Annotated in this window: 31 protein-coding genes and 1 tRNA gene (1 of these 32 only partly in view); 19 read left to right on the plus strand and 13 right to left on the minus strand. The window is 43.7% G+C overall.

All coding sequences use genetic code 11. The annotated features are described in order from the left end of the window. The 6 genes from ACQRBJ_RS02185 to ACQRBJ_RS02210 all read left to right on the plus strand — a co-directional run. Positions 1 to 1,536 carry the 3' portion of an alpha-glucuronidase gene (locus tag ACQRBJ_RS02185; protein WP_445302748.1) on the plus strand. Its footprint begins 471 nt before the window's first position, so 1,536 of the gene's 2,007 nt are visible here — the last part of the coding sequence; its start codon lies beyond the left edge, outside the window; its stop codon occupies positions 1,534 to 1,536. Continuing rightward, positions 1,529 to 3,175, plus strand: a complete 1,647-nt coding sequence (locus ACQRBJ_RS02190; protein ID WP_445302749.1) for a DUF5597 domain-containing protein — start codon at positions 1,529 to 1,531, stop codon at positions 3,173 to 3,175. Before ACQRBJ_RS02185 ends, ACQRBJ_RS02190 begins: the two co-directional genes overlap by 8 nt. A 230-nt stretch (positions 3,176 to 3,405) precedes the next feature. Then, a complete protein-coding gene (locus tag ACQRBJ_RS02195; RefSeq protein ID WP_445302750.1) occupies positions 3,406 to 3,867 on the plus strand; it encodes a carboxypeptidase-like regulatory domain-containing protein in 462 nt (153 codons plus the stop codon). A 346-nt stretch (positions 3,868 to 4,213) separates the two neighbouring features. Further along, positions 4,214 to 5,086, plus strand: a complete 873-nt coding sequence (locus ACQRBJ_RS02200) for a FimB/Mfa2 family fimbrial subunit (protein ID WP_445302751.1) — start codon at positions 4,214 to 4,216, stop codon at positions 5,084 to 5,086. A 177-nt stretch (positions 5,087 to 5,263) separates the two neighbouring features. Continuing rightward, positions 5,264 to 6,517: an ATP-binding protein gene (locus tag ACQRBJ_RS02205; protein WP_445302752.1), complete on the plus strand. Its 1,254-nt coding sequence runs from the start codon at positions 5,264 to 5,266 to the stop codon at positions 6,515 to 6,517. Between the two features lie 138 nt (positions 6,518 to 6,655). Further along, positions 6,656 to 7,021, plus strand: a complete 366-nt coding sequence (locus tag ACQRBJ_RS02210) for a hypothetical protein (RefSeq protein WP_445302753.1) — start codon at positions 6,656 to 6,658, stop codon at positions 7,019 to 7,021. Between the two features lie 12 nt (positions 7,022 to 7,033). Here the strand turns inward: ACQRBJ_RS02210 and ACQRBJ_RS02215 are convergent, their stop codons facing one another. The 4 genes from ACQRBJ_RS02215 to ACQRBJ_RS02230 all read right to left on the minus strand — a co-directional run bounded on the left by ACQRBJ_RS02215 (position 7,034) and on the right by ACQRBJ_RS02230 (position 15,608). Continuing rightward, positions 7,034 to 8,800 (minus strand): M6 family metalloprotease domain-containing protein, encoded by a 1,767-nt coding sequence (locus ACQRBJ_RS02215; RefSeq protein WP_445302754.1) that lies wholly within the window; start codon positions 8,798 to 8,800, stop codon positions 7,034 to 7,036. A gap of 105 nt (positions 8,801 to 8,905) precedes the next feature. Next, positions 8,906 to 10,615, minus strand: a complete 1,710-nt coding sequence (locus ACQRBJ_RS02220; RefSeq protein WP_288231944.1) for a hypothetical protein — start codon at positions 10,613 to 10,615, stop codon at positions 8,906 to 8,908. 36 nt (positions 10,616 to 10,651) lie between these two features. Beyond that, entirely contained in the window at positions 10,652 to 12,295 is a 1,644-nt protein-coding gene (locus ACQRBJ_RS02225) for a RagB/SusD family nutrient uptake outer membrane protein (RefSeq protein WP_288231945.1), read from the minus strand. Between the two features lie 19 nt (positions 12,296 to 12,314). Further along, a complete protein-coding gene (locus ACQRBJ_RS02230; protein ID WP_445302755.1) occupies positions 12,315 to 15,608 on the minus strand; it encodes a SusC/RagA family TonB-linked outer membrane protein in 3,294 nt (1,097 codons plus the stop codon). A 745-nt stretch (positions 15,609 to 16,353) separates the two neighbouring features. Between ACQRBJ_RS02230 and ACQRBJ_RS02235 the strand changes: the two genes are divergently transcribed. Next, the gene (locus tag ACQRBJ_RS02235; RefSeq protein ID WP_445302756.1) at positions 16,354 to 17,610 is read left to right on the plus strand and encodes an ATP-binding protein; all 1,257 of its coding nucleotides are present in this window, start codon (positions 16,354 to 16,356) and stop codon (positions 17,608 to 17,610) included. A 460-nt stretch (positions 17,611 to 18,070) separates the two neighbouring features. On the opposite strand, the gene ACQRBJ_RS02240 is transcribed toward ACQRBJ_RS02235, so the two are convergent. Continuing rightward, entirely contained in the window at positions 18,071 to 18,487 is a 417-nt protein-coding gene (locus ACQRBJ_RS02240) for a hypothetical protein (RefSeq protein WP_445302765.1), read from the minus strand. On the opposite strand from ACQRBJ_RS02240, the gene ACQRBJ_RS02245 reads away from it, so the two are divergent. From ACQRBJ_RS02245 to ACQRBJ_RS02255, 3 genes are read left to right on the plus strand one after another with little or no spacing between them, the layout of a single operon-like run. Then, a complete protein-coding gene (locus tag ACQRBJ_RS02245; RefSeq protein ID WP_287624802.1) occupies positions 18,455 to 18,655 on the plus strand; it encodes a DUF4160 domain-containing protein in 201 nt (66 codons plus the stop codon). The genes ACQRBJ_RS02240 and ACQRBJ_RS02245 overlap by 33 nt on opposite strands. 6 nt (positions 18,656 to 18,661) lie before the next feature. Continuing rightward, positions 18,662 to 18,928 (plus strand): DUF2442 domain-containing protein, encoded by a 267-nt coding sequence (locus ACQRBJ_RS02250; RefSeq protein WP_153097229.1) that lies wholly within the window; start codon positions 18,662 to 18,664, stop codon positions 18,926 to 18,928. A 56-nt stretch (positions 18,929 to 18,984) separates the two neighbouring features. Beyond that, positions 18,985 to 19,848 carry an Rpn family recombination-promoting nuclease/putative transposase gene (locus tag ACQRBJ_RS02255; RefSeq protein WP_445302757.1) on the plus strand — a complete coding sequence of 288 codons (864 nt, stop codon included), beginning with the start codon at positions 18,985 to 18,987 and terminating at the stop codon, positions 19,846 to 19,848. An 88-nt stretch (positions 19,849 to 19,936) separates the two neighbouring features. Here ACQRBJ_RS02255 and gluP read toward each other — a convergent pair whose 3' ends face one another. Continuing rightward, positions 19,937 to 21,145 carry a glucose/galactose MFS transporter gene (gene gluP / locus ACQRBJ_RS02260; protein ID WP_294968829.1) on the minus strand — a complete coding sequence of 403 codons (1,209 nt, stop codon included), beginning with the start codon at positions 21,143 to 21,145 and terminating at the stop codon, positions 19,937 to 19,939. Between the two features lie 126 nt (positions 21,146 to 21,271). Here gluP and ACQRBJ_RS02265 point away from each other — a divergent pair, with 126 nt between their 5' ends. Beyond that, positions 21,272 to 22,465: an SGNH/GDSL hydrolase family protein gene (locus ACQRBJ_RS02265; protein WP_445302764.1), complete on the plus strand. Its 1,194-nt coding sequence runs from the start codon at positions 21,272 to 21,274 to the stop codon at positions 22,463 to 22,465. 146 nt (positions 22,466 to 22,611) lie between these two features. Here ACQRBJ_RS02265 and ACQRBJ_RS02270 read toward each other — a convergent pair whose 3' ends face one another. The 3 genes from ACQRBJ_RS02270 to xpt all read right to left on the minus strand — a co-directional run bounded on the left by ACQRBJ_RS02270 (position 22,612) and on the right by xpt (position 33,544). Next, positions 22,612 to 30,507, minus strand: a complete 7,896-nt coding sequence (locus tag ACQRBJ_RS02270; protein ID WP_445302758.1) for a S8 family serine peptidase — start codon at positions 30,505 to 30,507, stop codon at positions 22,612 to 22,614. Positions 30,508 to 30,701: 194 nt separating this feature from the next. Further along, positions 30,702 to 32,924, minus strand: coding sequence for a M6 family metalloprotease domain-containing protein (locus ACQRBJ_RS02275; RefSeq protein ID WP_445302759.1), 2,223 nt, complete (start codon positions 32,922 to 32,924; stop codon positions 30,702 to 30,704). Positions 32,925 to 32,977: 53 nt separating this feature from the next. Beyond that, on the minus strand, positions 32,978 to 33,544 hold the full coding sequence (gene xpt, locus ACQRBJ_RS02280; RefSeq protein ID WP_295346330.1) for a xanthine phosphoribosyltransferase: 567 nt from the start codon (positions 33,542 to 33,544) through the stop codon (positions 32,978 to 32,980). Positions 33,545 to 33,714: 170 nt separating this feature from the next. Between xpt and ACQRBJ_RS02285 the strand changes: the two genes are divergently transcribed. Then, positions 33,715 to 34,704: a YqiA/YcfP family alpha/beta fold hydrolase gene (locus ACQRBJ_RS02285; RefSeq protein ID WP_295346385.1), complete on the plus strand. Its 990-nt coding sequence runs from the start codon at positions 33,715 to 33,717 to the stop codon at positions 34,702 to 34,704. A 108-nt stretch (positions 34,705 to 34,812) separates the two neighbouring features. Here ACQRBJ_RS02285 and ACQRBJ_RS02290 read toward each other — a convergent pair whose 3' ends face one another. Next, complete coding sequence (locus tag ACQRBJ_RS02290) at positions 34,813 to 36,120, minus strand: nucleobase:cation symporter-2 family protein (RefSeq protein ID WP_441199587.1); 1,308 nt, start codon at positions 36,118 to 36,120, stop codon at positions 34,813 to 34,815. Positions 36,121 to 36,324: 204 nt separating this feature from the next. Beyond that, positions 36,325 to 36,792 carry a nucleoside deaminase gene (locus ACQRBJ_RS02295; RefSeq protein ID WP_089544843.1) on the minus strand — a complete coding sequence of 156 codons (468 nt, stop codon included), beginning with the start codon at positions 36,790 to 36,792 and terminating at the stop codon, positions 36,325 to 36,327. Between the two features lie 218 nt (positions 36,793 to 37,010). Here ACQRBJ_RS02295 and ACQRBJ_RS02300 point away from each other — a divergent pair, with 218 nt between their 5' ends. From ACQRBJ_RS02300 to ACQRBJ_RS02315, 4 genes are all read left to right on the plus strand, one after another. Beyond that, positions 37,011 to 38,147: an ATP-binding protein gene (locus ACQRBJ_RS02300; RefSeq protein ID WP_294968809.1), complete on the plus strand. Its 1,137-nt coding sequence runs from the start codon at positions 37,011 to 37,013 to the stop codon at positions 38,145 to 38,147. A 78-nt stretch (positions 38,148 to 38,225) separates the two neighbouring features. Then, positions 38,226 to 41,711 (plus strand): DEAD/DEAH box helicase, encoded by a 3,486-nt coding sequence (locus tag ACQRBJ_RS02305; RefSeq protein ID WP_445302760.1) that lies wholly within the window; start codon positions 38,226 to 38,228, stop codon positions 41,709 to 41,711. Between the two features lie 185 nt (positions 41,712 to 41,896). Then, the gene (gene greA / locus ACQRBJ_RS02310) at positions 41,897 to 42,364 is read left to right on the plus strand and encodes a transcription elongation factor GreA (protein WP_294968804.1); all 468 of its coding nucleotides are present in this window, start codon (positions 41,897 to 41,899) and stop codon (positions 42,362 to 42,364) included. Positions 42,365 to 42,549: 185 nt separating this feature from the next. Continuing rightward, a complete protein-coding gene (locus ACQRBJ_RS02315) occupies positions 42,550 to 42,951 on the plus strand; it encodes an HIT family protein (protein WP_294968801.1) in 402 nt (133 codons plus the stop codon). A 102-nt stretch (positions 42,952 to 43,053) separates the two neighbouring features. Here the strand turns inward: ACQRBJ_RS02315 and ACQRBJ_RS02320 are convergent, their stop codons facing one another. Then, positions 43,054 to 44,145 carry a sugar phosphate nucleotidyltransferase gene (locus tag ACQRBJ_RS02320; protein WP_294968799.1) on the minus strand — a complete coding sequence of 364 codons (1,092 nt, stop codon included), beginning with the start codon at positions 44,143 to 44,145 and terminating at the stop codon, positions 43,054 to 43,056. Between the two features lie 234 nt (positions 44,146 to 44,379). Between ACQRBJ_RS02320 and ACQRBJ_RS02325 the strand changes: the two genes are divergently transcribed. Next, positions 44,380 to 44,461 (plus strand) — tRNA-Leu (locus ACQRBJ_RS02325). Positions 44,462 to 45,304: 843 nt separating this feature from the next. Here the strand turns inward: ACQRBJ_RS02325 and ACQRBJ_RS02330 are convergent. Further along, on the minus strand, positions 45,305 to 47,053 hold the full coding sequence (locus ACQRBJ_RS02330; RefSeq protein WP_445302761.1) for a tetratricopeptide repeat protein: 1,749 nt from the start codon (positions 47,051 to 47,053) through the stop codon (positions 45,305 to 45,307). A 225-nt stretch (positions 47,054 to 47,278) separates the two neighbouring features. On the opposite strand from ACQRBJ_RS02330, the gene ACQRBJ_RS02335 reads away from it, so the two are divergent. Both ACQRBJ_RS02335 and ACQRBJ_RS02340 read left to right on the plus strand, forming a co-directional pair. Then, on the plus strand, positions 47,279 to 48,265 hold the full coding sequence (locus ACQRBJ_RS02335) for a glycosyltransferase (protein ID WP_299400834.1): 987 nt from the start codon (positions 47,279 to 47,281) through the stop codon (positions 48,263 to 48,265). Between the two features lie 125 nt (positions 48,266 to 48,390). After that, positions 48,391 to 49,965, plus strand: coding sequence for a glycoside hydrolase family 28 protein (locus tag ACQRBJ_RS02340; protein WP_445302762.1), 1,575 nt, complete (start codon positions 48,391 to 48,393; stop codon positions 49,963 to 49,965). The last annotated feature ends 51 nt before the right edge of the window (positions 49,966 to 50,016 follow it).

A 50,016-nucleotide genomic window follows, 5' to 3' on the forward strand; every position in this document is an offset into this window, starting at 1 on the left:
ATCGAACGTGGCTATGCCGGCAAGAGCATCTTCAAATGGGAAGAAATCAAACTCGGCAAAAACGGCAAGGGTGGCAGCATCAGCAAGAGTCTTCACGACCGTCTCATCACCTATGCCCGTGCCAACGCATCGCTCGGAATCAACGGAAGCGTACTGAACAATGTAAATGCATCACCAAAAATGATGACTGCTGAATACATTAATAAGGTGAAGGTCATCGCCAACATCCTGCGTCCATACGGAATCCGAGTTTATCTCAGCATCAACTTTGCTTCTCCTATGGCATTGGGCTATACCAAGACTGCCGACCCACTGGATAAGAAGGTTCAGCAGTGGTGGAAGAAAAAAGCAAAGGAAATATATGCTACCATCCCTGACTTTGGCGGATTCCTGGTAAAAGCCAATTCTGAAGGCCAGCCTGGTCCTGGCGATTACCACCGCACCCATGCCGATGGAGCCAACATGCTTGCCGATGCCGTCAAACCATACGGTGGCATTATCATGTGGCGAAGCTTTGTTTATGGTGCCAACCATAAGGGAGAAGACCGTGTAAAGCAAGCTGTCAGCGAATTCAAAGGTATGGATGGCAAGTTCCGTGACAACGTAATCCTACAGTCAAAGAACGGCCCGCTCGACTTCCAGCCTCGTGAGCCATACGCTCCTATCTTCGACAACATCAAACAGACTCCACAGATAGCAGAACTTCAGATTACCCAGGAATATCTTGGTCAGTCTAAGCACCTCACCTATCTCGCCCCAATGTGGAAGGAATTCTTTGATTTTGTCAATCCAAACAAACTGGTTGGAATCTCAGGTGTAGCCAATATCGGTGATGATGCCAACTGGTGTGGTCATCCTTTCTCACAGGCAAACTGGTATGCTTTCGGCAGATTGGCATGGAATCCTTCACTTACAGCTGAAGAGATTGCTCATGAATGGCTCGTACAGACCTACGAAAACCAGGATGAGAAGTTCACCAAACCTGTAGAGATGATGATGATGACCTCACGTGAAGCTTGCGTCAACTATATGATGCCATTGGGCTTACATCATATCTTCAAGTTCGATCACCACTACGGTCCGGAACCTGATGGTTTCATTGCAAGTTATCCTCTGGAATGGTGCCCAGTATACTATCACAAGGCAGATGCTCAGGGTGTAGGTTTCGACCGCTCATCCAAAGGTACAGATGCCGTAGGTCAGTATCCGGAACCATATCGCAGTCTGTATGACAACATCGCAACTTGCCCTGAGGAATATCTCCTCTGGTTCCATCATGTGCCTTGGACTTACAAGATGAAATCAGGAAGCACCCTCTGGCAGGAACTTTGCATGAAGTACAACATGGGTGTAGCGATGGTAGAAGTATACCGCGACTTCTGGCATACCTCAGCCAAGCAGTATATGAAGGGGCATGAGCAGGAATGGCAACATACCGATTCATTGCTCAATGTGCAGTTGGAAAACGCCAAGGAATGGCGCAATACCTGTCTCAAGTATTTTCAGACATTCTCTAAAATGAAGATTTATGAATAAGATCGTATTATCTTTTCTAGCATTATTATGCTGCATCAATATACAAGCAGGAGTGAAACTGCAGAAGCAAGGCTCCGCAACCCAGCTTGTTGTCAATGACAAGCCGATGCTTCTCCTGGCTGGTGAGTTAAGCAACTCTGCCGCAACGAGTCCTGCCGACATCAGAAAAGCATTGAAACAGATGAAGAATAGCGGAGTCAACTCCGTCTTCGTTCCTGCATATTGGGAATTTGTAGAACCTAATGAGGGCAAATATGATTTTGCACTCGTAGACAGCGTCATCACAACTGCCCGTAAGCATGACTTGAAGATTGTCTTCCTATGGTTCGGTGCCTGGAAGAACTCCATGAGCTGCTATGCTCCACTATGGGTAAAGGAAAACACCAAGCGTTTCCCTCGTTCACTCACAGAGAACGGTAAGCCATTAGAGATATGCACAGCCTTCAGCGATAACCTGCTTCAAGCAGACAAGCGAGCATTCTGCGAACTGATGAAACACATCAAAGCTGTAGACAGTCAAGAGAATACCGTCATCATGATGCAGGTAGAAAACGAAATCGGCATGCTCGAATCTGCCCGCGATCATTCTCCTCTTGCCGAAAAAGCTTACAGACAACCCGTTCCTGCTTCATTGCTCAAGGCACTCAAGCTCAAGAAGAAAGGAACATGGGCAGAAGTTTTCGGAACAGACCGTTATGCTGACGAGAAATTCCAAGCATATTATTATGCCAAGTATGTAGAGCAGCTAGCCTCAGCCGGCAAAGCCATCTACAATATTCCGATGTATGTAAATGCAGCAATGAACAGCCGTGGCAGAAAACCAGGCGAATACCCTTCTGCCGGCCCACTTGCCCATCTGATTGACATCTGGAAATGTGGTGCACCAAGTATCGATATTTTTGCACCAGATATCTATGATACCGGTTATAAGGGATGGGTAGAGAAATACAAGCGTGCCGACAATCCTTTCTTCACTCCAGAAGTGAAATGCGATATCAATAGCGGCGTAAAGGCATATTATACCTTCGGCGAAACAGATGCCATCAGTTTCAGTCCGTTTGCTCTCGATGAAGCTAACTTCAAGGTAAAGAACAGTCTCAGACGTTCATACAAGGTTATCAATCAGCTCTCTCCTCTCCTGCTCCAGCATCAGGGAAAGGGTAAAAACTGGGGATTACTCTTCGACCAGGAAGATAAAGAGCGCATCATTGAAGATGGAGATATTACCATGACCTGCCGCCATTTCTTCACGCTACCATGGGATCCTCGCGCTACAGATGGGAGTAAATGGCCAGAAGGCGGTGGCTTAATCGTGAAACTAGCCAAGAACGAATACATCATAGCTGGTAATGGTATCGTCGTAGTTTTCCAAAGTAAGACAGAAAAAGCGCAAGCTGAAGAAAAGAAACTCGGTGAGGACGGATTTGTTGACAACGGTGGAACCGAAACAAAGAAACAAACCGCAACTTTCAAAGGCAAACGTATCGGTATCGGATATGTTGACCAGGTTGAAGTAGACAAAAACGGTAAATTACAGTTTATCCGCCGTGATAATGGCGATCAGGACCACCAGGGACGCCATGCCCGCATCTCATGTGGCGACAATAAAATACTCCACATCAAGCTATACGAATACTAAAACGTCTATATATAATAAGGTATAAAGGGGATTTGCTGCTGCGTATCCCCTTTTTTTGCCCTAATATGTCGGTTTTATCGTACATGAAACATTTAAAAACACGCAAGATACAAATACTGCACTTTACGAAAAAGGGCATATCTTTGCAGCAGAAAATCAATAAAAACAAAATTCGTATATAAACCAACGAACGAGTTTTAAACCAATTAAATCATAAAAACCAATTAATCATGAAACATGCAGGTAATGCTTTAAAGTACCTGTCTTTGCTGTTTATATTCGTTGCATTCCCATATCAGACTGCAGTGGCTCAAAACGGTAATGTAAAAGGTACAGTAGTCGCAGACGATGGCCCAGTCATTGGAGCGACAGTTCGTGTTAAGGGGCAACCAAACTCAGCTACCGTCGCCGACCTAGATGGGAACTTCGTATTGAAGGCTCCTAAAGGTGCAACTTTCCAGATTTCTTATCTTGGCTACAAGGATAAAGAAATTAAAGTTGGCAATGGTCCTATTGATGTAACTTTGGAATCAGATGCCCAGGCTCTGAACGAAGTTGTCGTCGTAGGTTATGGTATCATGCGCATCCGCGGTACCAACTCTTTGAATGCCACTTCCCAACCTATCTTCGTTATTGATGGTGTCATCATCGACTCCGATGGTTCTGACAATGGTAACAGCAACCCATTCTGAAGTCACTCATCGCCCCTACCCTCGTAGTAGAAAGTGATGGCGACATTGCCAATGTTCTCTCTGGCGATGCATTCTCAGTGGTGTATCGCCCTCTTTCGTTATAAATTGTTAAGAAAACAAAGAAATAAGTCAATAAAAGTACAACGGATTCATATTTTCACTATTTTTGTGCAACGTTAGTACAAAAGCCATTTGCTTGTATCATTCAAATGCGTACTAGCCGATAATACCGGGGGTTCCGGCGTCTGACTCACACGAAAAGAAGAAGATGAACAAGAGTAAAAGCATAGGCCTGATGCTGGTCTCCGCTATACTACTTTTATGTAGTTGTTCCAAGGAAAACGTGATGAACGAATCATCACAGGTAACTAACCATGAGGTAAGCATTAGCTTCTTCGAGAAAACGATAGAAGATATCTCTTCTGCCTCAGATGTCTCATCGGCACGTATGCATTCCACCCGTGCTGATAACAAAACGACCTTGGCAGCCTGCCACAGGTTTTCAGAACTGGAGGTAGCATTGATACCTATTGATTCCGAGAATGATTCAGGCTATGTCGTAAGACAAGACAGTCTGGGCGATAATTTCGGCAAGGTAACCTTCGATGTTCCTGAAGGCACTTACCACATGGTTGCTGTAGCCGCAGTCACCCCTATGCCTTTGGATAATCGTATTTCCATCAAGTCGGCTACCGAAGTCAGATTTCCGAATGATCAGGTCACCGATATGGTTTATGCCTATAAGGATATTACGGTCAGTCCTCAAGTAAGCAACCAGACTTTTGATGCCACATTGTCACGGGGCGTGAGTGCCTTCGTTCTCAGGAGCTCTATTGAAACTCCATTAAATGTAGCCGGCGAATCCATAGAGATTTCCGGAGATTGCGGTGTGGTATTCAATCCTGCTACCGGCACATGCAAGACAGAGGCTCCTATCCATTACGAAAGAGTATTTGATGCCAAGAAGTACCAGTACAATCATTTATTCTTCACGGTCTATACGCTTTTGAAGGCTGATGATGTAGAGAATCTTCATGTAAAGTCGCAGGCTAAGGACAAGAATGGCAAGGTCATCAAGGAGTGCAATTTTGACAATGTGCATCTGGTAAAGGGTAAGTTAACCCGTTACGAGGGTAATTTCTTCAATAATAGCAGTACCACTTCGTTTACTGTTTCCGAAACGGCATTAACAGAAAGTGAGTATTCCAAGAAATTCTAGAAAGAGTATATCGTATTTATATAAAATAAGGTGTATACTCTTTAGCCTTCGATGATGAAAGGCTAGGGGGATACATCTTATTAGTATAATAAATCTAAAAATTTTTGGTTAGAACTCTACTTTCGCATATCTTTGCACTTAAAAAAAGTGGCACATGTGCCAGAATTTTTAAGTAGTATGAAGGAAATTAAGCGCGAATATTATCTCAACCAACTCATATCAAGCAAACAAAATGGCTTGATAAAGATAGTTACAGGTATCAGAAGATGTGGCAAATCATATCTTCTATTCAAGTTGTTTAGAGATCATCTCCTGGCAGATGGCATTTCTCCAGATCATATTATATCTCTGGCTTTGGATGATATACTGAACGATGAATACTGTGACCCCAAGAAACTGCTACACTATATTAAAGGTAACATCAAAGATTCTGAAATTCATTATGTCCTATTGGATGAAGTTCAAATGGTAAACAACTTTGTTGGAGCCTTGAACAGTCTTCTTCATATAGACAATGTGGATGTCTACGTAACAGGAAGCTATTCTAAGTTTCTATCTTCCGACATTGCCACAGAGTTCAGAGGAAGAGGTGATGAAATACGTATTTACCCTCTGTCTTTTTCAGAATATGTATCGGCTTACGATGGCAACAAAGAAGATGCATGGCGAGATTATATTACGTATGGCAGTTTGCCTTTAATCTTGTCTTTGGATACCCAGCAAAAGAAGGTGAGTTATCTGCGTAATCTCTATACTACGGTGTATCTAAAAGACTTGATAGACAGAAATAATGTCAAGAAAAACTTGGAGTTCGACTCTCTTGTTAAAGTAATGGCATCATCGGTAGGCTCACCATGCAATCCGAATAAATTGAGCAACACTTTCAAGAGCGTAAGCAATGCAGACCTGTCTCCGTTAACAATCGACAATTACTTAGGATTCTTGCAAGAATCCTTCCTGATAGAGAAAGCGATGCGGTATGACATTAAGGGGAAAAAGTACATCGGTACATTGTCTAAATACTATTTCGTAGACTTAGGACTGCGCAATAGCCTTCTGGATTTCCGTCAAATAGAAGAAACCCATCTCATGGAAAATGTGATATACAATGAATTACGATGCCGTGGCTATCTTGTGGATGTTGGTATGGTAGAAACTCGTACCCGAACGCCGCAACAAGGAATGATACGCAAGCAATTGGAAGTAGATTTTGTAGTCAACAATGGCTCTAAGCGTTATTACATCCAGTCTGCCCTTGCTCTTCCTGATAAGGAAAAGATAGAACAAAAATCAGCATCACTAAAACATATCTCAGATAACTTCCAGAAGATAATCATAGTAAAGGACAATATTGTTTCTCATCACAATGAAGCAGGCATCTTGTTCATAAGCTTGTTTGATTTTCTTTTGCAACGAAACATATTAGAATAGGCTTCTACTTTAAAAAAGTGGCACATGTGCCATAAATTTTAAGTAGGGGCATCTATTCGAGCCCCCACGCATTTACAGGTAATCCTTTTTTTGCAAAGATACGCTTTTCTTCTGAAAGAAGCAAGGAATTATAGGAAAATGTTTGAGAGTGAGGGAGATAAAAAGAAAAAGGTGTATCCTCGCTTGCCCGATGTATGGGCAAGGAGGATACACCTTATTATATATTATTTCAATCGAAACATGACGGGAATTTCTACGGAGCCGGCAACCACCTTGCCTTCCCCATCAGGAACAAAGCGAGGCATCAGCTTAACTAATCTCAAAGCCTCTTTGTCGAACAGAGGGTCATCGCTTGTCTTCACCGCTCCTGAAGGTGAGACTACTGTTCCTGAGGCATCCAAGGCTACTGTTGCAGTAACTGTTGCTGATGCCGAGGGTGAGCCATTCACCGTAAGTCAGGAAGATGCACCTTATATTTATATAGTCATTCTGGCTGTTTGCTAAAAGCCTTATATCTTACTTAACTACTTTTTTACCATTAATAATATAAACTCCACAGCTAAGAGCATTCAAGTTTTCCCCAGCATATCTACCATCTATAGTAAATATCTTTTTACTTGCAGAAGTAGTATTAGGCATCAACATGTCGTGTATACCAGAGATAATATTTTCTGTACTACCGCCCATGAAATCGAAATCGATGGTACCGTCAGCATTTTGAACAATGTTGGTAATAGACTTACCCATCAACTTACTTCCATCAGCTTTAGCATTATAGACCATGGCAAATGGTTCTGATGTGTCGGTCAAGCTATTATTTCCATCTGCAGGATACAAATCAGTACGCTCATCATCTTTAATCGAATTATCTGCATGGAATATGGTACAACGCTGGTGATCATTGTCGTATTTAGCATACTCTTCACCATACGTAGCACTATAGTTTACATTTGTATTTACATGATTCATCTCCCAAATAATTGGGTCAAAATCCACATGCGTTATCATTAATCCACTACCAGGCAAAGCTTGATCCCATTTATCTTGCTGCTGACGATTCTCTAACAGATAATACTCGTTCTTATTAGCTTCATTATAAATGATGAAAGTCTGACCATATTGACCAGAAGGACGCATACCTTTTACTGTTGTAGGTTTATCCAACACATAAGGCTCTAACCAACCAGCATAAAATCTTTCGTATGCAGTATAGTTGGCCGGATTATAACCACGTCCATTTCCATTATACGAGCCCGTATCCATAATATCCCAACTTCCCATACCATAATTACCACTGTAATTTACATCATACATATCTGCAAATCCCAGACAATGGGAGAATTCATGGCAAATCGTACCTATTCCATCAGGAAATTCTTTCAACTGATAAGTACCTGTGAAATTGTTTCTAATGATAGTGACAGACTGCTCACTACCGCAAGCATAAGTATCTACTTTAACATCACCGAAAGTCAACTGACTTCCCCATTCAGTATATTGTAGTTGATACTCATGGGGCCAAACAGTATCTTCGTCACCACCTGCAGCCTCACCTTGACCAGCATATAAGACAAAGACCTGATCAACTTCTCCATCTCCATCCCAATCATAGTCAGCAAAGTTTACACCAAATTTCTCACTAGCCTGCATACAAGCTTGCGCTACCATGGTGCCAGGTTTGCTATCGTTGCTACCATCCTTGGTATGTGCCCCATAATAAGCATAATCATTAGGTAATTTTACTGGACCTACAACATCAAAATCCAGCTCAAACTGTCCGTTACTTTGAGCAAGGAAATAATCTTTTACACTACCTACATGCCCATAAGGAGTAGTAAAGCCTGTTTGATTAGCTAAGTTCTGATAGTATTCAAGATTATGACTAGTCTTAAACTTTTTGTTTTGAAACTCAGCAAGAATAATCAATCCTTTTTTCTTACCAAGATAAGGGATATGATCAGGATTACCTAAGCTAGCACGAGAAGTACTATTCTTTTGTCTTCTCCTTGTACGCGCCTTAGCTACTACATCTCTTCCCTTCTCTGAAAAAGGAGTAAATTCTTTTAACTCAATGTTACGGAAGGAATGAGCATCAGGATCAACAATATAGCAATCGCCATTCTCTCCCTGCCAATAACTTTTGAATTCGTCACCCTTCAGTTCTGCAAGAACAAATGTTCCGTCCTTCAACTTTATAGGTTTCTTGGTTCCTTTTTTAGCAGGAATGGCAAAAGCCACCATACCTAAGGAAAAGAAACAAGAAAGCAATAGTAATCTTTTCATTAGCATATTAAAATCCTTAATAAAAAAAACAAAAAGGCTCCAGCTGGATTTTCCAACTGGAGTCAATTTAATTATGATGTTGGAAACATGCATATCCCAACATTATTATTTGAGAGAGAATATAGGCTTAATTGTCTTCTGCAAGAAAGGAAGAACAGTCTTCTTACTATTCTTAGCTTTCTTTACAGCCTTGAATGCTCTAGCCTTGTTAGCTTTTGCACCAGCTTCACCAGTAAGCTTCAAGGTATTCAACTCCATGCTAAAAGCTCCCTGCTCTACATGATAAGCCAAGTAGAAACTGAATGTACCATCAGCATACTTACTATCAAAACCCTTGCCTGCTTCTACAGCACCCAAGGTTACCAAGTCGGTAGCATAAATTGTACCATACTGCTTATCAGCTTCACCTGTCTCACAGTGGTCAACTACAATAGTACCATTGTCATCCATGGTAAAGATCAAGCCCTCGTTTGCTTCGCTGTTTGCCCATGGAGCAACCTTATAGCGAGAAGGATTCTCTGTATCCTGATAAAGAACTACTTCATCCTGACCTTCATAGAAAGAACTTCCATCTTCATTGTAAGACTTTGCACCGTATGTATAAATACCAGTGTAGAGAGCCTTCCAGGTGTCTTTCTTCGCATCACCTGTGGTGTACTTGAAAGAAACGGTCTTGTAATCCTGAGCTTCACCCTTATAGAAAGATACAACTACCAAAGTATAGTCACCAGCCTCCATTTCAGAAGCATCGAATCTAACTTCACCGCTTTCCTTTACTTCCTGAACATTCTGATAAGAACCATCCTTAATTGCATTAAAGATTTCCTGGGTCAACTCGCCAGGAACCAAGGCTACATTAGCTGAAGTTACATCAGCACCCAAGGTAACGTTAGCAAGAACTGAGGTCTTATTCTTTGGATCAACAAACTTTCCTGCATACGCAATATCACAAGTTACATCCTTACGGTCATATCCATCAAGATAGATATATTCATAACCATTTGCAAAGACACCCTTACTGATAAAATATACCAAAGGCAATGTTATGATACCCTTTTCCTCATCAAAAGAACCATATATTTTCTGTGTATTCTCCTTACCCAAAGAAGCAAGATATGCATCCATGTCAGCAACCATTACATCCTCATCATATTTTGAATGATGATAACCGGTAGACTGAACTGGTGTTGAAACAATACCTGTATTCTTGTCATAGTTCATTACCAAAGAGGTACCAGCCATGCACTGGTCAATACGGAACTGATATTCATTTGTCTCAATTGTATTGTGACGTACATAGAACTTCAGACCAGCATCATCACCTTGCCAGAACAGAGACATTTTAAATGTTGCAGTACCAGCAGAGTTGAATGGAGCCCAATCAGACCACTGTGTGGCACCAGCCTTGAATGTAAAAGTACCGTAGCCATATTCTGTTGAGTAGCTATCATCTGCAATAGAGAGAGTCATCTTCTCATATTTACCAAAAGTAATCTTGCTAGGATCGTATGAGATAGCAACTTTTGCAGTTTTCTCACCAGCCTTGAATTCTACATTAGATGGAACAGTAAAGATGCTTCCTGCTTCCTGCTCTGCTTTCAAAGGAACAGAAATTGCCTCATCTGCATTAACACGTGAAATAGGAACCTCAAAGGTTGTTGCCTTGGTGGAAATCTCCATGATGCTGTCCAACTCGCTGCTGAAATATACCTGATTTCCAGTAACGGTAGCCCAATCATAGTCATCGCTTGAGCATGCTGTCATAAACAATGACAGCATGGCGATGAGTGACAAATATATTTTATTCAATTTCATAATTGTTCGATTTTAGAAACGTTATGTATTGTATCTCTACTTGGTCTTTGGAGCACCATATTTACCTTCTGGTGATGGACACTCTACTGTCTTTGTTGGATCAGGATTGTTCTTACCCTCCAAAGCAACATTTGACTGAACCTCAGTTGTTGGAATAACAAAGTTCCAGTTTGGCTTGATTCCCTCGCAGTTCAATTTCAAGATATCTGCAGTACAGTTAGTACCAGCATAGTTCTGCATAGTACCTACCTTCAGACGCTTTGCAATTGGGAATGCATTACCCTCACCCCAGAACTCAATGCGCATCTGGTTGAGAGCCTCAATCTGGAAGTCACGCAAATCCTGAGCCTTTGAATTGAAGTTAGGATCGCGATAGGTCTGCATGAAACTTGTAAGAATAGCCTTACCTGCTTCCACACTCTCGGAAGCTGCTGTAGCGATGGCATTGATGAAGTACATCTCCTCAACACGCATAACCGGTACATCTACAGCTGCACCTACCTTGAAGTCCTCCCAGTTTCCACTAGCGCAACGGAACTTCAATGAAGCGTATGCTGGCAACTCATCCTCAATGAATTCCTTGTCACGGCAAGTCTGATATTCATAGTAGTTGTACTTCTCCGGATCCAGGAATACATGCTTACGGAAGTCTGAAGTACCAATCTTGTCATACAAAGACTTATCAATCATAGGCTTGGTCAAAGTTGAGTAGCCCCAACCGTCCTCATTAGACACCCAACCTATCAAGTTGCAGAGGTTACCCATATTCTCGGCAGAATAAGTGAGATACCACATCCAAGAGTTGCAAGCCTTTGTGAAACCAGACTTAGGATCAGTCCACTCAGTCTCACTCATTGGCTGAGCCTTTGATGTTTCAATAGCCAGGCGGGCATATTTAGCAGCATTTGCATAATCCTCATCCCACATGTAAACCTTTGCCTTGAGACCATATACTACTGCCAAAGAAGGAACCTGCTTGGTCTTAGGAGTAAAGTTCTTCAGGCAACTCTCAGCCTTATCAAGATCAGAGAGGATGAAAGCAATCATCTCATCATGTGGAACACGTGGATTGTTCTTTGCCTCATCAGGAGTTGTTGTTTCCAGCACGAAAGGAACTGTCAAGCCCTTAACTGCAGATACATCTGTATATTTGTTCTCTATAGGCTCGTAGAATGCAGTCAGCATAAAGTAGTCAAATGCACGGCATGCATAAGCAATACCAGCATAACCCTTCTGTGCATCAGTTGCATTTGGATCCTCGATATTAACGGTAGAGATAATATCATTTGCCGACTTGATGAACTTATATAAAGTAAACCAAGGCAAGTATGATTCTGCTGAATTTGGACCAACATTGTAACTCAAAGTGTTAAATCCTAAATACCAGTCGTAACCTACGTTGTCACCGCCAGGATACATATCACCCATAAGTTCTGTTTGCGCAATCATAAACATAGGGTATGCCATATCAATCTCCTCTACCTGTGATCCGTAAACCAGGTAGCCCTGACTCATCTGAGAAGGAATACCATTTACGGAACCCTCCAAAGCACTTGCTGACTGACTGATTTGCGTAGAAGTAGCAACACTCTCCTTTGGGAAAGTCTCATCAATACAGCTAGTGAGACCCAAAACTGCAGTCAGCGCTAAAGCTGAATATATTTTATTAATTTTCTTCATTTTTCTCTAATCTAAAAGTTTAGAATGTAACTGTTGCACCTACAGAGATTGTTCTCATTGGTGAATAATAAGAAGCGTTGGTTGCGCCAGAATAAGTCTGACGTGGGTCAAATCCCTTACGCTTAGAGAAGTAGCCTACGTTCTCGCATGCCATATACACACGCAAAGTTTCTAATGAGATTGCACGTGCTACGCTTGATGGCAATGTGTAGCCCAAATTGATATTCTCAATATTCAAATAGCTAGCATCTGTCAAGAAACGTGTAGAACCTGCTCCACCATACAATTCACCGTATTGGAATCTAGGAATATTGCTCTCTGTATTGGTTTCAGACCAAGACTTGTACAAATCCTTATGGAAGTTGTATCCATTGTGGCTTGAGCTTGGTGAAGACATGAAAGTAGCGTATGTACCATCATATCCCTTACCACCAATCTGGAACGAGCAGTTGATAGAGAAATCAAATCCGTAAGCACGAACTGTAGTACCGAATCCACCATAGAACTTAGGGATTGTTGTCTCATTAGTCATATAGTAATCAGCCTCACTGTTCACGTTGGTTGTTGTACGACCTGTAACCTTCTTGTGGGTAACACCCTTATAGGAAGCATCAACAACATTACCATCTGCATCATACAAGATATCTGCACCATTTGCATCCTTCTCATATTCATTCTTATACCAAAGTGACTCACCGGTCTTAGGATCAACACCAGCAAATTCCTTTAAACGCCATGAATACATGGAAGCATCTTCTGTAACGAAGAAACTACCATTTGTATAACCATAGTATGGCTTACCATCTGCATCATAGATAGTAGATGTCTTCTTGTCTGGGTGAATCATGGTGATACGGTTCTTCAATGAAGCAATATTGAAGTTAACGTCCCATGTTACGTTTCTTGTACGAACAGCATTGTAATTCAATGTCAACTCGAAACCGGTATTATACAAGTCACCCACATTGTCGTAGTAGCTGCTGTATCCCAAAGATGGAGCAACGGCAAAACTGAACAACATATCTGTAGTCTTACGATAGTAATACTCCAAAGAACCACTGAGCTTGTTCTTGAACAAAGAGAACTCAACACCAGTATTGAAGTTGGTATTCTTCTCCCAAGTGATATCTTCTGTACCCTTTGAGTAGAAAGAAGTACCAATATTGCCATCAGAGTTGGTAATCTGGTAAACATCTACATAACGGTAAGAACCGATATTATCATTACCCTGCTGACCAATAGAAACCTTATACTTCAATTCGTCAACAACCGGAGCCTTAAACCACTTCTCCTTATTGATGAGCCAAGCTCCACCTACAGACCAGAATGTACCCCAACGATGATCCTTGGCGAAACGTGAAGAAGCATCGGTACGGAGAGATGCAGATGCGAAATAACGGTTGTCATAATCATACTGCAAACGACCGAAGAAACCTTCGTTGTTATAACGTGTCTGATAAGATGATGCACTCTTGCCATCAACTACAGCGCCATCAAGTTCTGTATTTTCATCTGAGAACATCTTTGACTTAGAAGCACCGAGTTCATAGTAGCGTCTATCATAATACTCATGACCAAGTAAAGCTGTTACATTATGTACCTTTGCAATAGTAGTAGTATAGTTCAACAACTGCTGCAAGTTATAGTCATAACTACGCCCATGAGACATAGAAACCAGACCACCAGTAGAGTCAAACTGACCATAGTATCCATTTTGTACGCTGTTACCACGAGTTTCATCAAGATTGTAAGTACCATTAATGGTCAGCTTCAAGCCTGGCAGGAATTCAATATCCATGAAACCATTAGCAGAAGCTGCATTACCCTGGCTGTTACGAGTATTCAACAAGACATCCTGTATAGGGCAGGCATTTGTCAGGAATGGACGTGGAAGACCTGCGTTTGTACCATCTCCATAGTCGCGCATGGTAATACCATTAGCATCAACCTTAGGAGTACCATCAGCATTACGGATAAAGAGCGGATAGATTGGTGCAATCTGAGAAGTACAAGCCCAGATATTACCAGTACTTGAAGAATTACCATTGTCTGACAATGAATTACTGCTGTAATGAGAGAAAGACAAGTTTGCACCCACCTTCAACCATTTCTTTGCCTGGTAATCTGCACGCATACGTCCAGAAAGACGTCTCATATTAGACTTATATGTGATACCCTCATTGTCAAGGTAACCCAAAGAAGCATAGAAGTTAGACTTCTCATTAGCTGCATTGATAGAGAGGTTATACTCCTGGCGCTTACCAATACGAGTACCTTCATCCTCCCAATCATCAGGAGTAATCCAATAATCCTGCCCCTTATAGTTTACAAGGCGACCCAATGTTGCATTAGGATTCATACGGCCATTTGAGCCAACAAGAACCTGACCATCAGGCACAGTCCAGATATTATAACCAAGACCACCTGATGTTACTTCACCAAGAAGAGCAGCATTAGCAGCCTTCCAGGCAGCATCAGCATCCATGCCATTGCTCATATAATTATTCTTCAATGCAGCATACTGCATCTCGTAGTACTCAGCAGGGTCTGTGATAACGTCATAATGCTGCAAAGCACGGCTATTCCAACCATACTTAGCATCGAAAGTGATTTTTGCATCGCCAGCCTTCTTAGCCTTTTTGGTAGTAATCATGATGACACCATTAGCACCACGAGCACCATAAAGAGCATTAGATGCTGCATCCTTCAATACTGTCATAGACTCAACATCACTAGGGTTAAGATTGCTCAAATCACCGCTATATGGAGCACCATCAACGATAATCAAAGCATCGTTACCTGCGTTCAAAGAACTAAAACCACGGATACGGATAGTAGAAGTTGAACCTGGAGCACCGTTAGAAGAAGTCAACTGTACACCAGGAACAGCACCAGCCAATGCATTAGTAACACTAGATACCTGAGATTTAGAGAGTTCCTCTGAACCTACTACTGTAGCTGAACCTGTAAATGCTGATTTCTTAGCTGTACCGAAGGCAACAACCATCACCTCGTCTAGAGAATGATTGTCTGCATCCAGAACAATCTTCATGTTCTTGCCTGCCTTTACAGACTTGCTCTGCATACCAATATAAGTAATTTCCAGCTTGGCACCAGCTGGAGCGCTTAATGAGAAGTTACCGTCAATGTCGGTAACTGTACCTGTGTTAGTTCCTACAACCTTGATAGAAGCACCGATAATAGGGCTACCATCTTCAGAAGCAGTAACTTTACCAGAGATTTGACTTTGTGCAAATGCCATGCTCGTACTGAGAGCAAGACCTGCAACTACTGTCATGAGTCTTTTTTCCATAAATCTCCCTCGTTTAAATGAATATATAATGTTTGTTATTTCTTTCTCTCTACATTTTAATGAATTAAATGACCAGCCGTCCCTCAGAGACTTTGGCCTATCATTTGCATCCCACCTCTTGCCCCGAGGTGGAGGGGGAATCGCTCTTTATACGTTATTTTATATAAGAGCCTGTAAGTCTAAAACTTACTTAATTTTAAAGAATATTTTTAATCGGGTGCAAAATTAAGCATTATTTAGGAAACCGCCAAACTTTTTTCAGAAAAAGTTGCACTTAATGCTACATTTTGTTATAAATATCCGATTTTTATGTACTTTTCCTTATAAAATGTAAAGAAATGGGCGACAGTTCATATAAAAAATGTCGCCCATTCAGGATTTTAGCTTTCAGCCTCCAGTTCCTTTCCGAGAACAAAGAGCATATAGAGAGGAATATTCAGTATCTTGGAAACTTCGTTTCGCTCGTATGGCAGGAGACTGGTTCGGAGAGTCCATTTTGGTGTTTTTTTAGCCTCTTTTACAAAAGAGACTCATAATCAGAGGATTACGTATGAAAAATCACATTTTTCGGGGGAATAATGTGGTTTTCCTACACATTTTTCGAAGGAGTTTAAAGAAAGTTTCCTTTATAGAGGAAAGTTTTTTGGGAAAAGTTTCCTCTATAAAGGAAATATCTTACGACTTTTCTTCCTTTATAAAGGAAAATGTTGTATCTTTGCACCCAGATTAACATAAAACGGAAGTTATGGACAAGAGAATAGCAAAACTGCTGATAGCGGAGAACCAAAGGATGATTCAGAATGTGGAGATGGTGAAAAGAAACATCAGCTTCGAATCTCATTCTAACTATGTGCTGGTAGGACTAAGAAGAGCCGGTAAGTCTTACTTGCTATATCAGCGTGCCCAAGAGATGATAGCTCAGGGACATCTGCCAGAGGAAATCCTTTACTTCAATTTTGAGGACGACCGATTGGAAAATCTCCAGCTTTCCGACCTGGATGCCATCAAGCAGGCCTACGAGGAGATGTATGGGCATCAGCCTATCTTCATGCTCGACGAGATACAAATCATTGATGGGTGGGAGAAATTTGCACGCAGACTTGCTGACCAGAAATATAGAGTATATATCACTGGTAGCAACGCCAAGATGCTGAGTAGCGAGATTTCTACTACGCTTGGTGGCAGATATATGGTGCAACCCGTTTTTCCTTTCTCCTTTCAGGAATACTTGACAGCCCAGCATATCTCCTTGCCTGCGCAGTGGGAGTATCTGCAAAATTCTGACCTCAAGAGGGCTTTTCTGGAGTATTTTCATATTGGCGGTTTGCCAGAATTGGTGATTGTTGATAATCAGTTTAAGCGAGAGTGGTTGGGCAATCTATACAGCAAGATTTACTTTGGAGATTTAATTACCAGATACGGAATCCGTAACCCTCTGGCGATGAAGACTTTGATACGTAAACTTTCTGAGAGCGTAAAGCAGCCACAGTCTTATAACAGACTGGCTAATCTGGTTTCTACTGTGGCTGGAAAGGTAAAGCAAGAGACGATAGTGGACTATCTGAGATATATCAAGGACACTTGCCTGGTCTTCTCCATAGAAAACATTTACGCAAAATTACAAGATAGAATGTCGAACCAGAAGTATTACTTTATAGATAATGGTTTTCTGAGTCTATTCCTCTTTGATCCAGAAACATCTCTCTTGGAGAATCTGGTAGCCATTCACCTGCATGAGAAGTATGGGGAAGATCTCTTCTATTATCATGATAATGTGGAGGTGGACTTTTGTCTCTTTGAGCATCAATGTGCTTTCCAAGTGTCGTATAGTATCAAGGATGCTGCTACTCGTGAGCGGGAATTGGGGGCTTTGAATGCTTATCAGAAGAGGTATCCAGGAAGTAGACTTTTTGTTATCACGATGGATGAAGAGGAAACGATAGAACTGGATGACTTGAAGATTGAAGTGATACCAGTATGGAAGTGGTTGCTTACCTCGTAGTTGTTGTTTGATGAATAGAGAGCTACTTTCAAAAATACTCTTCACTCTTCACAAATACGACATAACCAACTGTGTATAAGAGGTTTGCACGGGTGAAGAGTGGCTATGCACTCTTCACCACTCTTCACCTCTCTTCACCCTGTATTTTTTGAGGCTCCGAGATCATTCCATGCTCCCTGCTTCAGCCATCATTGAAGACCAGCGCTGGTCATCAATGATGACCGAGCCTCGTGATAAGTAAGCGGCTCAGCGTTTATCCTCTTGCATCAGGTGAAGAGTGGTGAAGAGTTGAGCTCACTCTTCACCACTCGCACCCCCAGTGTTTATCGGTGTTTCAAGCGATTTGGTGAAGAGTGAAGAGTGAAATCGAGAGTAGGATTTTTACGGGCAAAACAGCTCAAGCTGCACCCCCTATTCCAAATCACGATGATAGTCCTGCCGAAATTTTCCTCCCGACGTATTATTTTCTGCCCGGCAATGGCGCAAAATTGCCCCAGTAGAGGGCAATATCGTGCCATAACCAGGCAATAACTGGAATGAGGCTACTTTTTCGAAAAAATCTTTGGTATATTCCATTTTTATTCTTATCTTTGCAGCGCAGTCCCGGTAAGGCCCTCTCCCAGATTATTCGATGCTGGTGATGACCCCGGGTTTTTTGTTTTTGCAAAAGTACATAAATATTTTGATAGTGACAACAAAAAAGCCTTTTTTCTTTGCTTTTTTTGTTATCTCCCTCACCCTCAAACATTTTTCCAAAATTCCTTGCATCTTTCAGAAGAAAAGCGTATCTTTGCAGAAAAAAGAAACGATGCCAACAATATTTATATTTTTCGGATTCAGATTCATGTTTTATTCTAATGATCATGAACCAATTCATGTCCATGTTATCAAGGATGGAAATGAAGCAAAATACAATGTATCTCCTCTAACCCAGATTTATAATCATGGATTCAAAAAGCATGATATTGCCTTGATAGAATCTATTATTTCTGAGAATGAGGCGGTCATTATAGATAGATGGAAAGAGTATTTTAATCAAAAATAAGATATTATGGAGCAATATAGAGTAAATCGCGTTTGGGTTGACGATGCCCATATTTGGGCAGAAACCCAAAATGGCTGGAAGGCTAACTATCCTTTCAGTCGTTGGAACCGTCTTGCTAACGCCACACCTGCCCAGCGTAAGGCTTTCGTATTGAGTAGATATGGTATTCATTGGCCTGAATTAGACGAAGATTTATGCTTTGAAGGACTGTTCGCAGATGCTGGTATATACAAACCGTCAAATGCAGAAGATACTATTTATTATCAAGCATAATAAAAGTTTTTTTGCAGCAGAAGGATAAGTGAATCATTAAAACCAAGGAGGCAAATATGACAGAGCTAAGAGATAGATACATACGTTTTGACTGGGCTATCAAGCGTTTGCTTCGCCAGAAGGCGAACTTTGGGGTGCTTGAGGGCTTCCTGACTGTGTTTTTGAATGAACCTATCAAGATTGTTGAAATCCTGGAAAGTGAAGGTAATCAGCAGCAGGCTGATGATAAGTTCAACAGGGTTGATATCAAGGCGAAAAATAACAAGGGAGAAATCATTATCGTCGAGATACAGAACACAAGTGAGCTATATTATCTGGAGCGTGTGCTCTATGGAGTAGCCAAAGCTATTACAGAGCATATCAATCTGGGAAATACCTACAAAGAGGTGAAGAAGGTATATTCAATCAGCATTCTGTACTTTGATCTGGGCAAGGGATCAGACTACATCTATGTGGGACAGAACAATTTCGTGGGCTTGCATACCCAAGACCACCTGATCATCAGTACTAAGGAGAAAGATACGATAGTGAGGAAATCGCCTTCAGAGATATTCCCAACCTATATTCTGGTTCGAGTTAATGAATTCAATAAGGTGGCTAAATCACCATTGGAAGAATGGGTTGAATACCTGAAAAATGGAGTCATCTCTCCAGACACCCAGGCACCAGGTCTGCAGGAAGCTCGTGAGAAACTGAAATACTATTCCATGTCGGATGCAGAACGTTATGCATACGATGAGCACATCAATGCCATCATGATTCAAAATGATGTTTTGGGAAATGCAAGACTGGAAGGTATGGAAGAAGGAAGAACCAAAGAGAAAAATGACATTGCCCGCAAAATGCTGGCTAATGGATTGAGCATAGAGCAGATTGCTTTTATTACTGGTTTGACAGAGCAGGAAATTAAAGGACTATAATATAATAAGGTGTATCCCCTAGCCTTTCATCATCGAAGGCTAAAGAGGATACACCTTATTTTATGATCTCAGCTGATAAGAAACGATACTATGAACGAATCTTGTAGCCGTGGATGCTGTAATACAAAATGTAGAGGAAGCAAGGGAGACAGAGCCAATATGCCTGCTGAGCACCTACTGCATCCTTCAGACTGCCATAGAGCGTAGGAAGAACGGCTCCACCAAACATCGCCATGATGAGCAATGAAGAACCTGCCTTGGTAAACTTACCCAGATCTGCCATTGCCAATGGCCAGAGAGCAGGCCACATCAGAGAACAACCCAATGCCATCAATGAGATGAAATAGATGGAAATCTCGGCTGGGGTAAGAACCACCAGCAAAGCTCCGGCAATTGCCAGGAACGAACAGAGCTTCAAGGCTACTGCCTGACTGATGTACTTAGGAATCAGAATGATACCGCAGATATAACCGATAACAATACCGATAGGAGCTATCCAGGCATAGTTAGCAGCACCAGGCAAACCCAGAGAATTGGCATAATCTACCAATGTACCGAGAGAAACCGTCTCAACACCTACATACAGGAACAGTGCCAGACAGCCCAAAAGCAAGTGAGTGAACTGGAAGACAGAGGTCTTGGTTGCAGCATAAGTGCAGGCAGCAGACTCCTCTTCCTCAGAATCATCCTCTCCGGCAGCCTTCACCTCTGGTAATGGAGCCAGGAATGCCAGAACACCCAAAGCCAGGAAGGCTCCGATGATGATCCAGAATGGCTTGGACAAATCCTCGATTCCGATGAGATGCACATCCTTGCCCAACAGCCATACGATGAACATAGATGGGATTGGCCACGCCAGCTTGTTGCAGATACCCATCATACTGATGCGCTTGGCTGCACTATCCAAAGGACCCAGAATGGTGATGTAAGGGTTGACAGATGCCTGAAGATAGGCATTGGCAGCACCACTTACAAAAGATGCAAGCAGGAACAGAGGAAAACTCTTCTCATCGGCAGAAAGGATGAAGAGATAGAATGCTGCTGCGAAGATGACAAACGACAGTGACATCGTCTTCTTATAACCGATAGCCTTGATGGTGAGTCCGGCAGGATAACCGAAAATAAGGAACGGAATGAAGGTGGCTGCGATGATGAGATAAGAGGCTGCGTTGGAAATACCCAGCGAACCCTGCAATACAGGCACCAGCAAGGAATTAATACCCAGGGCAAAGCCCAAAGAGAAAAACATGATTCCAATGAACGACAAAGGAATCGCAAAACTTTTTGTTGGTTGCATAGACTATTATTTTAGTTAGAAATTTAGGCAAAGATACAACTTTTCTCCACATTCTCCAAAGTTTTATGAAAAAAGTTTTTAAATTTCTTGCTTTTGTTGGTTTTTGTGGCTAACTTTGCATCTATGATGAAAAGATTATTAGTTTTATTAATGGTATTCTGTGCCATATCAACTGTTTCTTCCGCACAGAACTGGGTAGGCACCTGGGCCACAGCTCCGCAAACTGTAGTCAGATCATTTATGCCCTATAATAATTGCATGACTAACCGTTCGGTACGCCAGGTGGTAAAGGTTAGCATAGGAGGTGACGTAATTCGCCTCAAGTTGAGCAACATCTATTCGATGCAACCCGTGGAAATCCGCTCCATCTACATCGCACATGCCAAGGATTCCTTCGCCATCGATGCCAAGACGGCACAATACTTCAAGTTCGGCAACAGCTACAAGACCGTCATCCCTGCCGGCAAGCAGATTGTGAGCGATGCCCTGAAGTTCAATCTCAGAAATCTGGAGCGTGTAGCCATCACCATCAATTATACCTCGGCTCCCGAAGTGCCGACCGTTCACATGGGTTCCCGCACCACCTCCTACATCATGAAGGGAGTAACCAATGCCCACTCCAACTTTGAGAAGGCTTTCAGAGAGAACCATTGGTACAACATCAGCGGCATCGATGTCTATACGATGAGCAACAACATGAGTGCCATCGCCATCCTCGGAAATTCCATCACCGACGGCAAATGCTCTACCGACAATGCTCAGAACCGATGGCCCGACGTGATGTCGGAGATGCTGCAGCTGAAGCATAAGATAACCAATCAGGGTGTGCTGAACCTGGGCATCGGCAACAACCGCATAACCGTTCCGGGTGGCTTCGGTGCCCTCGCCAAGGAGCGCTTCGACCGGGATGTCCTGATGCAGAACGGCGTGAAGAAGGTGATTATCTTTGAAGGCATCAACGACATCGGTGCAGCCAGAAGCGGAAACAGCGAAACGGTGGCACGCCAGATTATTGAGAGCATACAGGGAATGGTGAAGAAGGCGAAAGCCCGGAAGATGAAAGTTTATCTCGGCACCATCACCCCATTCAAGGGCGCAGGATATTATACCCACTTCCACGAAGCTGCCCGACTCTATGTAAACGACTGGATTCGCAGTCAGGCAAGAAACGTAGACGGCATTCTCGACTTTGCCAAGCTCCTGCAAGACCCGAATGATGACAGAAGAATGAAGCGGGAATACGCCAGCAACGACTGGCTCCATCCTAACCCAACAGGCTATAAGGCGATGGGAATCTATGCAGCAGACATCGTAAAATAAAGACATCATCGTGAAAAAGAAACATCATAGAAGAACATCGTAAAAAAGGAAAAAGAGGAATCGTGAATAATCATTATCACGATTCCTCTTTTTTATGGATAAGTATCCTGCTTACCAAAGCGGGAAGCAAGATACCGAAATCTACATTACTTAGCGACAAACTTCACTGCTGAGGTCTTGCCATCTACATTAGCTACAAGGTGATATACACCCGCAGCAACCTTACCCAAAGCTACGCTAGCCTTATCGCCAGAATGAACATTCTGCAAGGTCTTCTGAGCCATCAGCTGACCGGCATTGCTATAAACTGAGAGAACAACCTTGTCGGCATCAGCATCGATAGTAACATTCAAAATACCGTTCTCTGCATCTCCATTTACAGTAACATCGCCCTTAGAGGCATCAGCCACAACATTGTTGATACCTGTTGCAGCATCAACAGTCAAGGCTATGACACCAGTAGTAGAAGCACCATTGGCATCAGTAGCCACAACATTGATGTTGGTTGAACCGGAAACCTGCTTAGCAGCAATGATGATACCATTCTCCGACTGATAGAGAGCAGCCAATGAAGGATCGGCAATCTGAGCAGAGAAGGTCATGACATCGCCATCAACATCCTCGAAGAAATCAGCAAAGTAGTACTGGGCTGATGTCTCACCACCCTTAAGGGCCAAGTCGGCAGGACCCACATACTTAGGTGCACGGTTGGTATGTTCAACGTTGTAGTTGACAACAACTGAGCTTACATTGCCTGACTCGTCCTTGGCATTTACGGTGAAGGTATGCTTGCCAGCAGTACCATAATCCGGAACAAGAGCCACATTGAGCTTCAAGCTGCCGCCAGCCTCAACAGTATAAGTACCATTGCTTTCAGAAATACCTTCCTGAGTACCGTCCTCATTCGCATAACTCTCAACAGATGCGATACCGTCAGCATCGTTCAAGCTTACGGTGAAAGCCTCACCCTCGGCATCAGCAACAGTTACAGGAACCATCGCCTTGGAAGCCTCAGGAACAGTAGTCTCACCTTCAGGAGCGGTGATGACAGGAGCAGCATTCTTATCGAGATAGATGTGATAGTTGTAGAGCTTGTTGTATGGATCATTGCTCTTCACTACGAGAGTAGCCTTGTTGTTCTTAGAGAAGTAAGCGCTCTTGGCATTCACCTCGAACAGTACAGGAAGAGCCTCGCCTGGAGCAATCTCGCCTTCCTTCTTCTCGTTGAGCAACTTAATCCATGGCTCACCCTTCTCCTTCTCGATACAAGTCATGAAGTAACCGAAGGCACCATAGCTGTAAGCATTGTCGTAGAGAGCCTCGATGTCAACCCAGCCACCCAAAGACTTCAGGTGTGCCATATAGCGATTGGTCTCCATGTCGCCATCCTTGGTAGCCATCAAGGCTGATGACTTGTAGCCGGCAGGATACTTCAATACGACATAGAAGGTATCAGCAGGGTTGATGTAGATAGGGTTGTCAAACTCCAACATACGTCGAACACCCCGGTAGCTGCCATCCTCAAGAGGTTCTTCCTTGACAATATGAATCTTGCCATGACCGATGGTCTTCTCGGTAGCAGTAACATCATTGCCCAGAATAACAGAAGCCTCGATGTCTACATTCTCCAAGTCGCCTACAGTACCGACGAAATAGAGATGAGTAAGATTGAAACCTTCAGCAGGAGCCTCATAGCGAGTTGCTGCATAGAAGTTCTCATCCAGAGCAGTAGCACCCGTACCCATCAGGGCTGCCTGAGCATTGGCTACAGGGTTGAGCACTGGATAATAGAGCGCATTGCCCTCGTAACCTGAAGGCAAGTCGTAGAAGAACTTCTGATCGTCCTTCACCTTCTTCAAGCCAAGAGCCTTCACCATGCCCTTCTTGCCGGAAATCTTCTCTACACAGGTAGCCACGAAATTCTTGGCAACATCCTCTGAAGGATAAGAGATGACGTTATAGGAAGGAGCAGGAACGTTGCTGCCATCATCTACATTACCTGCATCACGACCAGATGGATCGAGACTCAATGAGTAAATAAGCTTATACTTGCCATCATTCATCAGATTAACGGTAGAAGTGCCCTTATAGTCAGAAGCCACGTTCTCAATGTGCAACTCCTCTGGGTCGAATGCCATGACAGGAGCCTCTGTGATATTCAACTTTATGGTAGAGTTGTACTCGGTATTTTCCAAGCCCTCTACAGAGAATACGAGAGGATAATCCTTAGCATGAACCTCAGAAACATTATAAGGAGTGATTCTGAACTTAACGGTATCCTCACCTACCACGATAGGTGCCATCATGCCGCTCCGGTATGGAACCCATGCCTTGGCAGCATCATCAGCAAGTGCCATTGGACCTGGATCGATTCCGTCATCACCACTGTTGTTTGCTGAAGTATAAACCTCAAGTGAAGCCTCTGGCATAGGCCATGGGTCATCAGGATCGGCAGCAACAAACATCTCAGAAGCTACGTCTGTAATGGCAAAAGCCTTAGTACCCTTGTTTACTACATAGAATTCATAGTAAGAAGGATACATTGGGTTTTCATCTACAGGCTGCTCAACATTGATTACCTCTGGGAACTCAGCCTGAACCTCACCAGTGATATTCAGCGTAACAGGAATCTTAACGCTTGCACGAGAAGGATCGTTGGTGGTAACGTTCAACTCATAATCATAAGTATCAGCCAGCTGGTTAGCCTTCAACTCAACCGGCATTTCAACCTGCTCACCTGGAGCCACAACATAGTTCTTATAAGGTGTAAACTCAATGGTATTGCCGTCGGTGATATACATATCAGCAGGAGTAATACCGCGGGTACCGGTATGATCCATGATACCACAGAGTCCGAATACACCCAACTGGAATCCATCAGGATCTACATGGTACTGGAACTTGAAGGAACCGTCCTTGCGGAGAATCACCTCAAAGTTCATACCCAGCATCATCGTATTGCCATAATTCTTATAGCTTACAATGACCTCATCATCCTTTGCCTTGTAATATACACCATCAGAAGATGGAGTATTCATAGAATGGTTACCCCAGAATGGGCAGATGATGTTGGTATAGAAGGTTTCTGTTGTTGGCAGACTTGCTGGTGGCTCAGGGAACTGCTTGTAATCCTCTACCGGAGCATCGAAAGATACGAAACCTGTATTGTAGATATACATGCTCTTATACTTCTTGCCATAGAATGGGAACTCGAATGGAAGTTCTACCTTCTTGAAGTCTGTCTTATTAATATAGTATGCATAAGGCATGTGCTCGGTATAGTCGTTGGTGATGTCTACCCAATTGTAAGGTACATCGAAGCCATCGAGCTTAGACTTGAACACATAGTCTACAGTAGAGTTACCGTTAGCCTCCAGGTCGGAAGCTGTATACCAAGAAGCAGGCTCAGCAGAGAACGTAAGGTTCTCATCGCCCTCGTTGGTTACCTGGATTGTCTTTTCTACGTTGGTACCATAAGGAGTTTCAACCTTCAGGCTCTCGGGATTACTCTTCCAGGTAGGATTACCAATCACCTCAGCCTTCAATGGGATTTCCTTGGTTGTACCATCCTGATAGGTGATAACGAGAACATCTTCGACAGTACCCTTCTCGGCAGTAGGCAATGTTACTACGATATCCTTGCCCTGACCTGCAGGAACAGAGAATGCAGCTTTCATTTCTTCTGCGAGAGTAAACTTGCCGTTCTTGACAGATACGCCAGCTACCTGGAGAGCATCCTTACCATTGTTGCTCAACAATACTGTGCGCTGCTGGGCTGAAGTACGGAATACCTTACCGAAATCTACGCTGGTAGAATCGAGAGCAGCCTCAGCCTTCAGGTTGTCGCCAACGATGTTGGCAGTCAACTTGACAGATGCACTTGGGTTAATTGGGTCGTTGGTGATAACGGTGAGATAGTTTGTCAGAGGTCCTGCCACCAAATCATCGTTGGCTGCCAATGTTACCTTGATTTCCTTGCTTTCACCATTGCCGACATAGCCATCAGTGCTTGACAGGCTCTTGATCATAGACTTGGCAGGAGCCACAATCTTGATGGCGCTGCCTGTCTGGATATCATAATAAGGAGCATTCAGACCATCGTTATCCTCCTGTACCTTGCTGGCATCAACAAATATACAAGGGTCGGAAGCAGCAATATCGCTGACACCTACGAAGTTGTGACCACCAGAACCGAATACGCCTGCTGGATTATAATCATCGTAGTAAACCTCTACACTTCCGTCAGGGCAAAGAGCCATGTGGAAACTGATAGTAGTTGTTTCGCCACCACCATTGGTTGCAGGAGTCACCACATCCTTGAACTTGACATAGAACTTACCATTCTTATGACCATAAGTAATCTTACTGTTGGCACCCATGTCCATCCAGCCTGAGTTGGTATAAGCAGAAATATAGCCCAATCCCTGTACACAATCGCCAGTAGGAACCATACAAGAGATACGACCATCCATCTGCTGCATAGAGACACCACCATAAGAAGATACGTAAATTTCATCATAATCCTTACCATAGAATGGGAACTTGAAGCCTACCTTGATAGGACCAGACTGCCAATTATTATTGGTAAACTGCGAGGTGATGTCCTTCTCATCAGCCAACTCTGGAGCAGCCTCGTACTTGAATGATTCGTCACCGGCTACGTTAGAGATGGTAGTATAACCAAACTTATGTACCTTGGCAGTAGAACCTACTATCTTCTCGGAAGAGAACTTAGGGAAGACATACTGCAAAGGATAGTTACCGGTGTTCTTGATAGTGATAGTAGCAGTCTTATCCTCACCGCCTACCTTCAGGTCGCCTGCTTCGTAAACATCAGGAGTTACAGTCTGCTTGGCAGGAACTGAAGCGACACCACGAACCAGGAATGAATGCTGATTACCATTCTTATCGGTCAGGGTGATGGTACTGCTGAAGTTGCCCTCCTTGGTAGGAGCGAACGTCACAGGCAACGTACCGGTAGAGCGGGCTGCAATATTCTTGGCACCCTTTGACACGTTGAACTGATCGGATGAAGACTTCACTTCGTTCTGTGAAGCCTGGAGCATACCATATTTACCAGCGAACACACCATAACCGCTATTGGTCAACTCTACATCAATGGTCTTGGTCTGACCCACCAGCAAGTCACCGAAGTCAACCAGCTGCTGACTGTGCAATTCTGGCTTATAGCCCTTCACGGTCATAGCTAAAGCAACCTGCTGCTTGGAATCAACAGCCTCATTGCTCTTGACATGGATATTGAACTTATAAGTACCATTCACCAGTTTCTGACCATCATTCTTCAGAGTAACCTTCTGGCTTTCGTTAGGACGAACCTCACCGCTGATAGGCTCAGGGTTGAGTACCTGACTCCAGTCTGGGTTCTTGCTGATGGCCTGTACTGCCCATGTGAGCTGATTAGCTACAGCCTCGAAGCTGGTGCCCTTGAGGACCTCACTCAACTGAGTCCAGGTTGTACCGTTATCAGAGCTATAGAAGCTGTACTGGGCAACATCGGTTCTGGTAGTCTTGCCTGTACCCAATGGGTTCTTGGCGCCTGCAGGGAACTTAGCCACTACCCAGAAGCTTGAACCTGGAGCAAAGTGAATCTGCTCTTTCAGGGTGATAGGATAGTTGTATGCCCAGAAATCATAATTAACCTTCTGAATCAAACTTGCAGTAGAGATAGTACGTGAACCGTCGTAAATCTCAATCACAGGATCCTGTCCGTTCTGTCCCTGGAAGTGAAGATCAGTCAGGTTGAAACCATTAGGATAAGTTGCCTTATCTACATAGAAATACTGAGCCAAAGCATTTGGCAGCTTGGTATCAGTTTCACCGATATAGCTGTACAACTGGTTGGAATAAGTCAAAGTGTCTGGCCAGTCCTTTGCCTGATAGTTGGAAGTAGCCACAGCATTGCGCTTCACAAGTGTTGGGCTGACTGTACCGCTGAAAGGAAGAACCTGACCTGGGTTTGGATTCTTGATACGACCGCTGGTAGACATAGTAGCTCGGGTCGTAGCAGTAGTAAGCTGATACTTCAACACGCCCTCACCTGCATTCTTTACATTGAAAGAAGCCTCAGCTGTGGAAGCCTTGGTTGCATCTACTGTCATAGAAAGGTTCTTCTGATCTACCTGAACCTTAGGACCTGCATTTGTGGTAGCCTCCTTGATTGGAGATACGGCAGAAGCCTTACCCCAACGGTTGTAAGCCACAATTGCAAAATAATACTTAGTAGAAGCCTTCAAGCCTTCTACCTCATAAGACATCTTGTCGCCAGAATACTTGAACTTGGTATCTACAGTAGCAGAGCTCAACTTATTCAAGTCGTCTGTAGCAGAGAAAGCCTCTGTGCTATAATAAATTACATGATGATCGATGCTCTTCTCTTCGGTTTCAGGAATCGTCCATTCGATGAGAGCATTGTCGTGAGATGCAGTAACAGTGAAGTCGGCAACAGCCTCAGGCACACTACCCTCCTTGCCCTGCAAAGCCTTGTAAGCATCAATATAACCGGAACCCATCAAGCCCTCGTACTCGGGGTTCTGAGTATAAAGGTCGTTTACAGAAGTGGTAAGCAATGTTCGGAGAGTCTCATTAGAGAACTGCTTATTACCATATTTGGAAAGAATCAAGGCTGCAATACCAGATACATGAGGACACGCCATAGAGGTTCCCTCGTTGTAACCATAGGTACTGTTAGGCAAGGTACTCAATACGCCATACTGCTGACCATTGTCTTCCAAACCACCAGGGGCTGTCACATCAACCCACTTACCACGGTTGGAATAATAAGCCACGCTTCCGTCTGGAGCCATAGAACCAACAGCCACAACCTTGTCAAGACAACCTGGATAATAGTTGCCTTCCTCACCATTGTTACCGGAAGCAAAGATACAGAGACCTCCGTTCATCTTGTCGCCACCACCATTCTTGGTGAAGTAATCAACAGCTTCGGTAACCGACTTATCCTCTTCGTCAGCAACACCGGCACCCCAAGAACACTGGGCAATGCTTGCACCGCGATCGGCTGCATAAACAATGGCAGCACCGAAATCAGCTACAGCAGAACTGCTGGCACGGCTATCAAATACCTGGCAAACCATCATCTTGACACCGCCCTTACCGTCGCTACCACCGGCAACACCGCAGACACCGATACCATTATTATTGGTTGCACCTACAGTACCTGCTACGTGAGTACCATGAGAGTGAGCGTTGATATCGCTTGAATTGATAACAAAGTTATAGCCGTAGATATCATCTACATAGCCATCACCATCATCATCAACACCAGGCTTACCGTTCAACTCGGCTGTGTTGATCCACACATTGTCCTTCAGGTCTGGGTGATCTACCTGGAAGCCACCATCAATGATAGCAACCACAACATCCTTAGAACCGGTAACACCAGTTTCCCAAGCCTTGAACACATTGGCATCAGCACCCACCTTGGTTCCTGCGATATGACCATCGTTGTTGTAATGCCACTGATCGTTGAGCAATGGATCATTGAAAGGCATGGTAGAAGCAGCCTTGGCAGCCTTTGCTACAGCAGCTGGAGAAATCTCCAGAAAACGCTCACCGCCAATAGGCTTGTAAAGAGGAATACGCTGTGCGTAAGATACGCCTTCAGCAGAACGGAACAGGTTTCTTGCCTGGGCCAATTTCATACCTGATGCCTCATAATGGACATCATACCAAAGATCCAGTCCTGCTGCCTTGTGCTTAGCCTCATCCTTACCGGCATAAGGGAAAACACGGGTCATGGAGACTGCCTTTACTTTCTGATTGACCCTGTCGAGCGGGGTCACGCCAGTCTGAACATACTTCTTGTTGGTGCCTTTTACCGACAACGGAAGCTTAGCCGCAATCATACGGTCGGCTATCTCACGCTGGAGTTTGACACGCACAACGCCCTCTACAAAGTTAGACTCTGCAGATTGTGTAGTAGAAGATGTAGACTGCGCACTGATACGAACGTTGCTGCCTAAACACAGCACCGCACATACAAGTAATAGTAATCTTCTTGTCATGTTTGTTTTGTTATTAAAATAATATAAAAATAAAATTTCTCTTTCGTCTATATAAACTGAGTGCAAAATTAAATATTTTTATTGAAATACCAAAACAATCCCATCATTTTTATATAAAAAAGCGTAAGAAAAGTGTAATAGCACAAAATACCTCTACACATTTCTTACGCATTATAACCATACCAGATTCTACCCTAATAAATCATCACTTTCCTTACCCGCCCATCTTTCTGTCGAATAATGTTCACACCCTGCTGAGGCTTTGAGAATCTGATTCCATCCGGAGTATAATAGCCTTCAATGTCAGACAGTTGAGGCATCGTCACCCCTGCTATGCCATCCACAGTATTGTCTGTTACCTTTACTTCATCCAGGAAGAAACGGCCCTTATCGGCTGTAAAGCTAACCTTCACCTCACCCGTTGCGTAAACAGAAGCCCCCAACTGAGTCCATTCGCCCTTCTTGAGAGGTACTGAATACTTAGACAGTTCAGACTTGCGGATAACCGCCATCTGCCTTGCGCCATTATTCACATCGGTTATCTCCAGATACAACTTGGTGGCATCACTTTTTTCATCCCATGCCGCAGCTTTGAATGAAAGTATCGCAGAACCTTTCACCGAAAAAGTTGGCGTGGTGATATTTCCGGCAACTCCCGATTTTCCGAGTCTTACGCAGCCGTTGGCTTCGTAAACAGTTCCTGTACTGGTCCATCCACCATTATCCAAGTCCTCATCCAACACTTGAGTTCCAGAAATACTACCTTTCCACAGGTTATCGTTTCCACCTGTACCATGACACTTGTCAAACGATTCATATAATAAAGTAGAGCCTGAAGGCTGTACCGGTGTATCAGGCTTCTGATCGCCAGAGCGCTCAGCCTTACTCACCGTAAACGATGCCGAACCATCACTTGCAATGGCGATATTCTTGATGTCAAGATGCATATACTTAGAACCGTCAGCATTCTTATTATATAAGGTGGAAGCCGGTTGGGATGTAGCCGTAAGACTACTATTAGACAGATAAGGATAGAGATCACTTGCCGAACCATCCAAATAGGTCGACTTGCCTGCTCTGAAGATGGTAAGACGAGGATGGTCATTCACAAATTTCTGATTGGCTTCGTCATAATATTCACTATTCGAGTTCAGTACATTATAATACCAGACATCAGCATCATAATCTACATGAGTAATCATGACTCCCGCTCCTGGAAGTTCTGTATCCCATCCTGACTTCTGTCGGTTTTCAATGATGTAGCACTCGTCTTCATGTGCCTTGTTTCTGATGATATAAGCATCTCCTCCTAGACTCATCGCCATGACATCAGCCACCTTTGTCTCCTCTTCTATATCCGTCAAGTCATGAAGAGTAATCCAACCACAGCTTGCTTTCTCATAAGCCGAATACCCAGCAGGCCATTTTCCGTCTCCATTGTAACTGCCACTATCCATCAGGTCAAATTCACCCAATCCAAACCATCTGGTATAACTGGTGTCATAAAGATCGGGCAAATCCAGACAGTGAGAGAATTCATGGCAGAAAGTACCGATTCCATCGAGTTTGTTCAGACCATTCAATTCACAGCTGCAGGCGTAAGTATCCACCTGAAGCCCATCAAACTGCAACACTTTGCCATAATCTGACAATGACAAAGCATACATGTGAGGCCAAATGGTAGAAGCTGCACCACCATTGGCTTCGCCTTTACCGGCATAGAGAACAAAGACCTGTTCCACTTCGCCATCATTATCCCAATCATACTTGGAGAAGTCAACTCCCTGCTGCTTCGCCCAAAGGCAAGCCTCAGCAATCATTGCACCCGCATGCAAATCTTCACCGTCAGAACTATTCGCGCCATAATAAGCAGTGGCATTCTGCAGAGGACAGATACCAACCACGTCGAAATTCAGTTCGAACTGTCCCATACTTTGGGTACAGAAATAATCCTTCACACTGCCACGGAAGCCATTTTCCTTGTAATTATCGCCATTGACTATCTGCTTATACAATGTCAGATCATGCCCACTCTGGAACTTACGATCGGAGAATTCGGCTAAAATGACAAGTCCCTTCCTAGTTCCTCGGAAACTATTCTGTTTTGCTTTCGCCTTTTGAAGATGAAGTTTCTGTCGAGATTGAACCTTTGCACGACGGACTGCCGCTTTCTTCACGCGAGACAAGGAAGCAGTAGAATCCAATCGCTTTCCCTGTCCTGTTGTTGCATCCATGACATACTTGGTTCCGTCTTCCGAAACATAATAATGCATGAATTCATCGCCCACTAACTGTACACGAACCTCAGTTCCATCAGTCAAAGTCATCAAACGCCAAACGCCTCGCTTTGCAGGCACTGCCATAGAAGACAATGCCATACAAAGCAAGGCGTTCAATAAACAAAATCTTATCTTCATATCTGAATGAATATCATAGGATAAAAAAAGATGCTTGATTTCAGCCGATTCTCTTACTTCAAGACAATCTTGCAATCATCCAGGCTCTCTACAGTAGCGAGAGCCTCATAACGGATTCCCTCCTTGCGCAGGAAGTCACCACCATGCTGGAAAGCCTTCTCGATGATGAAACCCATCGCCTCGATCTTGGCGCCAGCCTTCTCGCAAAGGTCCATCACACCCTTGGAAGCGTTACCGTTGGCGAGGAAGTCATCGATGAAGATAACATGATCGTCTGGAGTCAGGTAGCTGTTGCTCACGCAAACCGTATAGTCACGATCCTTGGTAAAAGAGTGAACCACTGAGGTAATCATTCCTTCCATGGTCTTAGGCTGCTTTTTCTTGACGAAGACAACAGGAAGATTGGTCAGATAACCCACCATGATAGCTGGAGCGATGCCCGAAGCCTCGATAGTAACAATCTTGTTGTACTTGATGTCCTTGAAAAGGCGCACGAATTCCTTAGCCAGGTCCATCATCAGGATAGGGTCCATCTGATGATTTACGAAGCTATCTACTTTTAAGATTCCACCAGGAAAGCAGCGGCCCTCCTGCATTATTCTTTCTTTCAGTAAATCCATTATGACTTGAACTTTAATATGGTTATTGGGTGCAAAATTACTACTTTTTTCGCAAACAAGGAAGTTTATCGCCCAATAATTTTGTTTTGTCTGTAATTTACCGTAATTTTGCAGCGAAAATAACTGGGAGTGAAAGAAGTTAAGGAGTTACCCCCAATAAAAATTATAAGATTATGAATCCATATATCAAGCAATTCCCCGACCTCATGTCGGGCAAGAAAATCATGTATGTTCACGGTTTCCTCTCTTCTGCTCAGAGCGGCACCGTGAAGATGTTGCAGGAGCTGATGCCTAACGCCACTCTCGTAGCTGAGGACATTCCGGTACATCCTGAAGAAGCCATAGAGATGCTGCAGAAGATGGCAGAGACAGAACAACCCGACCTCATCATCGGTACTTCGATGGGCGGAATGTACACCGAACTGCTGAAAGGATTCGACCGCATCCTCGTAAACCCAGCTTTCGAGATGGGCAATACGATGAGCAGCATGACCGGCAAGCAGGAATTCCAGAACCCGAGAAAGGATGGAGTGAACGAACTGATGGTTACCAAAGGTCTTATCAAGGAATACCGCGACTTCACCGAGCGATGCTTCCAGGATATCACTCCCGAGGAACAGGAACGTGTTTATGGTCTCTTCGGTGATGCAGATCCGGTGGTCCACACCTTCGACCTCTTCCATGAGCACTATCCGCAAGCCATCCCATTCCATGGCGAGCACCGACTTATCGACAAGGTTGCATTCCACTATCTCTGTCCGGTAATCCGCTGGATAGACGACAAGCAGAACGGAAAGGAGCGCCCTATCGTATACATCGACTTCGATGCCCTGCACGACAGTTACATGAAGGCAACCAGTTCGATGCACAAGGCTTACGAGATGCTGATAGAGCATTACAACGTATATATCGTAGCCCCAGCGCCAACCAACGACCATGAATATATGGCGAAGGTGCAGACCTGGGTAGAGGAATATCTCTCTACCCCAGCCTACAACCACATCATCTTCTGCAACCAGAAGAACCTGCTCTACGGCGACTACTTCATCGACCCTCGCCCATGCGACAGTTTCATGGGTACAACCATAGAATATGGCAGTGATGAATTCAAGACCTTCGAAGAAATCATCACCTTCTTCGAAAGACTGGGAGGACAGTGATTTAATTTATAATTGATAATGTACAATTAATAATTACCAATAAAAAAGGTGCAACTCACTTTCTTACTTGTGAGTTGCACTTTTTTTATATATAAATATCTTTGATTCTTATGCCTTATCCATATTCTTTGGCAATACGAGGTTCAGAATCACGGCGAGCAGGAAGACTACTGCCACACAGTTATCTGCGAAAACGGTGCGCACAATCTCCGGGAAGATATTGAACATACCTGTTGCAGATGTGAATCCGAGACCTACGCTGAGAGAAAGACTCACGATGACCATGTTGCGCTGAGAGAAGCCGGTACGCGCCATCATGCCGAAACCGGCAAAGAGGATGCTACCGAACATCATGATAGTACAGCCGCCCAATACAGCCTGAGGAATCGTAGTAAGTACATAACCGATAGCTGGGAAGATACCACCGATAATCATGATGATGGCACCCATGGCAATAGTAAAGCGGTTCACTACTCCCGACATAGCAGCCAACCCTACGTTCTGACTGAAAGAAGTGATAGGAGTACAACCGAAAAGACCGGAAACCGAACTTACGAAACCATCGCAGCAGACTGCCGCACCCATCTCCTTGGTTTTAGGATCACGCTTCAACGCACTGTTGCAGAGCGCAGAAGTATCACCAATCGTCTCTGTGGCAGAAACCAGATATACAGCTACAACTGAGAGAATAGCACCAATATTAAACTCAGGTGTAAATGGAAGAAGCTTTGGCAAAGCTACGATAGAGAGACCAGAAAGTCCACTGAAATCTATCATTCCCATAAACAGAGCCAGAACATAACCTACCAGCAGTCCTACCAATACAGAGAGAGAACGCAAGAAACCCTTGGCGAAAATCTGACAAAGCAGACAAGCCAGCAAAGTGACAGAACCCACAACCCAGTTGTTCATGCTACCGAAATCAGCAGCACCCTGACCACCCGCAAAAGAGTTGGCACCTACAGGAAGCAGCGAGAAACCGATGGCTGTTACCACGGTAGCTGCTACTACAGGCGGAATGAGCTTGATCCAGTACTTGGCGAAAAGTCCGAGTGTTCCTTCTACCAGACCGCCGATGATAACTGCGCCTACCAAGGTACCCATACCATGAGCACCGGCAATGGCGATGGCGAGCGAAAGGAAGGTGAAGGAGATACCCATTACGATAGGCAGACGGGAACCGATACGCCATACCGGATAAAGCTGCACCAAGGTACCGATACCGGCGATGACCATACAGTTCTGGATAAGCACGGCGCTCACCGAACTGTCCAATCCTATCGCACCGGCAAGAATCATGATTGGTGCAATGTTGCTGACAAACATTGCCAATACATGCTGAAGACCAAATGGGAGTGCTTTACCAACGGGCACTCTGCCGTCTAATTTGTAGAGAGTTTCTATTGACTGTTCCATTGTCGTTATAATAATTAGAGAATTTCCTTCATCAAGAATTCAGGGACTTTCTGAATTTGGCGACAAAATTACAAAGAAAATCTGAGAAATTGTTCCTTTTCTCCATTTTTCTCTATCCGGCATGATAGAATACAAGAAGAATCTACGAAAAAAGGAAGGCTGCTGTCCATATTCTGTGCAACCTTCCCTTTTTATCTTATCTCATTAATACTCTGTCTTTTCTGTATTTTCCTCCCACATGCGGAAAGCGCCCAGCGCCTCATCGCGCATCAGGGCAATCATCGGCTTATGGCGGTCTTCTATCTTGCGGTCTATCTCCTCGTAGATAAACTCATCATCGAAACCTATCTTGGCTGCATCCTTTCTGTCGTTGGCATAATAGATACGGTCGAGATGTGCCCAATAGATAGCACCCAGACACATCGGGCATGGCTCACAGGAGGTATAAATCTCGCAGCCCTCCAGATTGAAGGTCTTCAGCTTGAAACAAGCCTGGCGCACACAGTTCACCTCGGCATGTGCAGTAGGGTCGAGGTCGATGGTTACGCTGTTGGAAGCCTCTGCGATGATGATACCGTCCTTGGCAATCACAGCACCAAAAGGTCCGCCACCCGTCTTCACGCTATTCTTTGAGAGCTCAATAGCTCTATGCATCAATTCTTCTTTTGTCATTCGTTTATTTTTTTAGATTAATAATATCCCATCTTTCATTTTGGGACTACAAATATACAAAAAAGAATTGATACGGCAAGGCTTTCATACGAAAAAAATACTTAATGGAATACTTCTTTTTCCATCACCTCGTTAATTATCCATAATTATAAATACATTTATTATAAGAGTATTTATAATTTTTGTAACTTTGCGCCATCACTTATAAAAAATTGACTATGGATATACCCTTTATTTATGGAAGACTCGCTGAGAAAGAGAGTTTTATCGACAGAGTAGAAGACCGAAGGGAGCTGAAAAATTTCCTTCGCCACGGCATCAACGTCATCTTGGTATCTCCAAGAAGATGGGGAAAATCTTCGCTTGTCAGAACCTCTATGGAAGAATTAATGCAGGAAGAATCCAAGACAAAGGTTTGCTTCATGGATGCCTCCAAGATTCATACGGAGGAAGAATTCTACAACAAATTTGCCTCCATCGTGATACAAGGAGTTTCTTCCACATTGGAACAGAAATTATCTGACTTGGTGAAATTTATCAATCGTTTTACCCCAAGCATCACGATAGCTTCCGACCCAATGAATAGCGTAGAGGTCAACCTAAAGGTGAATCCTGTAAAGGAAAGTCCTGAAAACATTCTGCAACTCCCCGAAAGGATAGCCGAGGCTAAAGGCATCAAGATTATCGTCTGCATCGATGAGTTTCAGCAACTCGCCAACCTGCCAAAATGGAAGAACCTTGAAGCTATGCTGAGGGCTGAATGGCAGTTGCAGCACCATACCACCTATTGTCTCTACGGCAGCAAGATGCACATGATGAAAGATATTTTCAACAAGGCGAACAGTCCTTTCTTTAAGTTCGGACAACTGATGAACCTGAAGAGAATAGCCAAGGAATATTGGATACCATATATCATGAGCAATTTTAAGAAGACAGGAAAAACTATCTCTGAGAGCCAAGCAGAATGTCTATGCGAAAGAGTGAAGTATAACTCTTGGTACGTACAGCAATATTGCTTCTTCCTATGGTCACACACAGACAAAGAGGTGACGCAAAAACTCCTCGACAACCAGCTCCAACTGGTTTTGGACACCAACGAAGATTTGTTCTTGACAGAGATGGACGAGCTCACTCCCACTCAAATCGGCATGTTGAAAGCCATCGCTTCTGGCGAAAAGCACTTCAATGCCAAGGATGTTGTAGAGACGTATGGTCTGGGGCAGCCACAGAGCATCACACGTAACAAAAAAGTATTAGTAGAGAAAGATCTCGTTGAGAAACATCTTCAAGATTTCTCATTCGTCGATCCTGTCTTCGAGCTTTGGCTGAAGAGAGAATACAACATTTTACCATAATGGGAATAAAAGCAACCAATAATCGCATTTTCGAGGAAAGAGATGAGGTAAACATCTCTCAAGATTAAGCAACAATTCATGAATCAGAACAATATCAGTGCCACAGAACTTTTCCAGCGGGTAAGGGAACTCCTGACGCTCCCCGACCTGGAACCGAAGACTCGCAACAAGATGATGCACGATACGCTCATCCTCTGTTGCCACGAAGGAGTGAAGGATACCAAACAGGCTTTCGGTAACCTTTTTTCCCAAGTGGATTATCTCTGTAAGGCCCGTGGCATCAAGGTGGCAGACAAGATTGCCATCCAGACCATGCGCCGACACAGCAATTCGCAGGAACCTCTTTCGGGCGAAGACCTGAAATATGATGCCCGTGCCCTCACCCTCTTCATCTCTGCCGTGTTTGAAGAGAGAATACCGCATGAAGTCAATGTACTCATCCCGCATATCAACCGTCCCTTCCAGAAGGGACTGGAAATCAACAACCGGCGCATCCGCTGCATTGTAAAGAACTGGGACAGCGACTTTATCCGTGTAGACATCGATCAGGATGCCGATGAAGAAGAGTATCTCGTGCGGTTGAAAGACGAAGAAAACCATATCGACCATACCTATCTTTGGGACCTGCTGAAGGAAGGAATGCAGCTCAATCTGCTCGACTGTCAGGTGAAGCAGCCCATCATCACCCCCCGACTCATCGTTGTAGAGCCCGATTATCTGGTAGATATCAGTAGTATTGCTACCTGTTTCACGGCTTTCGGTCACCATCCTCTGCTTTATCTATTAAACCTGATGAAGCCCCGTGCCAACACCCAGGCAACCCTGCTCGGTAACTTTGCCGGTGCTGCGCTCGACGACATCATCAACTCACACGGCAAGTATCAGGTGAACGAAACCGTGAAGAGCAACTTCCGGGAGAAAGCCCTGGAGTTCTGTACCTGTCCCTGGTTTGACGCCAAGAAGTTTTATACCGATGCCAGCCTGCAGGCATTCAATCTGCAGCAGGTAGTGGATATTCTCTTTCCGCGTACCGCATCGCAGGCAAAGATGTCAGCATTCCGAGGCGAAAGTCTTTACGACAGGAAGAAAGCCATCCTGGAGCCTTCGTTCGTATGCGAAGCTCTGGGCATACAGGGACGTGTAGACCTGATGACCACCGACTGCAAGCTGCTGGTGGAACAGAAATCAGGACGCAACATGAATATCGAAACCCATCAGGTAGATCCCGCTTATCACAGTTATCAGCTGGAGCCTCACTATGTACAGCTCCTGCTCTACTATGGCGTGTTACAGCACAACTTCAAGCTGAGCAACGACCGCGTGAATATCCGACTGCTCTACTCCAAGTATCAGCCGCAAGACGGATTGATGGTGGTAGCTTACTACCAAAAGCTCTTCAAGGAGGCCATCGAATACCGCAACCAGCTCGTTGCCGCCTCCTTCGAGATAGCCAAGGAGGGATTCGAGCATACACTGAATGAATTTACCCCCGAAGTTTTGAATGTGGCAGGTACCCAGGATTTCTTCTACAACAAGTATCTGAAACCACAGATAGAAGCCATCACCAACCCGCTCCACGACCTTTCTCCACTGGAGGAAGCCTACTTCTGCCGCATGATGACCTTTGTCTTACGGGAACAGATGATCAGCAAGGTGGGCGCACAGGAAGGAACGAACACATCGAGTTCTGACCTCTGGACCATGCCGCTCACCGAGAAGAAGGATGCCGGTAATATCTATACCGACCTGCACATCATCCGAAAGGAACAGAGCAGCGCAGGAAGTGGATTTGATACCATCACCCTCAGTGTGCCCGACCAGGGAAAGGACTTCCTGCCCAACTTCCGCATCGGCGACATGGTGTATCTCTATACCTACAAGCTGAAGGAAGAACCCGACGTGAGAAAGGCTATATTATATAAAGGTGTATTGCAGGAGATTCACAGCCATGAGATAGTAGTGCATCTCACTGACGGACAGCAGAACGCCGATATCTTCGAAACGAACCTGCCATACGCCATCGAACACGGAACGAGCGATGCATCGACCGGTGGAAGCATCCGCAACCTGCACCAGTTTATCTGTGCTCCAAAGGAGAAACGCGACCTGCTGTTGGGACAACGTGCTCCGCAAAGAGATACTTCGCTGGCATTGACCAAACATTACGACAATGTCTTGGACGATATCATCCTCCGTGCCAAACAGGCGCAGGATTACTTTCTGCTCGTAGGGCCTCCGGGAACAGGAAAAACCAGTCGTGCCCTGAAGTTTATGGTAGAAGAAGCATTGAACGACGGAACGGGAATGCCTACAGCAGAAAGCATCGCCACCGGAGACAAGACAGCTCAGCAACCCGCTTCCTCCATACTCCTGATGTCGTATACCAACCGAGCCGTAGATGAAATCTGCGAGATGCTGGTAGATTCCGGCATCCCATTCCTGCGTCTGGGCAGCGAATACTCCTGCGATGAACGGTTCCGCCCTTATCTGATAGAGAAGGCTATCAGCGACTGTCCGAAGCTCGAAGCCATCAAACAATATATAATAGGTACGCGCGTAATCGTAGGAACTACTTCGATGATGACTTCCAAGCCGTTCATCTTCACCCTGAAGCACTTCAAGCTTGCCATCATCGACGAGTCGAGCCAGATATTGGAGCCAAATCTCATCGGGCTCCTGTCTGCCGTGGATAAGTTTATCCTCATCGGCGACTATAAGCAGTTGCCTGCCGTAGTGCAGCAGAGCGAGAAGGATTCTGCGATTCCTACCATCCATGACAGCCAGAAGAATGGAGTTGTAGACATGAGTCTCTTACAGGACATCTGCCTCACCAACTGCCGCAGTTCCCTCTTCGAGCGCCTGATTCATTGGGAAGACCACGAGGAACGCACGGACTTTATCGGCATACTTCGCCGTCAGGGAAGAATGCACCCGGAGATAGCCGAGTTTCCGAACCGGATGTTCTACCGCCGGGAGAAACTGGAACCCGTACCTTGTCCACACCAGTTGGAAGAGGAACTGTCCTATACCCTCCCATCAGAAGATGCGCTCGATGACCTCCTGAAGGAACATCGCATGATCTTCCTCCCATCTCAGTTCTGCAAGGAACCGAATGTATCCGACAAGATCAATGCCAACGAAGCAGAAATCGTGGTAGACATGCTCCGTCGCATCCACCGTTTCTATGGCGCACAGTTCGACCCGCAGAAGACCGTAGGCGTCATCGTACCTTATCGCAACCAGATAGCCATGGTACGCAAGGGCATCGAAAAACTCGGCATCCCGGAACTGGAGAAGATCAGCATCGATACCGTGGAACGCTATCAGGGCAGCCAGCGAGATGTCATCATCTACAGTTTCACCATCCAGAACATCTGGCAACTCGACTTTCTTGCCGGCAACAGCTTCGTAGAAGACGGTGCCATCATCGACCGCAAGCTGAACGTAGCCATCACCCGAGCCAGGAAGCAGATGATTATGACTGGCAACCCGGAGATATTACGCAATAATCAGATTTTTAGTGAATTAATGGAGTATGTGAAGGAAAAAGGAGGTTATTTTTAAAATTTCATCCAAAAAGTTTGGTGATACGGAAATAAAGTCCTATCTTTGCAATCGAATTATAAACATAAGGATAAGAAAGAGACACATATAAGTATAGGATTCCGGTGCTCCACTGGCACTGGAATTCTTTATTTTTTATGCCTCTAAGAACATATTATTAATAACATTAAACAACAAGAAAAATTATGGCTTACATGTCACAAGAAGGCTACGACAATCTCGTAGCTGAGCTGAAACAGCTCGTATCTGTAGAGCGCCCTAAGGCATCAGCCGCAATTGCTGAAGCCCGCGACAAGGGTGATTTAAGTGAGAATTCTGAGTATGATGCCGCTAAAGAGGCACAGGCTCATCTGGAAGATAAGATCAATCGCCTGAAGCTCACCATTGCCGAGGCCAAGATTATCGATACCAAGCAGCTCAGCACCGACAGCGTGCAGATCATGTCGAAGGTAGAGATGACCAACATGGCTAACAAGGCAAAGATGACCTATACCATCGTGAGCGAGAGCGAGGCAAACTTGAAGGAAGGCAAGATTTCCATCAAGACTCCTATCGCACAGGGATTGCTCAACAAGAAGGTAGGTGAGATTGCAGAAATCAAGATTCCTCGCGGCACCATCAACCTTCGCATCGACAAGATTTCATTTGAATAAAACGGAATAAAAGGAACTATCATATCGGCAGCAATGCCCGTATGACGGTTCCTTTTATGTTATATGTAAGCCTACCCGATATACTCTACAGAAAATGAAAGTAGCCGATGCAACGACATCAAAAAGAGAATAAGATAATATGAATTGTAAATTATAAATTATTAATTATAAATTGATTAGCGATTATGGCAAGCATTTTTTCAAAGATTGCAGCAGGAGAGATTCCTAGCTACAAGTGTGCAGAAAGCGACAAGTTTTATGCTTTCCTCGACATTAGCCCTATCGGCAAAGGTCATACCTTGGTGATTCCCCGTAAGGAGGTTGATTACATCTTCGATATGGAAGACGAAGACCTGGCTGAGTTTGAGGTTTTCGCCAAGAAGGTAGCCAAGGCTATCAAGGCAGCCTTCCCATGCAAGAAAGTGGCGCAGGTTGTTTTGGGTCTGGAGGTTCCTCATGCCCATATCCACCTCATCCCAATGAACAGCGAAGCTGATGTCAATTTCCGCAAGGAGCACCTCAAGCTCTCTGAGGAAGAGTTCAAGGAAATCGCTGATAAGATTTATACTGAATTCCAGAAATTGTAGAATGTGTGTAAGCCACACATCCGCTTATAAAGTAAAAAATGAGCTGCAGAGGGTTGCAGCTCATTTTTCATACATATTATATTTATTTGACTAAATCGCCCATTAAATAAAGTCTTCACCTCGCTTCATCTGCACCTCGTTCACATATTTGCGAACCAATGCGGAAGAATCTTCCTTCCTGCAGACGAGCAGCACATTGTCTTTCTCGGCAACGATAAAACCATCCAGCCCGTTCAATACGGCAAGCTTGCCCTTCGGCAACTTAATCACATTGTTGTGGCAGTTTTCCATCATCACATCGCTGTCTATCACCACGTTATCGTCATCGCTCTTCTGCATCGCCTCATAGATACTGTGCCATGTTCCCAAGTCAGCCCATCCGAAATCACACTTCATCACGCATACATCTGAAGGCTTCTCAAGGATTCCAAAATCCACAGAGATATTAGGATAAGAAGAAAAACTCTCCTTCATATAGGCATTCTCCGTCTCGATGCTAAACTCCGGATACTGCTTGTCGTAATCACGGAGCACAGGAGGCAGAATCTTACAGAAACACTCTCTCAGATGCTTTACATTGCTCAGGAAGAGACCAGTATTCCAATAAAACTCCCCACTCTCAACGAATATCTTGGCAAAATCACGCTCCGGTTTCTCCGTAAAGGATTGAACCTGATACATATTGTCACAAAAGACATCGCCCATCTGAATATATCCATAACCCGGTTCAGGACGGGTTGGCTTCACTCCCATGGTAAGGAACCGGTCGTTCTCTGCTACAAAAGCCAAGCCTTTCAGCACATTTTCCCGGAAAGCTTCCTCGTTGAAGATAGCCTGGTCTGAAGGAGTGGTAATCACACAGGCATTGGGATTTATCATGGAAATGCGATGATTGGCCCATGCCATGCTCGGAGCCGTATTACGATGAATAGGCTCTGCCAAAATGTTATCCATAGAAACTTCTGGCAACTGCTCCTTAATCAAATGTACGAATTCCTCGTTCGTATTGATATATATATGATCAGCAGGAACAATCTTTGCCATTCGGTCGTAGGTTTGCTGCAACTGAGTACGTCCTACTCCAAAGAAATCGATAAATTGCTTCGGATAGTTACTGCGGCTGCAAGGCCAAAGTCTACGTCCTTTTCCTCCTGCAAGTATCACACAATAGTAGTTATTTACGTTAACCGTCATATTTTGATTCATATGTTTGCAGTTTTTAAATTAAATTTCCAACTGTAAAATTAGAAAATATATTTGAATGCGCCAAAGTTTTTCTCTTAATTTAAGATTGGAGGGGGCAAATACAACAATATTTTAGCCTTTTGGCACGCAAAATGCACTTTTTTCGAAAAAAAGTTCTCAAAAAGTTTGCCAGTTCAAAAATTATTAGTACCTTTGCAACCGCAAATAAGCCAAGTGCTATTTGCCCAGATGGCGGAATCGGTAGACGCGCTGGTCTCAAACACCAGTGGAGCAATCCATCCCGGTTCGATCCCGGGTCTGGGTACAACAAGAAGGTTGATAGTCTTTTGATTATCAACCTTCTTTCGCTATATACATTACCCATCCCCTGCTTTCATGAAAAAGTATCTGCTAAAGCTGGAAAAAACACAAAAAGTTAGGATTATTTCATGCCGACAGATTTCCCAACAATCTCAAAAACACCCTTCACCCTTCACCAACATAACATAAAGCACTATATATAAGACACTTATAACGGTGAAGGGTTTCATCAACTCTTCACCACTCTTCACCCACCCTTCACCTTTCTGCTTTTGGGTTTCCATTAAGGCTTGCTCCAAGGCTTCTATTATGAGTGGCCTTAGTCTTCTATTATGAGTGGCTTTAAGCTTCTATTAAGCTTGACTTAAGCCTTCTTTGAAGACGATTTAAACCTTATTTGAAACTGGTTTAAGCCTTAGATAAAGTTTACGTGGGGCTTAATTGAAGGTTACGTAGAGCCTAGTTGAGATTTACATGGGGCTTAGTTGAAGTCTTATTCCTATTCCCAGAGTAACAGAATCCTCCCTTTAAGCAGTTCAAAATTCTGCTGAGGTGAAGGGTGGTGAAGGGTGGGTGAAGGGTTGGCGAAACTCTTCACCACTCGCAACCCCAGTGTTTATCGGGGTTTCAAGCGAAAAGGTGAAGAGTGAAGAGTAAAATCGAGAGTAGCTTTTTTCGCAAGCAAAACTACTCAACCTACTGCCAGAATGCACCTAGTAAATGACAGAGATAGACCTGATGGAATCTTTCTCCCGACGTATTATTTCTTATCTGCCAATGGCAAAAAGTTGCCCGCCTAGGGGCAATATTGTGCCATGGTAAGGCAGAAAGCGAAACGTCTACACATTTAACAGAGAGACAGAAGAAGTTTATCAAATTCCTTGGCATTACCAATTTTATCAAAAAGAGCATTGAGCATTCTTTTTCTTTTCATCGTTACATTTGAAGGTTTAACACCAAGAATATTTCCAATTTCTGACGGAGTGAAACGAACTCTAGCTAAAAGACAGAGTTGATAATCGTCTATTAAAATAGAATTTTTCACTGCCATCATTTTCAATTTAAATGAAGGAAACTCATCAAAAAGCAATTTCTCCAGTTCTTTCCAATCATTAACTTCCAAAGTAGAAAGTCCACACCCCACACGATGCAAATGCTGACAGATAGAACTTGCTTGTACTTCATCTTCCTTCATTTGCGAAACAGATAGCTGCCTCGTATTCTGATAATCAACAAGTTGCTTTTCCAAAATGCGTATTTGGCGTTCATTATCCAAACTCATCTGCTCTATTCTGTTATCTGCCAATAGTTGCTGTTTTCTTTTTGCCTCTGCCAATTCTTCGAGTTTTGCCTTATAATTTTCACGTTCTTTACTCCTATTAACAGCATAATGCCTATAGACTAAAATTCCGAACATAACACCAAGAAGACAAAAACTCACAACAACTATTAACCACCTTTTCAATCCATCAGCACGCATCTGTTCCTGCTTAGCTAGTTCCTGGTTTCGGGTATAATTATAAAGTTGTTGCATATTCTGGATTTCACGGGTAGAAAGTTCCAGTACCCGCTTATCATTAATCTGATAAGCTAAATCTGCATATTTTGCCAAAGAATCCTTATTACCTATCTTCTTATACAATAAATAAAGACTCCGATGCCCGCCTTCCTGGCAATCTCCATCATTCTTATTTTTTAAGGCCTTTCTAAAATAACATTCAGCAGAATCTAACTGGTTTACAGCCATAAAATATAACCCTTTATCATAATAAAAGACTTCACGACCTTTCTCAATATTACCATCCTTATCAAAAACACCTGAATATTTTTCATAAGAAAGAATACAATCTCTTGCCTTATCATACTGTCCCAACTTTAAATAAGGTTCGATAATGACAGACGAACACATGGCAGCCAATTGATAGTTCTTTACTTGTCTTAATATCTTTTGAGCTCTAAGAATAATGGCAACTGAAGCTTGATTGTCATTCTGCATCTTATAACCCAAGCAAGCACCTCCTAGAAATATGGCTGCAGATGTTGTATCTTTTGCCAACAAAGAATACTTACAAGCATTTTCGCATGACTTCACAACATGCGCTGGTAATCTCTGAGCAATATATATCTGTGCCATCTGTCCATGAATCCTTGAAAGAAGAGAGTACATTATCTCATCTTTCTGTCCAAACTCAGCCGACTCTAAAGCTTTATTGTATGCTTCTAAGGCTTTTATGCTTTCACCAGCATCACGATAGGAACTACCCATCAGATAATAAGCCCGCACTTGGTCATAGATTGTCCCAGCATTTTCATAATACGTAACTACTGACTGAAAAATATTAGGTGCAACCACTTTTGCTCCAGCTTTATTTTGAGCATCAGCCAAGCATAACAGATAATGATTATAAGTGGCATGACCAGCAAGGGTCGCAGTATTCCGTATTTTATTTAAAGAATCTAATGCCATTTGAGGATTTTCAGAAATCAGATGCTCCATTTCCTTTAACCTACATGCATTTTCCTCTCTATTGCAAGAAACAGAGATAATCAAACATGCAAAAAATAACACAAGCTGTTGAATGTAATTTCTTCTCATAAAATCATATTTTTAAACTAAAACGAATAAAATCTGCTTTTATTACAACAAGACATACATTAGCAAATGCTACAAAACGAGAGAAAACAAGGTGCTTTTCCCGATGAATTCGGCAAAAACTGCGTTTTCAATCCTTTTCCAATGAAAAATCATTGAACTTATAGTTTTGAAAATTCAATATTTTTTGCAAACATGGCAGTAATTTTGCAAAAAAAATATTGAAATATGAAAATCTCTATCGTAATCTGTACTTATAATGGAGCCAAGTTTCTCGGAGAGCAGCTTGACTCCATTGTTTCTCAATCACTGTCTCCATACGAAGTTATTGCACAAGACGACGGTTCCTCGGATGGGACTTGGAACATCCTACTGGAATATGCAGAAAGATACCCATATATTAAGGTATATAAGAATCCTAAAGAAAGAGGTATTAATAATAATTTCTTCAGTGCCATCAAACGGGCTACAGGCGACTTGATTGCCATCAGCGACCAAGATGATATTTGGGAATCCAACAAATTAGAAATCATGTCGAAAAGCATCGGTGACAACCTCATGTGCGTAGGTCGTTCAGTCCCCTTTTACTGCAAAGAAGACAAAAACATTTCCATCCATTACGACAGCCGAAAACCCAACTGTAATATCATAAGGATGATGTATGCATCTATGCCTGGACATTGCACACTCTTTAGAAAAGAATTATTAACCTTTTTACCAAAGAATCTAGAATCATGTCCTATCTATACACATACATGGTATGATGTTATTCTTGGTCAGACGGCAGCTGCACTTAACAGAATCATCCTCATAGATAAGATTGTCGTGAAACAGCGACGTTATCAAGGAGCTGCCTCTTACTCTGCATACGACAAGAAGAGAATACGTTCTGCCAACAATGCTTTATCCATGATAGGATTTGGTATTCGCTATTATCACAAAATAAAACCGTTAATGGCTAAACATTTTGCGGTAAGAGCAGGTTTTCTAAAAACAATCCCGTCTGAAGAAAAAATATATAAGGATGCCATAAAGTTGATGGACTACGAAAGTAAAACCAGCATAACAGCATTAGGAGGACTCATTAAAATGTATGTAAAATATAGGCATATCTTGTTTTACACCTACGAAAAAGACCCGATAGCCATCCTTCGAGCAATATTACATCCATTCATGCAAATATACAACTACAAGTATTTGCTAGAAAAAGACTGAAAACGTTTGCGATGTTTTATAGGCATAATCTGATACTTTCGTTTGGTGAAATCAGATATTATTCATAAATTTGCAGACGGAAGCTAACAATGATTTATAAAACAAACAAAAACATAATTACAGTCATGAAGAAAATTTTTAGCATGGTTTGTGCTTGCTTGCTGGCACTCAGTGCCCAGGCAACCGACATCAAGAAGTATGATGCTCTATATGAGAATCTGCCATTCCAGATGGAAAAGGTGACCCGTCCACAGTTCCCTGCCAATGAGGTAAACCTCAAGGACTTTGGTGCTATTGGTGACGGTTCTTCTCTCTGTACCACAGCCTTTGCTAAGGCTATCGATGCGCTGACCCAGAAAGGTGGCGGTAAACTCGTTGTGCCACAAGGCGTATGGTTCACAGGTCCTATCGTATTGAAGAGCAATATCAACCTGCATCTCGAAAAAGGTGCTGTCATCCTTTTCTCACCAGATGATGCCCTCTACCCTTTTGTAGATACATCATTCGAAGGTTTGGATACACGCCGCTGCCAGTCACCTATCTCTGGCCATAATCTTACCAACGTGGCAATTACCGGTCAGGGCTGCATCGACGGAAACGGAGAATACTGGCGTCCATTGAAGAAGCAGAAGGTTACAGATGCACAGTGGAAGCAGATTACTTCTCGTGGCGGTGCTTTCAAGAGAGCTGACTACTGGTTCCCAACAGAGGGTGCATTGAAGGCTGACAACAGTGCCAACATGAATGTGCCTAAGACTCCAACTTCAGAAGAAGAGTGGAACGAGATCAAGCGTTTCCTCCGTCCTGTGATGATAAGCCTCGTAAGCTGCAAGAACGTTTGGCTCAACGGTGTTATCTTCCAGAATTCACCAGCATGGAACATTCATCCGCTGATGTGCGAGAACGTTCTTATAGAAGATGTATTGGTTCGCAACCCTTCATACGCTCAGAATGGTGACGGTCTCGACCTGGAGAGCTGCAAGAATGCACTCATCGTCAACTCAACTTTCGATGTAGGCGATGACGGTATCTGTATCAAGAGCGGTAAGGATGCTGACGGAAGAAAGCGCGGCATTCCTTGCGAGAATGTCATCGTAAACGGCTGTACCGTATTCAAGGGTCATGGCGGTTTCGTTGTTGGTAGCGAGATGAGCGGTGGCGTAAAGAATATTAAGGTGAGCGACTGCCAGTTCCTCGGTACTGATGTGGGACTCCGTTTCAAGAGTACACGCGGTCGTGGTGGCGTAGTAGAAAATATTTATATCGACAACATGTCAATGTTTGATATCCAGACCGATGTCATCACCTTCGATCTCTATTACGGTGGCAAGTCTGCCGTTGAAGTTCTCAACGATGGCGACGAGGCTAAGAGTCAGAAGGTACAGAAGTTCAAGGTAGATGAGACAACTCCTTGCTTCCGCAATATCGACATCAACCATGTCATCTGCCGCACAGCCCGTCGTGCCGCTTACTTCAACGGTCTCCCTGAGATGCCGGTAAGCAATATCCACATCAAGGATATGGAGGTAAACAATGCAGAATATGGCATCGTCATCAACCGTACAGATGGCGTGAAGCTCGAAAACATCAAGGTTAGTGCAAAGAACCACGCCTTCGATGCCAAGAATTCAAAGAATGTAATTGTCAACGACAAGACATACAAGAAGATTGACGAAAAGGGTATTACTCTTGACTTCTAATATCGTCTTGATGATAAAAGACAGATTAGACATTCTCCGTATCTGTCAGAA

The sequence above is a fragment of the Prevotella sp. SGI.167 genome, from assembly GCF_050313615.1.
Lineage (GTDB): Bacteria > Bacteroidota > Bacteroidia > Bacteroidales > Bacteroidaceae > Prevotella.

Coding starts and splice junctions, on each gene's coding strand:
- ACQRBJ_RS02290 (WP_441199587.1), bottom strand. CDS start 36,120: ATGGAACAGTCAATAGAAACTCTCTACAAATTAGACGGCAGAGTGCCC.
- ACQRBJ_RS02270 (WP_445302758.1), bottom strand. CDS start 30,507: ATGACAAGAAGATTACTATTACTTGTATGTGCGGTGCTGTGTTTAGGC.
- ACQRBJ_RS02335 (WP_299400834.1), top strand. CDS start 47,279: ATGAAAATCTCTATCGTAATCTGTACTTATAATGGAGCCAAGTTTCTC.
- ACQRBJ_RS02245 (WP_287624802.1), top strand. CDS start 18,455: ATGTTTTATTCTAATGATCATGAACCAATTCATGTCCATGTTATCAAG.
- ACQRBJ_RS02300 (WP_294968809.1), top strand. CDS start 37,011: ATGGATATACCCTTTATTTATGGAAGACTCGCTGAGAAAGAGAGTTTT.
- gluP (WP_294968829.1), bottom strand. CDS start 21,145: ATGCAACCAACAAAAAGTTTTGCGATTCCTTTGTCGTTCATTGGAATC.
- ACQRBJ_RS02255 (WP_445302757.1), top strand. CDS start 18,985: ATGACAGAGCTAAGAGATAGATACATACGTTTTGACTGGGCTATCAAG.
- ACQRBJ_RS02190 (WP_445302749.1), top strand. CDS start 1,529: ATGAATAAGATCGTATTATCTTTTCTAGCATTATTATGCTGCATCAAT.
- ACQRBJ_RS02250 (WP_153097229.1), top strand. CDS start 18,662: ATGGAGCAATATAGAGTAAATCGCGTTTGGGTTGACGATGCCCATATT.
- ACQRBJ_RS02205 (WP_445302752.1), top strand. CDS start 5,264: ATGAAGGAAATTAAGCGCGAATATTATCTCAACCAACTCATATCAAGC.
- ACQRBJ_RS02210 (WP_445302753.1), top strand. CDS start 6,656: ATGTTTGAGAGTGAGGGAGATAAAAAGAAAAAGGTGTATCCTCGCTTG.
- ACQRBJ_RS02295 (WP_089544843.1), bottom strand. CDS start 36,792: ATGACAAAAGAAGAATTGATGCATAGAGCTATTGAGCTCTCAAAGAAT.
- ACQRBJ_RS02220 (WP_288231944.1), bottom strand. CDS start 10,615: ATGAAATTGAATAAAATATATTTGTCACTCATCGCCATGCTGTCATTG.
- ACQRBJ_RS02215 (WP_445302754.1), bottom strand. CDS start 8,800: ATGAAAAGATTACTATTGCTTTCTTGTTTCTTTTCCTTAGGTATGGTG.
- xpt (WP_295346330.1), bottom strand. CDS start 33,544: ATGGATTTACTGAAAGAAAGAATAATGCAGGAGGGCCGCTGCTTTCCT.
- ACQRBJ_RS02195 (WP_445302750.1), top strand. CDS start 3,406: ATGAAACATGCAGGTAATGCTTTAAAGTACCTGTCTTTGCTGTTTATA.
- ACQRBJ_RS02200 (WP_445302751.1), top strand. CDS start 4,214: ATGAACGAATCATCACAGGTAACTAACCATGAGGTAAGCATTAGCTTC.
- ACQRBJ_RS02315 (WP_294968801.1), top strand. CDS start 42,550: ATGGCAAGCATTTTTTCAAAGATTGCAGCAGGAGAGATTCCTAGCTAC.
- ACQRBJ_RS02340 (WP_445302762.1), top strand. CDS start 48,391: ATGAAGAAAATTTTTAGCATGGTTTGTGCTTGCTTGCTGGCACTCAGT.
- ACQRBJ_RS02225 (WP_288231945.1), bottom strand. CDS start 12,295: ATGAAGAAAATTAATAAAATATATTCAGCTTTAGCGCTGACTGCAGTT.
- ACQRBJ_RS02240 (WP_445302765.1), bottom strand. CDS start 18,487: ATGAATTGGTTCATGATCATTAGAATAAAACATGAATCTGAATCCGAA.
- ACQRBJ_RS02265 (WP_445302764.1), top strand. CDS start 21,272: ATGAAAAGATTATTAGTTTTATTAATGGTATTCTGTGCCATATCAACT.
- ACQRBJ_RS02305 (WP_445302760.1), top strand. CDS start 38,226: ATGAATCAGAACAATATCAGTGCCACAGAACTTTTCCAGCGGGTAAGG.
- ACQRBJ_RS02275 (WP_445302759.1), bottom strand. CDS start 32,924: ATGAAGATAAGATTTTGTTTATTGAACGCCTTGCTTTGTATGGCATTG.
- ACQRBJ_RS02330 (WP_445302761.1), bottom strand. CDS start 47,053: ATGAGAAGAAATTACATTCAACAGCTTGTGTTATTTTTTGCATGTTTG.
- ACQRBJ_RS02235 (WP_445302756.1), top strand. CDS start 16,354: ATGGACAAGAGAATAGCAAAACTGCTGATAGCGGAGAACCAAAGGATG.
- ACQRBJ_RS02320 (WP_294968799.1), bottom strand. CDS start 44,145: ATGACGGTTAACGTAAATAACTACTATTGTGTGATACTTGCAGGAGGA.
- ACQRBJ_RS02230 (WP_445302755.1), bottom strand. CDS start 15,608: ATGGAAAAAAGACTCATGACAGTAGTTGCAGGTCTTGCTCTCAGTACG.
- greA (WP_294968804.1), top strand. CDS start 41,897: ATGGCTTACATGTCACAAGAAGGCTACGACAATCTCGTAGCTGAGCTG.